Source organism: Streptomyces sp. JK94 (assembly GCF_053613315.1).
In genome coordinates this window covers 169266-224658 of sequence record NZ_JBSICH010000011.1, presented here as the reverse complement: position 1 = coordinate 224658, position 55393 = coordinate 169266, and the positions used below count along the sequence as shown (strand labels likewise).

The window sequence follows — 55393 nt, the reverse complement described above, 5'->3', positions numbered from 1 at the left end:
TGTGGACCGAGGTGATGGAGGACCAGGCGCGGGTGGACTACCAGACGTTCCCGAGGCTCGCCGCGTTCGCCGAGGTCGCCTGGAGCGTCCTGCCCGCCCCGGCCGACCGGGACTTCCCCGCCTTCGAGCGGCGGATGGCCGCCCACTACCGGCGACTCGACGCCCTGGGCGTCGCCTACCGGCCGCCCGGCGGCCCGCTGCCCTGGCAGCGGCGGCCCGGCGTGCCCGGCCGCCCGATCGACGGACCACCGCCGAACAAGTAGGAAGAAGACCCCGGAACGCCCCTCAACAGCGGCGACTCCGGCTGGTTACGCCGGTCCACCCCACCCCCGGCGATCGTCCGATCGCCGGGGATCCCGGGCGAAAACACCCCATCCCTCCGGCGAGGCGGGCGAATGCCTCCTGGCGGACCCCCGCATCCGGGCCCTGCAAAGATGTGCCAGAGTTGCCACGTCCGCCCTGTCAGGCCGTACCGTACGGCCACATGGGCGGGACCAGGTGGGACAGCGGGAAGGGGCAGTCGGGTTGACCACGCACGCACCGCAGGCGGCGCAGGCCGTCACGCTGCCCACGACACTGGACGAGGCCGTCGCGGCGCTGGCCGCCACGCCCGCCGCCGTGCCGGTCGCGGGCGGCACCGACCTGATGGCGGCCGTCAACTCCGGGCAGCTCAGGCCCGCCGCGCTGGTGGGCCTCGGCCGCATCAGCGAGATCCGCGGCTGGCAGTACCAGGACGGTCACGCGCTGCTCGGCGCGGGGCTCACCCACGCCCGCATGGGCCGCCCCGACTTCGCCGCGCTGATCCCGGCCCTCGCCGCCGCCGCACGCGCAGCCGGACCGCCGCAGATCCGCAACGCGGGCACGCTGGGCGGCAACATCGCCTCGGCCGCCCCCACCGGTGACGCGCTGCCGGTGCTGGCCGCGCTGGAGGCCACGCTGATCATCGCGGGAGCGGACGGGGCCCGCCGGGAGATGCCGGTCTCGCACCTGCTGGCCGGCATGGAGATGCTCCGCGCGGGCGAACTCATCGGCTACGTGCGCGTGCCGCTGCTGCACGCGCCGCAGGTCTTCCTGAAGGCGACCGGCCGGACCGGCCCCGGCCGCGCGATGGCCTCCGTGGCGCTGGTCCTCGACCCGGCCCGGCGTGGCGTGCGGTGTGCCGTCGGCGCCATCGCGCCGATGCCGCTGCGCCCCCTGGAGGCCGAGCAGTGGGTGGCCTCCCTCATCGACTGGGACAACGGCCGCGCGGTCGTCCCGGAGGCGCTGAGCGCCTTCGGCGAGTACGTCGCCGCCGCCTGCATCCCCGACGCGGCCCCGGCCGAGGACGGTTCCGTACCGCAGTTCCCGCCGGCCGTACTGCACCTGCGGCGCACCGTCGCCGCGCTGGCCCGGCGAGCACTGGGGAGGGCGCTGTCGTGACCGACGACCAGCACGACGACCGGCACGGACAGGGCGCGCCCCCGAGCGGCGGCCGCTGGGACCCGCTGCCGCAGGGCGACTACGACGACGGGGCCACCGCCTTCGTGAAACTCCCCGAGGGCGGGGTGGACGCGCTGGTGGCCTCCGCCGACAGTCCGCTCGCCGCGCCCGGCCACGGCTACGTGCCGCCGCCGATCACGGTCACGCCCGCCACGACCGCCGGTACCGACCCGGCGGCCACCGGTACCTGGGCGATGCCCTCCGCGCCCGTCGACGGCGCCCAGTGGAACCTCCCGGACGCCGGCCCGCAGCAGGGCGTCCCCGAGCACGGGGGCCAGGACCACGGGGGCCGGTACCACGCCGGGCACCCGGAGCACGGCGCGTACCCGGAGCACGCCGGGCACCAGGAGTACCCCGCCGCGTACCCGCAGGAGGACCCGTACGGCCAGGCCGCCCAGTACGGCGCGCACGCCGGGCACGGCGACCGGTTCTCCTACCGGCCCGGCGCCACCGGCCAGTGGGACTTCACCGGGACCGCGGCCGCGGAGCACGCGGCACCCGCGGCCGGTGCCGCACCCGGCCAGGACGTGACCGGACAGTGGTCCATCCCCGTCGCCGGCGGTGAACTGCCGGACGAGTCGGGCGAGTTCACCACGTCCTCCCTGGCCGAGCAGTGGGGCGGCACCGCACCGGCCACCCTGCCCGGCGGCGCCCCCGCGCCCTGGGCGACCCATCCGGCCGGACAGCCGTGGGACGACCGCACCGCCCAGGCCGTCCCGGCCGGCGGGGACCGGTCGGCCGAGGCTCCGCGGGGGCCCGAGCACGAGTCCGCCGCCGGGCCGTACGCGGTGGAAACGCCCGCCGAAGACGCCGTGGGGAGCGGGCGCCCGGCGCCGCATCCGGACCCGGCGGCCGACGAGGCCGCGACCGGGGCCGGGCCCCGAGAGGCCGAGGAGGCCCCTGAAGGTCCCGTGGAGCCCCCGGCGGACACCGTCGAGCGCGTGGACGCGGAATCCGTCCCGGAGGCCGCCGAGGAGCCCGAGACGGACTCGACGCCGGCCGCCGGGCGCGACGAGGGGCAGGAGCCCGGACAGGACGAGGCGCGGGAGCCGGTACAGAACGAGGCGCGAGCGCCGGGACAGGACGGACAGGACGAGACGCGGGAGCCGGAATGGGAGCCGGGGCCCCGGCCCGAGGAGCCCGTGGCGGACGCCCGCACCGAGTCCCCGGCCGCCCCGACTGCCTCCCGGGCCGACGAGAACGCTCCCGAGGCCGACCCGTCCGCTTCTCCGGCCGACCCGTCCGCCTCCCCGGCCGATGAGACCGATTCCGAGGCCGACCCGTCCGCTTCCGAGGCCGGGCCGGTCGCCTCCGAGGCCGGCCCGGTCGGCCTGGCCGCGTCGGAGGAGCCGCCTCCCGTCGGTCCGCAGGAGGAGCACCCCCTCGCCTCGTTCGTGCTGCGCGTCAACGGCGCCGACCGGCCCGTCACCGACGCCTGGATCGGCGAGTCGCTGCTGTACGTGCTGCGCGAGCGGCTCGGTCTCGCGGGCGCCAAGGACGGCTGCTCACAGGGCGAGTGCGGCGCCTGCAACGTGCAGGTCGACGGGCGGCTGGTCGCCTCCTGCCTGGTCCCGGCCGTGACCGCCGCGGGCAGCGAGGTGCGTACGGTCGAGGGCCTGGCCTCCGACGGTCAGCCCTCGGACGTGCAGCGGGCGCTCGCCCGCAGGGGCGCGGTCCAGTGCGGCTTCTGCGTGCCCGGCATGGCGATGACCGTCCACAACCTCCTGGAGGGCAACCCGGCGCCGACCGAACTGGAGGCCCGGCAGGCCCTGTGCGGCAACCTGTGCCGCTGCTCCGGCTATCGGGGCGTACTGGAGGCAGTCAAGGAGGTCGTCGCCGAGCGCGAGACCCACTCCGCCGCCGAGGCGCCCGAGACGGATGCCGACGAGCCCCGCATCCCGCACCAGGCGGGCCCGGGCGCCGGCGGCGTCCACGCCTCGGCCTTCGAGCCCCAGGGACCGCCCGGGACACCGGAGACGCCGAACCCGCACTCCCACGAACCGCCTGACCGGTCCTACGGTCGGGAAGAGCAGGGCTACGGTCCGGACGGCCGGACCTACGGTCAGGACGACCAGGGCTACGGCCACGATGAGCAGGCCCACGGCCGGGAGGACCAGTCCTACGGTCAGGACGACCAGGGCTACGGTCAGGACGCCCAGACCTACGGCCGCGACGACCAGGGCTACGGCCGGAACGACCGGTCCTACGGTCAGGACGACCGGAACCACGGCCGGGACGATCGGGCCCACGGCCGGGACGACCGGAGCTACGGCCAGGACGGAGGCCACGCGTGAGCAACGACGCCGCGACTGCGGAAGCCGCGGGGACCGCCGAGGCGCCCCCCGTCCCCGAGCCGATCCCGCACGGCCTCGGCGCGTCCCTGCCGCCCGCCGACGCCCGCGCCAAGACGGAGGGCACCTTCCCCTACGCCGCCGACCTGTGGGCCGAGGGCCTGCTGTGGGCGGCCGTCCTGCGCTCACCGCACCCGCACGCGCGCATCGTGTCCATCGACACCACCCACGCGCGCGCGATGCCCGGCGTCCGCGCGGTGGTCACCCACGAGGACGTGCCCGGTGCCCCCCAGCACGGACGCGGCCGGGCCGACCGCCCGGTGTTCGCCTCCGAGGTCGTACGCCACCACGGCGAGCCCATCGCCGCCGTCGCCGCCGACCACCCGGACACCGCGCGGATGGCGGCCGCCGCCGTCATCGTCGAGTACGAGGTGCTCGACCCGGTGACCGACCCCGAGCAGGCCTTCGAGGCGGAACCGCTGCACCCCGACGGCAACCTGATCCGGCACATCCCGCTGCGGCACGGCGACCCCGAGGCGGCCGGCGAGGTCGTCGTCGAGGGCCTGTACCGCATCGGCCGCCAGGACCCGGCCCCGATCGGTGCCGAGGCGGGCCTCGCGGTGCCGCGTCCCGACGGCGGTGTGGAGCTGTACCTGGCCTCCACCGACCCGCACGGCGACCGCGACACCGCCGCGTCCTGCTACGGCCTCCCACCCGAACAGGTGAAGATCGTCGTCACCGGGGTGCCCGGCGCCACCGCCGACCGCGAGGACCAGGGCTTCCAGCTGCCGCTCGGCCTGCTGGCGCTGAAGACCGGCTGCCCGGTGAAACTGACCGCCACGCGCGAGGAGTCCTTCCTCGGCCACGTCCACCGCCACCCCACGCTGCTGCGCTACCGCCACCACGCGGACGCCGAGGGCCGCGTGGTCAAGGTGGAGGCGCAGATCCTGCTCGACGCGGGCGCCTACGCCGACACCTCCTCCGAGGCCCTGGCCGCCGCGGTGGCGTTCGCCTGCGGCCCGTACGTCGTCCCGAACGCCTTCATCGAGGGCTGGGCCGTGCGCACCAACAACCCGCCCAGCGGCCACGTGCGCGGCGAGGGCGCCATGCAGGTGTGCGCCGCGTACGAGGCGCAGATGGACAAGGTCGCCAGGAAGCTCGGCCTGGACCCGGCCGAGGTGCGCCTGCGCAACGTCCTGGCCACCGGCGACGTGCTGCCGACCGGTCAGACGGTCACCTGCCCGGCCCCGGTCGCCGAACTCCTGCAGGCGGTCCGCGACTTCCCCCTGCCCGCGCTGCCCAAGGACACCCCCGAGGACGAGTGGCTGCTGCCCGGCGGCCCCGAGGGTGCGGGTGAACCGGGCGCGGTGCGCCGGGGCGTGGGCTACGGCATCGGCATGGTGCACATGCTCGGCGCCGAGGGGGCGGACGAGGTCTCCACGGCCACCGTGAAGGTCCAGGACGGCGTGGCGACGGTGTTGTGCGCGGCGGTGGAGACCGGCCAGGGCTTCACCACGCTCGCCCGGCAGATCGTGCAGGAGACCCTCGGCGTGGAGGAGGTGCACGTCGCGCCCGTCGACACCGACCAGCCCCCGGCCGGCGCGGGCTGCCGCGGCCGGCACACCTGGGTGTCGGGCGGGGCGGTGGAACGGGCGGCCAAGATGGTCCGCACCCAGCTCCTCCAGCCCCTGGCACACCAGTTCGGGATGTCGGCCGAGCTGCTCCAGATCGCCGACGGCAAGATCACCTCGTACGACGGCGTGCTGTCGACGACGGTCGCCGAGGCGCTGGACGGCAAGGAGCTGTGGGCGACCGCCCAGTGCCGCCCGCACCCGACCGAGCCGCTGGACGAGGCGGGCCAGGGCGACGCCTTCGTCGGCATGTCGTTCTGCGCGATCCGCGCGGTGGTGGACGTCGACATCGAGATCGGCTCCGTGCGCGTCGTGGAGCTGGCCGTCGCCCAGGACGTCGGCCGGGTGCTGAACCCGGCCCAGCTGGCCGCGCGGATCGAGGCGGGCGTGACCCAGGGCGTCGGCATCGCGCTGACCGAGAACCTGCGCACCCCGCGGGGCCTGGTCCGCCACCCCGACCTGACCGGCTACGCCCTGCCGACCGCGCTGGACGCGCCGGACATCCGGATCGTGAAGCTCGTCGAGGAGCGCGACGTGGTCGCCCCCTTCGGCGCGAAGGCGGTCAGCGCGGTCCCGGTGGTCGCCTCCCCGGCGGCCGTCGCCTCCGCGGTACGCGCGGCCACGGGCCGCCCGGTCAACCGCCTCCCGATCCGGCCCCAGGCCGCGGTGGTGACGGGAAGCTGAGCCGCCCGCGCGCCTGAGGCAACGCGCGGGGTGCGCGGCGCGTCTGTACAAGGGACGGGCGCGTCCGGTGTGCCGGGCCGTTGTCAGTGGTGCCCCCTAGGCTGCGAAGCGGTGGGGGACGGCCGAGGCTCCCACCGTACGGAGCGCGCTCACGCACACCCGGGGGAGAAGATGCACGAGGTCACCACGGACACGGCGGACACGGCGACGCGGACACCCGCGCGCGTACCGCTGTTCTGGACGTCGGCGGCGGTGATCGGCTGCCTGCTGGTGTCCGCCGGTCGCCGTACGGCCTGCGGGCTCGCCCTGGACCTGTCCTACCGCCTGCTGACCGGCGAGTTCGGCCGGGACCGCGTGGCCCGGTACGAGGACATCGACTTCCCGCCTGCCCTCACTCACGAGCCCACCCGCCGCTTCCTGAGCGAGACGGGCCTGCCGGAGAACGCGTTCCCGCTCGCGGCGGACGGCGACGGGATACCGCTGCCGACCCTGGCGGAGTACTACGGCGACCGGGCCCCGGGCGGGGCAGCCGGCCATCTCGTCCGGCTGGGCCGGCTGCCCGACGGCAGCGACGTGGTCGTGGACGGCCCGACCGGCACGGTCCTGACCTGGCACCCGTCCGACACGAGCCTGCGCCCGCTCACTCCGGACGTCTCGACCCTCGTCTTCACACTGTGGCTGCTGCGCCGCGCGGCAGCGATAGAGGTCGTGACGGGAGTCGAACCCGCACAACCAGGGATTGCGCCGGGGCTGAACAAGCCCTTGTGAAGGCTTTTGAGGTGGCCCCTCAGATGGCTGAGGTGCACCCCATGTCCAGAGAGGTGATCCGAGTACTGTTCGTGCTCCATCAGAGGGCACGACCCAAGCTCATGGAGATGGCGAAGAAGACCGGCCTCTCCGGGTAGGTCGGAGCGTGTGAAAGTAGTTTTCCTGTGACGCGGCACATCGCCGCATCCGCTCTCCCTTTGACGCGGAGCGCCTGTAGGGCTGCCCGGTGGAGCCGGAAAAGCGAACGATTGCCCTGTAGGTCACCGCGGCTGCTGGTTGTTGAGAGGGGGCAGTCGGAAGCGCGACGAGGTGTGAACGACCGCGCGTACAAGCTCGGCCGTTCACGTCCGAGAAGGTGACGACCAGCCTGTTCGGGAGGGTCTTCGGCGAGCAGTCGGGTGGTGACACGGCTGCGGGAGCGGTGAGCCGGGGGACGGCCGTGCGACGGGCGGGGCGGCTGTGACGTCCGTCCCACCCGGGGGTGACCCGCCCCGGTGCGGACGTCGATCGCATCCGCCCGCCGGTAGGGTGGCCCGGTTGTCATACGTGGCCGAGCCGTTCTACCCCCTTCGGAGACCGTGACTACCACCGCCAGCTCCAGCACCTCGCACCACCTCTCCCCGGCCTTCCCCGGCCGCGCCCCGTGGGGCACCGCCAGCAAGCTGCGGGCCTGGCAGGAGGGGGCGATGGAGAAGTACCTCCAGGAGCAGCCCCGGGACTTCCTCGCGGTCGCCACCCCCGGCGCCGGCAAGACCACCTTCGCCCTGACGCTCGCGTCCTGGCTGCTGCACCACCACGTCGTGCAGCAGGTGACCGTCGTCGCGCCGACCGAGCACCTGAAGAAGCAGTGGGCGGAGGCCGCGGCCCGGATAGGGATCAAGCTGGACCCCGAGTACAGCGCGGGTCCGCTCAGCCGCGAGTACCACGGGATCGCCATCACGTACGCGGGCGTCGGCGTGCGCCCCATGCTGCACCGCAACCGCGTCGAGCAGCGCAAGACCCTCGTCATCCTCGACGAGATTCACCACGCCGGCGACTCCAGGTCCTGGGGCGAGGCCTGCCTGGAGGCGTTCGAGCCGGCCACCCGGCGCCTCGCGCTGACCGGTACGCCGTTCCGGTCGGACACCAACCCGATCCCCTTCGTCACGTACGAGGAGGGCAACGACGGCATCCGGCGCTCCGCCGCCGACTACACGTACGGCTACGGCTCCGCGCTCGCCGACGGCGTCGTCCGTCCGGTCATCTTCATGAGCTACAGCGGCAACATGCGCTGGCGGACGAAGGCGGGCGACGAGATCGCCGCCCGCCTCGGCGAGCCCATGACCAAGGACGCGGTCAGCCAGGCCTGGCGTACCGCGCTCGACCCGCGCGGCGAGTGGATGCCCGCCGTGCTGCGCGCCGCCGACCAGCGGCTGACCGAGGTCAGGAAGGCCATCCCGGACGCCGGCGCGCTGGTCATCGCCGCCGACCAGGACTCCGCCCGCGCCTACGCCAAGCTGATCCGCGAGATCACCGGCAGCAAGGCCACCGTCGTGCTCTCCGACGACACCGGCGCGTCCAGGAACATCGACACGTTCAGCGAGAGCACCGACCGGTGGATGGTCGCCGTCCGCATGGTGTCCGAGGGCGTCGACGTGCCCCGCCTGGCGGTCGGCGTGTACGCCACCACCATCTCCACGCCGCTGTTCTTCGCGCAGGCCGTCGGCCGTTTCGTACGGTCCAGGCGGCGCGGCGAGACCGCCTCCGTCTTCCTGCCGACCGTGCCCGACCTGCTCACCTTCGCCAACGAGATGGAGCGCGAGCGCGACCACGTCCTCGACAAGCCCAAGAAGGAGGGCGAGGAGGACCCCTACGCCGAGTCCGAGAAGGAGATGGACGAGGCCAACCGGGAGCAGGACGAGGACACCGGCGAGCAGGACATGCTGCCCTTCGAGGCGCTGGAGTCCGACGCGGTCTTCGACCGGGTCATGTACAACGGCGCCGAGTTCGGCATGCAGGCCCACCCGGGAAGCGAGGAGGAGCAGGACTACCTCGGCATCCCGGGGCTGCTGGAGCCCGACCAGGTGCAGCTGCTGCTCCAGAAGCGGCAGGCCCGGCAGATCGCGCACAGCCGCAGGAAGCCCGACGACGAGGCCGACCTGCTGGAGATGCCCGCCGAGCGGCGCCCGGTCGTCTCGCACAAGGAGCTGATGGAGCTGCGCAAGCAGCTGAACACCATGGTCGGCGCCTACGTCCACCAGAGCGGCAAACCGCACGGCGTGATCCACACCGAACTGCGCCGGGTGTGCGGCGGCCCGCCCAGCGCCGAGGCCACCGCCGGGCAGCTGCGCCAGCGCATCGCCAAGGTGCAGGAGTGGGCCACCCGCATGAAGTGACGGGCGGGGCGCGGGCGCCCGTCCGCGGGCGCCGTACGTATCGGGACAAAAGCAGGTAGTCCACGCCGGCCTCCGCCCGGATTCTGGACGGAGCCTTCCGCTGAGCGGACCTGGTCGCTACTGTCCCGCTACGCACACGCCCCGTGGCAGCGCCGCCGCGGAGCGCAGCCGTGAAGCGACTGGGCCCGGGCACACGGCCGGGCCGTCAGCCGATCGACGGCCTCTGAAGCGCGTCACTGACGGGACTCGGTGACGCATCCGCCGCGAAGGGGGCCGCCGCCTCACCACTAAGGAGTGGGCGTCGTGACCGCGGAGACCTCTCAGACGCTCGACCGGGGACTGCGCGTCCTCAAGCTGCTGGCCGACACGGACCACGGGCTGACCGTCACCGAGCTGTCCCACAAACTGGGCGTCAACCGGACCGTCGTGTACCGGTTGCTCGCCACGCTGGAGCAGCACGCGCTGGTACGCCGTGACCTGGGCGGCCGTGCCCGGGTCGGACTCGGCGTGCTGGGGCTCGGCCGGCAGGTGCATCCGCTGGTGCGCGAGGCGGCGATGCCGGCGCTGCGGGCGCTGGCCGAGGACATCGGCGCCACGGCGCACCTCACGCTGGTGGACGGGGCGGAGGCACTGGCCGTGGCCGTCGTCGAACCGACCTGGACGGACTACCACGTCGCCTATCGGGCGGGGTTCCGGCATCCGCTGGAGCGCGGTGCCGCCGGCAAGGCGATCCTGTCCGCGCGGCAGCAGCCCCGGCTCGCCGGTGAGGCGGCGGACGCGCCCGGCTACACCCTGACCCACGGGGAGCTGGAGGCCGGGGCCTGCGGAGCGGCGGCGCCGCTGCTCGGGGTGACGGGCGTCGAGGGCAGCGTCGGCGTGGTGATGCTGGCCGAGGTGGTGCCGGAGCGGGTGGGGACGCGGGTGATGGACGCGGCCCGCGAGGTGGCGGAGGCGCTGCGCTAGGCGTACCGACCCGTGGGCAGCCGTGCCGGTGCCGGTGTCCCAGCGGTCCGGGGTGCGGGGGTGCCCGTGGTGGCCGGGTGGTTCGGGGCGCGCGGGTGCCCGCGCCCCGGCGGGCCCCGGCTTCGTCGCCCACGCACCGGGGCGGTGGCGCTCTCACGTTAGATTGACCCCGTGCTCTCTCGTCTCACGCGCCCCCAGGTCCTCGCCGTCTGCGCGCTGCCCGTCGTGGCGCTGCTCGCCACCGCCGTGTGCGCGCCGCTGCCGTTCTCCGTCGCGCAGCCCGGGCTGACGGCCGACGTGCTCGGGACGAACCAGGGCGCCCCGGTGATCACGGTCAAGGGCGCGCCGACGCACGAGACGACCGGGCAGCTGCGGATGACCACGATCGAGGCGACCGGCCCCGACACGAGCGTCCACCTCGGCGACGTCCTCGGGAGCTGGTTCGACACCGACCGGGCCGTGATGCCGCGCGACGCCGTCTACCCGAACGGTGACGGCGTCGAGGAGATCGAGGAGTACAACAAGAAGCAGATGGAGGAGTCCCAGGACGCGGCGACCGAGGCCGCGCTGGGCTACCTGGACCTCGGCGACGCGGACGTGGACGTCGACCTGCGGCTGGAGGACGTCGGCGGGCCCAGCGCGGGCCTGCTCTTCTCCCTCGGCATCATCGACAAGCTGGGCGCCGGCGACCTCACCGGCGGCAGGGTCGTCGCCGGCACCGGCACGATCACCACCGGCGGCCAGGTCGGCGCCGTGGGCGGAGTGCCGCTGAAGACGCAGGCCGCGCGGCGGGACGGGGCCACCGTCTTCCTGGTGCCGAAGGCGGAGTGCTCGGACGCGCGGGCCGAGCTGCCGCAGGGGCTCCGGCTGATCCCGGTCACCACCCTGCGGGGCGCGGTCGACTCGCTCAAGGCCCTGGAGAGCGGCAACGGCGAGGTCCCCGCCTGCTGAGGCGGCCGGCCCCGCTCATTCCTCCTTCACGAACCCCTTCTCGACCATCCAGTCCAGGGCCACCTGGTGCGGGTCCTCCCCGTCGACGTCGACCTTCGCGTTCAGCGTCCGCGCCACGTCGTTGTCCAGGGCCTCGGTGACCGGGTCGAGGACGTCGGCGATGGCCGGCCACTTCTCCAGGACGTCGGTGCGGACCATGGGCGCCGCGTTGTAGTTCGGGAAGAAGTGCTCGTCGTCCTCCATCACCACCAGGTCCATCGACTTGATGCGCCCGTCGGTGGTGTACACCTCGCCGTAGGTGCAGGCGCCGTCGGCCGTCTGCGTGTAGATGATCCCGGTGTCCATGTCCGTGATGTTCCTGGCCGGGACGTCCATCCCGTACGCCTTCTCCATGCCCGGCAGCCCGTCCGCCCGGTTGGCGAACTCGACCTCCACGCACAGCGTCACCGCCGCCGGGTCGGTCTTCGACAGCTCCGCCACCTCGGACAGCGTCCGGGTGCCGTACTTCCTGAAGTTCGCCTGGTTCATCGCCAGCGCGTAGGTGTTGTTCAGCCGGGCGGGCGCCAGCCAGGTCAGCCCGTTCCCCGCGTCCTCGTCACGCACCGCCTCCCACTGCTCGCGCGGGTCGGTGATCGGCTCGCCGTGCCCCAGGTACGTGATCCAGGCGGTGCCCGTGTACTCGTAGGTGGCGTCGGCGTCACCGTTCTCGACTGCCGCCCGGGTGCCGACGGAGCCCTGGATGCCGGTGCGGTCCAGCACCTCGGCGCCGGCCGCCTGGAAGGCGATGCCCATGATCGCGCCGAGCACGAGCTGCTCGGTGAACTGCTTGGACACGACCGTGAGGTCGGCCCCCTCCAGTGGCCGGCCCTTCCCGATCGAACCGGGACCGACGTCGTCGACCATGGGGGAGCCGCTGGTCAGTCCGCAGCCGGAGGCCGCCACCAGCAGCGCGGCCGTCAGCAGCCACGTACGGCGCCTGCCGCTTCCGTGTCCGGGGCGGGCGGTCATGTCCTCACCTCCAGGCCGCGGGGCCGCAGCAGCAGTTCCGCGAGCGAGGCCAGCCAGTCCACCAGCAGCGCGAGGGCCACGGTGAGGACCGAGCCGAGCACCAGGACCGGCATCCGCTGGCTGGTGATCCCGGTGGTGATCAGCACGCCCAGCCCGCCGCCCCCGCCGAAGACGGCCAGCGTCGCCGTCCCGACGTTCAGGACCAGGGCGGTGCGCACGCCGGCCAGGATCAGCGGGACGGCCAGCGGCAGCTCCACGCGGGAGAGCACGCCCAGCGGGGACATGCCGATGCCGCGGGCCGCCTCCAGCAGCGTCGGGTCGTTCGCCTTCAGGCCGGCGATGGTGTTGGAGAGCACCGGCAGGACGGCGTAGACGATGATGCCGATCAGGGCGGCCCGGCGGCCGATGCCCAGCCAGATCACCAGCAGTGCCAGCAGACCGATCGCCGGGGTCGCCTGGCCCATGTTGGCGAAGGCCATCGCCACCGGTGTCGCCTTCCGGAACATCCGGCGGGTGAGCAGGATGCCCAGCGGGATCGCGATGATCAGCACGAAGAAGGTGGAGATCACGGTCAGCTGGACGTGCTGCCACAGTGCCTTGGTGACCTGGCCGTCCGACAGGGCGTTCTGACTGAGCGCGTCCAGCTCGGCCTGCCGGAACCACAGCCAGGTCGCCAGCAGCACGGCGACCAGGAGAGCGGGCAGGAAGGTCAGCTTCCGCCAGCCGATGCGCCGCCGCGATGCCGCCGGGGCCGGCGGGCGCGGCTCGGCCTCCGTCTCGTCCTCGTCCCGGTAGGCGACCCCCCGGACCTCGTGCTCGCCGTCGGGCCGCCGCTTGACGGAGCCGGAAGGACCGGAAGGACCGGAGGAGCCGAAAGGACTGGAAGAGCCGGAAGAAGAGGTGCTCACGCCTTGGTCCCCTCCCCTCCGAAGCCCTCCTGCTCGGCATGGGTCTGCTCGGCCCGTGCCTCCTCCAGGTCGTGCCGGTGCTCCAGCGCGTCCAGCCGGTCGGCCTCCAGCAGGTCCTGCACGGAGTTCATCAGCGTCTCCATGTCGACGACGCCCTCGTACTCGCCGCGCCGCCCGGTGACCGCGACCCGCCCCGCGTTGTCGGTGAGCACCGCCTCCAGCGCGTCCCGCAGCGTCGCGTCCCGGGTCACCGTGTCGTGGACCAGCGTCCCGGCCCGCGCCAGCGAGCCCTTGGCCCGCATCAGGTCACCGCGCCTGAGCCACTTGTAGGGCCGTCCGCGCCGGTCGAGGAGCAGGATCTCGTTGGTGCCGGCCGCCCGCAGCCGGTTGAAGATGTGCTGGAGGGGGTCCTCCACGGTCACCGTCGGGTAGTCGGTGACCTCCACGTCCCGCACGCGGGTCAGGTTCAGCCGCTTCAGTGCCGCCCCGGCGCCCACGAAGCCGGAGACGAAGTCGTCCGCCGGGTTGGTGAGGATGGCCTCCGGGGTGTCGAACTGCGCGATGTGGGAGCGCTCGCGCAGCACCGCGATCCGGTCGCCCAGTTTGATCGCCTCGTCGAAGTCGTGGGTGACGAAGACGATCGTCTTGTGCAGCTCGTGCTGGAGCCGGATCAGCTCGTCCTGGAGGTGGTCCCGGGTGATCGGGTCCACCGCGCCGAACGGCTCGTCCATCAGCAGCACCGGCGGATCGGCCGCCAGCGCCCGCGCCACGCCCACCCGCTGCTGCTGGCCGCCCGACAACTGGCGCGGATAGCGGCCGTGGAACTCCCCGGCGTCCAGCCCGACCAGGTCGAGCATCTCCTCCACCCGCGACCGGATGCGGGACTTCGACCAGCCGGTCATCCTCGGTACGAGTGCGATGTTCTGGGCGACGGTCATGTGCGGGAAGAGCCCGGAGGACTGGATCGCGTAGCCGACCTTGCGGCGCAGCTTCACCGGGTCGATGTCGGTGACGTCCTCGCCGTCGATGCGGATGCGTCCGCCGCTCGGCTCGATCAGCCGGTTGATCATCTTCAGGGTGGTGGACTTCCCGCAGCCCGAGGGGCCGACGAAGACGACCGTCTCGCCGGCCTTGATCTCCATCGACACGTTGTCGACGGCCGGCTGCCCGCTGCCCGGGTAGCGCTTGGTCAGGCAGTCCAGCTCGATGGTCGCCCCGGTGGTGGCACGGTCGCCGTTCTCAGACACGGATCCCCCTCGGGATGGTCAGCCGCCCGAGCAGGACGTACGCGGCGTCGAACAGGAGTGCCAGAACGATGATCCCGAGGGTGCCCGCAAGCACCTGGTTGAGGGCGTTCTGGCTGCCCAGCGAGGCGATCCCGCGGAAGATCTCGTTGCCGAGGCCCGGTCCGGAGGCGTAGGCGGCGATGGCGGCGATGCCCATCAGCATCTGCGTCGAGACCCGGATGCCGGTGAGGATCGGCGGCCAGGCCAGCGGCAGCTCCACCTTCAGCAGCCGGGCCGGGCGCGACATCCCGATGCCCGTGGCGGCGTCCACCAGCGCCGGATCGACCCCGCGCAGGCCGACGATCGCGTTGCGCACGATCGGCAGCAGCCCGTACAGCGTCAGCGCCGTCACCGTCGGCGGCACGCCCAGGCCCACGATGGGGATGAGCAGACCGATCATGGCCAGCGACGGGATGGTCAGGATGGTCGACGTGGTCAGGGTCGCCAGGTTCCCCGCCCACTCGCTGCGGTAGGTCACGACACCGATCAGGACCCCGAGCAGGGTCGCCACGACCATGCACTGGAAGACCGCGCTGGCGTGCTGGTAGGCGTCGGTGAGCAGCTGCTGGTGGCGGCTGCCCACGAACTCCCAGAAGTTCACCCGCGCTCACCTCCGGTTCGCCCGTCTCAGTCCTCGCCGCCCGTGTCGCGGGCCGCCTGCTCCACCAGCGGGATGATCCGCAGGGGCACCGGGTTCTCCATGACGATCGCCGTGGCGGCCCGGACGATGCCATCAAAACCGACAACCCGGTCGATCACCCGCTGGAGATCGGCGTTCGAGCGGGCCACCAGCCGGCACAGCATGTCCCCGGTGCCGGTCGTGGTGTGCAGTTCCAGCACCTCCGGCACGGTCGCCAAGTGCGCCCGCACGTCGGACCCTTGACCCTGCCGGATCTCCAGGGTCGCGAACGCGGTCACCGGGTAGCCGAGCGCCGCCGGGTCCACCTCGGGACCGAATCCGCGGATGACTCCGTTCGACTGAAGCCGGTCGAGCCGCGCCTGCGCGGTGCCGCGTGCCACCCCCAGCCGCCGGGACATCTCCAGCACCCCGATCCGCGGCTCCCGGGCCAGCAGCCCGATGATCCGCCCGTCCAGCCGATCGATCGCCATCCCCCCACCCTCCCGGCTGGTCATCCTGTACGGATCGCCCGCCCAAACCGCCGTATCACTGGTCAGGATGTCCAGTGAAAACGCAAACTATTGCGCACCTTGCTGACGCGGGAGACCCTGCGGCTATGACGCAGACCACACACCACACTCCCGACACCGCCCGGCAGGCAGACCCCTTCCCGGTCAAGGGAATGGACGCGGTCGTCTTCGCCGTGGGCAACGCCAAGCAGGCGGCGCACTACTACTCCACCGCCTTCGGCATGCGGCTGGTCGCCTACTCCGGACCGGAGAACGGCAGCCGCGAGACCGCGAGCTACGTCCTGGAGAACGGCTCCGCCCGCTTCGTCCTCACCTCCGTGATCAAGCCCGCCACCGACTGGGGCCACTTCCTCACCCGGCACGTGGCCGAGCACGGCGACGGCGTCGTCGACCTGGCCATCGAGGTCCCGGACGCGCGCGCCGCCCACGCCTACGCCGTCGAGCACGGCGCCCGCTCGATCGAGGAACCCCACGAGGTCCGGGACGAGCACGGCACCGTCGTCCTCGCCGCCATCGCCACCTACGGCGAGACCCGCCACACCCTCGTCGAGCGCACCGGCTACGACGGCCCCTACCTGCCCGGCTACGTCGCCGCCGAGCCGATGGTCGAGCCGCCCGCCCAACGCACCTTCCAGGCCGTCGACCACTGCGTCGGCAACGTCGAACTCGGCCGCATGAACGAGTGGGTCGGCTTCTACAACAAGGTCATGGGCTTCACGAACATGAAGGAGTTCGTGGGCGACGACATCGCCACCGAGTACAGCGCGCTGATGTCCAAGGTCGTCGCCGACGGCACCCTCAAGGTCAAGTTCCCGATCAACGAGCCCGCCGTCGCCAAGAAGAAGTCGCAGATCGACGAGTACCTGGAGTTCTACGGCGGCGCCGGCGTCCAGCACATCGCGCTGAACACCAACGACATCGTGCAGACCGTGCGCACGATGAAGGCGGCCGGCGTCCGGTTCCTGGACACCCCCGACTCGTACTACGACACGCTCGGCGAGTGGGCGGGCGAGACCCGGGTGCCCGTGGAGACCCTGCGCGAGCTGAAGATCCTCGTCGACCGCGACGAGGACGGCTACCTGCTGCAGATCTTCACCAAGCCGGTCCAGGACCGCCCGACCGTCTTCTTCGAGCTGATCGAACGGCACGGCTCGATGGGCTTCGGCAAGGGCAACTTCAAGGCCCTGTTCGAGGCGATCGAGCGCGAGCAGGCCAAGCGCGGCAACCTTTGACGCCACGACCGGCCAACGGCTAACCGGGCGGGTCCTCCACGGAGGGCTCGCCCAGCTCCGCCAGCGCCCGCTTCGCCTCCGGCGCCCGCAGCGGGGAGAAGTACGGATTGATCGTCAGCGCCTCCCCGAGCCGCCGCCGCGCCGGTCCGTACCGCTCCAGCTCCTTCTCGATCATCCCCCGGTGGAACGCGTACAGCGCACTGCGCACCCCGCCCCCCTGGTCGCCCTCCGTCGCGATCGTCGCGAACTCGAGCGCCTCCTCGTCCTCACCGGCCCGGTGCAGCGCCCAGCCCAGCGCGTCGGCCACCGCGGTCCCGGGCTGCCGCCCCCACTCGTCCCGCAGCCGCCGCACCGCCGCCCCCGGGTCGTCGTGATCGGCCTCGAACCGCCCCAGCACCAGCTCCTCGTCGGCCCCGGCCGCCCCGGCCGCCCGCACCCGCTCGCGCAGCAGGTCGTACTGCACCCGCGCGGCCTGTCCGAGCCCCAGCGACTCGTACAGCTCGCCGAGTTCCAGGGCGTACTCCGGACTCGGCTGCTTGACCAGCGCCGCCTGGTACGCGGACAGCGCGTCGGTCGTCCGGCCCAGCGCGGCCAGCGCCCGCCCCTGCCCCGCCTGCGCGGCCCGCTGGTCGGGGTCGACGCGCAGCGCCTCCCGGAAGAACCGCAGCGCCTCCTCCCGGTCCCCGCGCTCGAACGCCAGCCGCCCCGCCTGCTCCAGGTAGGCCGCCCGTTCGGCCGGTGCCCCGGCGGCCGCCGCCGCGTCCGAGATCCGCGCCGCCGCGTCCTCCCGCCAGCCCAGGTCCCGGTAGACGGCCGCGGCCCGCGCCCCCACGGCCGGTGCGCCCGGACGCAGCTCCATCACCTCGTCCAGGGCCCGCCGCACCCCCTCGTGGTCGCCGAGCCCGGTGTACGCGTCGATCAGTACCGCGTGGGCCGTCCACCGTTTCGGCCCCGCCTTCACCGCGCTCTCTCCCCACTTCTTCGCCGCGGGGAAGTCGCGCCGCGCCACCGCCAGCGCCGCCAGCCCCTCCAGGGCCTGCGGATTGCGCTGCGCCCCCACCTGGAGCGAGGTGCGCAGCGCCTTCTCGGCCTTGGGCCAGTTCGCCACGTCGGCCGTCCGGCGCCCCTGTTCGACGTACGCCGTCCCGAGCACCGCCCACGACACCCCGTCCAGCGGCTGCGCCCGCAGGTGCCTCTCCCGGTCACCGATCAGCACCGCCAGGTCCGGCAGCGCGGCCGGCACCCCCGTGGTGACCGCACCGCGCGCCAGCGCGGCGGGCCCCGGCGCGGGCGGGGGAGCGTCGCCGCCCCGGGACAGCAGCACCAGGACCCCGCCGAGCACGACGGCCCCGGCCGCGGAGGCGATCAGCACCCGGCGCCCGCGACGGGCGCGCCACCCGCGTTCGGTCTCCCTCTTCATGACCTCCATGGCGCTCACTGTGCGCCCGTACGACGGGTCCACCCGGGCTTGCGCCGGGTGCCGGCGACGGGGTTCACACCGATGGCCCCGGGTGCGAACCTGAGATCATGAGCCGTATCGAAGCGCCTCGCGACGCAGCCGGAGCCGGAGCCGGAGCCGCAGCCACCGACGCCGACGCAGCCGCCGCGGTCCGAGCGCCCGCGCTCCCCGGCACCCTCGTCGACCGGCTGCTCACCGGCCTGCCCGCCGACGCGGTGCTCACCGACCCCGACGTCACGGCCTCCTACGCCCACGACATGGCGAGCTTCTGCCCGGCCGGGGCCCCCGCGGTGGTCGTCCTGCCGCGCACGGTCGAGGACGTCCAGCACGTCATGCGCACCGCCACCGAACTGCGCGTCCCGGTCGTCCCCCAGGGCGCCCGCACCGGTCTGTCCGGCGGCGCCAACGCCACCGACGGCTGCGTGGTCCTCTCCCTGACGAGGATGGACCGCATCCTGGAGATCGACCCGGTGGACCGCGTCGCCGTCGTCGAACCGGGCGTCGTCAACGCCACGCTCTCCCGCGCGGTGAACGAACACGGCCTGTACTACCCTCCCGACCCCTCCAGCTGGGAGACGTGCACCATCGGCGGCAACATCGGCACCGCCTCCGGCGGGCTGTGCTGCGTCAAGTACGGGGTGACCGCCGAGTACGTCCTCGGCCTGGACGTCGTCCTCGCCGACGGCCGCCTCATGTCCACCGGCCGCCGCACCGCGAAGGGCGTCGCCGGGTACGACCTCACCCGCCTCTTCGTCGGCTCCGAGGGCTCGCTCGGCATCGTCGTACGGGCCGTCCTCGCGCTGCGCCCCAAGCCGCCCGAGCAGCTGGTGCTGGCCGCCGAGTTCGCCTCCGCGTCCGCCGCCTGCGACGCGGTCTGCCGGATCATGGGGACGGAGGGGCGCGAGGCGGGCGGTGCCGGGCGGGGGGAGGGCGGGCACGTGCCGTCCCTCCTCGAACTGATGGACCGTACGACCCTGAGGGCGGTCAACGACCTCGCCCGCATGGGCCTGCCGGAGACCACCGAGGCCCTCCTGCTCGTCGCCTTCGACACCGCCGACCCGGCCGCCGACCTCGCCGCCGTGGGCGCGCTCTGCGAGGCCGCGGGCGCCACCCGGGTGGTCCCCGCCGACGACGCGGCCGAGTCCGCACTCCTCCTCCAGGCACGCCGCCTGTCCCTCACCGCCCTCGAAGCCGTCAAGGGCACCACGATGATCGACGACGTGTGCGTGCCCCGGTCCCGGCTCGGCGACATGCTGGAGGGCATCGAGCGCGTCGCCGCCGAGTACGACCTCACCATCGGGGTCTGCGCCCACGCGGGTGACGGCAACACCCACCCGACGGTCTGCTTCGACGCCCGCGACCCCGACGAGTCCCGGCGGGCCCGCGCGTCCTTCGACGAGATCATGGCCCTCGGCCTGGAACTCGGCGGCACCATCACCGGCGAGCACGGTGTGGGCGTGCTGAAGAAGGAGTGGCTCGCGCGGGAGATCGGTCCGGTGGGCCTGGAGATGCAGCGGGCGGTCAAGGGGGTCTTCGACCCGCTGGGCATCCTCAACCCGGGCAAGCTCTTCTGATCCCCGCCGGCCCGCAGTGGCCCGCGTCGGCCTCACCGCTAGGTACCGGTCCTCACCGCTCGACACCCGCCCTCACCGGGTCCTCGCCGGGTCCTCACCGGGCGAGCAGCTCGGCCAGCCCGTCGTCGATGCCGAGCCGGCCGCCCTCGGTCCCCGGCGGCACCGTCCGCAGGGTCCGCTCCAGCCAGGCCGACACCTGGGCCGTCGGCGCCTCCAGGAGGGCGTCCCCGTCCGGACTGCTCAGCGCCATCAGCACGACGCTGCGCCCCTCCGCCTTCGACGGCCACACCCGTACGTCCCCCTGCCCGCACGGCCGGAACACCCCCTCCACCAGCAGTTCGCGGGCGAACGTCCAGTGCACCGGGTGGCCGGAGCCGACGTGGAAGGTGATGTGGACGGCGTACGGGTCGTCGGCGTGGTAGCCGAGCAGGGCGGGCACCGGGACGCCGCGCTCGGGCGACAGGATGAGCCTCAGCTCCAGTTCGCGCTCTACGACGGCGGGGTTGGGGTGCATGAAGGGGTGTCCTCTCTCGTACGGGTCCGCACGGGCCGCCTGGAACGGGCCGCACGAGGGGGAGCGGCGAGGGCCGTGAGCGTTACGCGGGTTCGTGAAACTTTTTCCCCACCTCTGTCCCGCGTGTGAAGGTCCATGCACGAGGTTGCCCGGAAAGGGTGGGTCCGGCGGGACCGGCGGTGCGGATTGCGCCCGTCTGATAGATGTTGAGCCCCCTATCAACCCCCGAGCAGATACGGGACGACGGACATGAGCGCCCCAACCCCGGCCCCCGGCGACGACACGCCCCGTGAGGGGTATTACCCGGACCCGTCCATTCCCGGCTACGTCCGGTACTGGAACGGCGCCTCCTGGGTGCCGGGCACCAGCCGTCCCGCGCCCAAGGACGGCGAAGCGCTCGCGCCGCCGGCCGGTGCGCGGCCCTCCCTGGAGGAGACCGGCCCGCACTTCTTCGACGAGGACCCGGTCGAGGACCCGCCCGCCGCGGCGTCCCAGCACGGCAGCCGCCCGGAGGCCGCCACGGCCTGGGGTGCCGACCGCTCCCACCAGTCCGGCTTCGCCGACGCCTCGAACCGGCGCGTCGCCTGGCCGGGCACCGCCCAGGGCGCGGACCCGAGGGTCCCGCACGCGCGCGGAGGGGGTCCGGCCGGGGGAGCGGCGGCCGGGGCCGGTCCCGCCGACGCGGGCGCCGGTGGTGGCTCCGGTCAACCGGGGTCCGGTCACCCGGGTTCCGCTTCCGGTTCAGGTTCCGCTTCCGGTTCAGGTTCCGCTTCCGGTTCCGTTTCCGGTTCAGACGGTGGTGCGGGCCCGAGTGGTGCCCGTGCCGGGGCCGTTGGGGGGTCCGGTGGGCCGGGGGCCCGCGCCGGCGGAGGGTCCGGTGCGACGGCGTCGGGGGGTGCGGGAGCGGTCGGCGGTGCGCGGGAGGGGCACGGCCCCGGCGGTGCCGCCGGGGCGGGAGCGGTCGAGGGACGGCCCGCGCAGAGTGACGGCCCCCGCTCCGCGCGGGCGGCCACCGCGCCGGGGACCGCGTCCGGCGAGGCGGAGGCCGGGTCCGGCAACACCTTCGTCTTCCGGCGCCCGACGGCCGGTGCCGGGCACACCCCGGCCCCCGACGAAGGCGCCGGTGGCGGCGGCGACGAGGGGACCATGACCTTCCGTGCGGTCTCCCCGCGCGCGGGCGCGCCGGGAGGTGACGCGGCCGTCGCGGGCGGCCCCGGCCCCGGCTTCGGTGCCGGCAAGGCCGCCGCCGCCCGTGCCGCGGCCATGCAGGGTCCGACGGCGCTCTCCGGCCCGCAGCGGACGGGCCCGTCGGGAGGCCCGGCCGGCCCGGCCGTCCCGCACCAGGGCGCCGCCCCTCAGCCCGCCGTCTCCGCCCCGGTCGCGCCCGGTCCCGGCGGGGGCCAGACCTCGTGGGCGCAGCAGGTGCACCGGCTCGCCGGCGCGGCCGGGGACGAGCCGCCCGTCGCGCCCTGGAAGCCCCCCGTCGAGGACGTGTTCCAGGCCGCAGCCCGGCGCCAGGCGGCGGCCCGGCCGGCCGGACTCGGCAAGCGGCTGGCCGCCCGGCTGATCGACACCGTCGTCCTGGCGGGCGTCACCGCGGTGGCCGCCGTCCCGCTCGGCGGCAGGGCGATCGACCACGTCAACGACAAGATCGAGGCGGCCCGGCTCTCGGGCGAGACCGTCACGGTCTGGCTGCTGGACGGCACGACGTCCACCTGCCTGGGCATCGTGCTGGCCGTCCTGCTGCTCTTCGGCGTCGTCTACGAGGCGCTGCCCACCGCCAAGTGGGGCCGCACCCTGGGCAAGAGGCTGCTCGGCCTGGAGGTGCGGGACATCGAGGCGCACGAGCCCCCGTCCTTCGGCGCGGCCCTGCGCCGCTGGCTGGTCTACAGCGTCCCCGGTCTCCTGGCCGTCGGCCTCGTGGGCGTCGTGTGGTGTCTGTTCGACCGGCCGTGGCACCAGTGCTGGCACGACAAGGCGTCCGGCACGTTCGTGGCGGGCTGATCCGCCGGCCGGCACCCGTGGGCCGCCTCCCGCGGGCCGGCACCCGCGGGCGGGGCCCGCCCACGTCGAATGACGGCTCGGGCACGGCGACTCCCCCTCCCGGCGTCACCACCTCCACCCCCGGCCCCACCCCCGGCCCCACCCCCGGCACCGCCGCCCCGCCCCCCGCCCCACCACCGGAGGCACCCGTACTCCGGACGGCGGCGCGCCGGATGCGCCCCGGGAGGGTTCGCGGTCGACTCGGGCCATGAGCAGCGAACCGCCCCCCGGATCCGGCGGGCAGCCGCCGGAAGACGACCCGTTCAGGAAGCGCCCCCCGACCCCCGGTCCGGGCCAGGAGCCCGGCCCCGGCCCCGACCCGGGCGTGGGCGGTACGGGCTCGCCGTACGACACCCCGCCCCCGCACGGCGGCACCGGCCGGCCTCCGCCGTACGGCGGCAGCGCGTCCTCCCCTCCGGGCGGGGGCGGTCCGTACGGCGCTCCGCCCCCCGGCGGGGGCGGTGGCCCCTACGGTGCTCCGCCCCCGGGCGGCGCAGGTCCCTTCGGAGGCGGCCCGTACGGTGGCGGCTCCCGCCCCACCGATCCGCCGGCCGGCATGCCCCCGCTCGCCGACAGCGGGCGGCGCACCCTCGCGCGGATCCTCGACATGATCCTCGTGGGCCTCGTGGTCTGGCTGCTGAGCTGGGCCTTCAACGTCCAGGAGTACCAGGTCGACGGCGACGACATCTCGTTCGGCAAGTCCTTCGGGCAGTCCCTGATCGCCGCCCTGCTCTACATCGCCTACGACACCTACATGACCAGCAGGTCGGGCCAGACCCTCGGCAAGAAGTGGCTCGGCCTGCGGGTGGCCAACCTGGACGACGGCGCCACCCCCTCGGTGCAAACGTCGCTGGTCCGCGCCTTGGTGCTGTGGATCCCGTTCGCCTTCTGCTGCGCCTGCGTCTGGACGGTCGTCGCGGGCGGCTGGAGCTTCTTCGACCGGCCCTACAAGCAGGGCCTGCACGACAAGGCGGCCAAGACCGTGGTGGTCAGCACCCGTTGACGTACCGGAGGACCGGGGCGGGGGAAGGCGTCAGGCGGCGCGACCGCGCACCGACTCGCCCGCCCCCGCGGAGACCCGGGCCGCCGGCGCCGGCTCCCGGTCCGCGGCGGGCCGGCGGGCCGGCACGGCGGTCACCCTGCGCGCCCTCGGCTGGGGGACGGTCATGGCGACCAGCAGCCCGAGGGCGAGCGCCGCGACGGCGACGACGGCGATTCCAGGACCCGAACTCGTCTGTGACAGCAGCAGCATGGCGAGCGTCGACAAGATCACGGTGCACGTACCGTAGGCGAACTGTGCGGCGGTCGGACGGGGCATGGCCATCGTGTCCTCGGAAGACAATCTGGGGGTGAGACGGGCTGTCGGCCTGGTTTTCCGCCGGCTTCCGGGCGTGGTGCCAAGCGACTCTAACCCGCTGTGTGCCCGAGGGGAACCGGCAGTAAGCACGGCCTGACCGACGGGGCCGGTGCACGGGGGGCGCACGGATTCATGGCGCCCGGGAAGTGGACGGTCCCGCGCGCCCGTCCGGAGCCGCACCCGGCCCCGGCGCGATGTCCGCAAAGCGAACCCGGTCTCCGCATAGTGCAGTTGTCCTGCTCAAGTCAAGGTCTGTCTTTTCCGGTGAACCTCTAGTCAAATGTCGTCACTTGACTACACGCGTTGACCACGTGTGCGCGGACTTTGCATGCCCTTGTCCCCCCATCCGCGCGCGTGCACGCGGGGGAGGAATTCAAGTGACCAGCAGATCCTGGAAGTTCAGAACGGCGGCGACCACCGTCGCCCTGGCGGCCGCCACCGCCACGCTCTCCGCGGCGGGCGTCGCACAGGCGGACTCGCCCGCCAAGCCGGAGGCCGTGGACCACCACGACCCGCACCCCGCGAAGGACATGCACGCGCATGACCTCAAGGGGCCCCTGAGTGACACCCAGGCGGCCCAGCGCGAGGAGGCCCTGAAGCAGGTCATATCCGGCAAGGCCTCCGTGAAGAAGAAGGACGGCTCCAACGTCGTCCAGCTCAAGAGCAAGAAGGGCGACGCCAAGTACGTCGAGCTGGGCCGGGAGAAGACCGACAAGATCTTCACCATCCTGGTCGAGTTCGGCGACCAGACCGACAGCCGCTACGGCGGCGACGCGGGCCCGCTGCACAACCAGATCGCCGAGCCCGACCGCAGGACGGACAACTCGACGGCCTGGCAGGAGGACTACGACCAGCAGCACTACCAGGACCTGTACTTCGGGTCCGGCAAGGGCGTCGACTCGGTCAAGACGTACTACGAGAAGCAGTCCTCCGGCCGATACTCGGTCGAGGGCGAGGTCTCCGACTGGGTCAAGGTCCCCTACAACGAGGCCCGCTACGGCAACAACGCCTGCGGCGCCACCAACTGCCCCAGTGTGTGGAACGTCGTCAGCGACGGCCTGAACGCCTGGGTCGAGCAGCAGAAGGCGGCCGGCCGCACCGACGCCCAGATCAAGGCCGACGCCGCCCGCTTCGACGAGTGGGACCGCTACGACGGCGACGGCGACGGCGACTTCAACGAGCCCGACGGCTACATCGACCACTTCCAGATCGTGCACGCCGGCGAGGACGAGTCCGCGGGCGGCGGCGCCCAGGGCACCGACGCGATCTGGGCCCACCGCTGGTACGCCTTCGGCACCGACGCCGGCGCCACCGGCCCCGAGCAGAACCGGCTCGGCGGCTCGCAGATCGGCTCCACCGGCATCTGGGTCGGCGACTACACCATCCAGCCGGAGAACGGCGGACTCGGCGTCTACGCCCACGAGTACGGCCACGACCTCGGTCTGCCGGACCACTACGACACCGCCGGCGGCGAGAACTCCACCGGCTTCTGGACGCTGATGTCGTCCGGCTCGTGGCTCGGCACCGGCCGCGACGAGATCGGCGACCTGCCCGGCGACATGACCGCCTGGGACAAGCTCCAGCTCGGCTGGCTGAACTACGACACCGCCAAGGCGGGCGTCGACTCCTGGCACAAGCTGGGCGTCGCCGAGTACAACACCAAGCACAAGCAGGGCCTGGTCGTGGAGCTGCCGAAGAAGGCGGTCACCACCGAGATCACCACCCCGGCCGAGGGCGCGACCCAGTGGTGGAGCGGCAGCGGCGACGACCTCAGGAACACGCTGAGCCGTTCGGTCGACCTGACCGGCAGGTCGGAGGCCGAGCTGACCTTCGACGGCTGGTACGACATCGAGGCCAACTACGACTACCTCTACACCGAGGTCTCCACCGACGGCGGCGCCAACTGGACCGCGATCGACGGCACGATGGACGGTCAGCCGATCCCGCGCGACGCCGCCGACAAGCCGGCCCTGCACGGCACGCTCGACGCGTACACGGAGTTCACGTACCCGCTCGACGCCTACGCCGGCAAGAAGATCGACCTCCGCTTCCGCTACCAGACCGACGGCGGCGTGGCCCAGAAGGGCTTCACGGCCGACCGGATCACGGTCACCGCGGACGGCGAGGCGCTCTTCACCGACAACGCCGAGACCGCGGACGCCGCGTGGACGGCCGCCGGCTTCTCCCGCGTCGGCGCCTCCTTCAGCAAGGACTACGCGCAGTACTACATCGCCGAGAACCGGCAGTACGTGTCGTACGACAAGACCCTGAAGGCCGGCCCGTACAACTTCGGCTTCACGGAGCGCCCGGACTGGGTGGAGCACTACCCGTACCAGAACGGCCTGCTGATCTGGAAGTGGGACACCTCCCAGGCGGACAACAACACCAGCCAGCACCCGGGCACCGGTCTCCTCCTGCCCGTCGACTCGCACCCGACCGCGATGACGTGGAAGGACGGCACGCTGGTGCGCAACCGCATCCAGTCGTACGACTCGCCGTTCAGCCTGTACCGCACGGACGCCCTCACGCTGCACAAGGCGGACGTGGCGAAGTACTTCCCGGGCTCGAAGGGCGTCTCGGTCTTCAACGACCGCAAGAGCGACTACTACGACGAGTCGAACCCGACCGGCGGCGTCAAGATCACTGACACCAACACGAAGATCAAGATCCTGAAGGAGGCCAAGAACGGCTCGACGATCGAGCTGGAGGTCGGCCCCGCAGGCAGGTAAACAGCATCTGCCCAGGTCAGAGCGTGATCGGCGGTGACCCCCTGGCGGGTCGCCGCCGATCCGTGTTTAGGTGCGTCCTGTGACTCTCTTATTGACACCTGGTTCGACAACCGGACCGGCACCGGCTGACACGGGGGTATGACCGCATGGCCGCAGGAGGCTTCTGCAAGCTGCCGAACGGCACGGTGGTGGTGGCACTGAACCTGCCCAGCCCCGTCGGACCGGAGGGCAGCCTGCGCTTTCTCGTCCACGCCCCCAACCGGGCGCGCGCCCTGACCAGGCTGCGCAACCTGGGACTGCGCGCGGTCTACCTGCGGGGCAACGCCGCCCCGCCGACCCCGGACGAGATCACGGCGGTCCTGCACCACCCGGACGGCCTGATATGGCGGACGGCACCGGTGACCGGCGTCCCGGGCGGCCCGGAACGGGTCCAGGAGCTGTGGCACCCGGTCCGGGCCCTGCTCAGAGGCCCGACGGCCCAGACGTAGCCGGGCCCGGCCCCGCTACTGGACGACCGGCTTCCCGGGCAGCTCGACGCCCGCCGCCCGCAGCTCCTCCAGCGCCCGCTCGGTGCTCTCCGCGGCCACCCCGGCGGTCAGGTCCAGCAGCACCCGGGTACGGAAGCCCTCGCGGGCGGCGTCCAGGGCGGTGGCCCGCACGCAGTGGTCGGTGGCGATGCCCACGACGTCGACCTCGTCGATCTCCCGGGTCCGCAGCCAGTCGGCGAGCCGGGTGCCGTTCTCGTCGGCGCCCTCGAAGCCGCTGTAGGCGGCCGAGTACGCCCCCTTGTCGAAGACGGCGTCTATCGCGCCGGAGGCGACGGCGGGGGCGAAGTTCGGATGGAAGCCGACCCCCTCCGTGCCGGCGACGCAGTGCGCCGGCCAGGAGTGGACGTAGTCGGGGTGGTCGGCGAAGTGGCCGCCCGGCGCGACGTGGTGGTCGCGGGTGGCCACGACGTGGCGGTAGCCGGCGGGCGCCTGCCCGATCAGCTCGGTGATGGCGGCGGCCACGTCGGCACCGCCGGTCACCGCAAGGCTGCCTCCCTCGCAGAAGTCGTTCTGCACGTCTACGACGATCAGGGCGCGGCGCATGGTCGGTGTCCTTCGGCTGGGGCGACTGCGGGGTGGGGAGGGGACGAGTGGGCTGGTGGTGCGGGCCGGCCGGCCCGCACCAGCTTTAGCTACCCGAGCCCCCGTGCACGTACTCCGTCGGAATGACGGGTTCCCCCCGGGAGAGCTGGGTGGCGGACAGCGGCAGGTTGGCGCGGGCGGCCGCGTGCCGGTCCCGGGCGGCGTCCAGCGGCTCGCGGGCGACCACCTCCCCGCCCCTGACCAGCTCCACGAGGAGCTGCCGGCCGGCGAGGTCGTCGGGCACCGGCCCGGTGCCGATCACCTCGGCCTCCGCGTACCCCTGGGAGTCCAGCCGCCGGGCGGCCCACTTGCGGCCGCCGACCGAGGTCTTGCCGCCGCTGGACTTCTTGGCCACCGGCACCAGCGGCGCCCCCTCGCCCGCGGGACCGCCGGACTCGCGGGCGACCAGCTTGTAGACCATCGAGGCCGTCGGGTGCCCGGACCCGGTCACCAGCTGGGTGCCGACGCCGTACGCGTCCACCGGCGCCGCCGCCAGCGAGGCGATGGCGTACTCGTCCAGGTCCGAGGTCACCACGATCTTCGTCTCCGTGGCCCCCAGCTCGTCCAGCTGCTGCCGCACCCGGTGGGCGACCAGCAGCAGGTCGCCGGAGTCGATGCGCACGGCGCCCAGCTCGGGCCCGGCGATCTCCACGGCCGTACGGACGGCCTCGGTGACGTCGTAGGTGTCCACCAGCAGCGTCGTGTTCCGGCCGAGCGCGTCCACCTGGGCGCGGAAGGCGTCCCGCTCGGTGTCGTGGAGCAGGGTGAAGGCGTGGGCGGAGGTGCCGACGGTGGGGATGTTGTAGCGGAAGCCGGCGGCCAGGTCGGAGGTGGTCGCGAAGCCGCCGACGTAGGCGGAGCGGGCGGCGGCCACCGCGGCCAGCTCGTGGGTGCGGCGGGCGCCCATCTCGATCAGCGGACGCTCCCCGGCGGCCGAGGCCATCCGGGAGGCGGCGGCGGCGATCGCCGAGTCGTGGTTGAGGATGGAGAGGATCACCGTCTCCAGCAGCACGCACTCGCCGAAGGTCCCCTCGACCCGCAGGATCGGCGAGCCCGGGAAGTACACCTCGCCCTCGGGATAGCCCCGGATGTCGCCGCTGAAGCGGTACCCGGCGAGCCAGTCCAGGGTCTCCCCGTCGACGATCCCCTTCTCGCGCAGGAAGCGCAGGACCCCCGCGTCGAAGCGGAAGTTCTCCACCGCGTCCAGCACCCGCCCGGTGCCCGCCACCACGCCGTAGCGGCGCCCGTGCGGCAGTCGGCGGGTGAAGACCTCGAACACGCTGCGCCGCTCCGCGGTGCCCGCCTTCAGGGCGGCTCGGAGCATGGTCAGCTCGTACTGGTCAGTGAAGAGCGCCGTCGACGGGACGTCCACCGGCAGCCCAAGGTCGGCTGTGTTCATGGCAAGGATCGTACCCCCATTTCGTCAGTCTGACGATTTATGGTCGCGTGGCACGGCCCACAGGCCCGTTTGTGCGGGCGCCCCCCTGTGGTGGCAGCATGGGCCATGTGACCGCAGCCGCACCCATGGAGATCGAGAAGACCGAGTCGGCGGAGGAGGTCTTCGCCGTACCCGAGCCCGACGTGCCCTGGGTGACGATCGTGCACAACGATCCCGTCAACCTCATGAGTTACGTGACGTACGTCTTCCAGTCCTACTTCGGCTATTCGAAGGAGAAGGCCACCAGGCTCATGATGGACGTCCACCACAAGGGCCGGGCGGTCGTCTCCAGCGGCAGCCGCGAGGAGATGGAGCGGGACGTCCAGGCCATGCACGGCTACGGTCTGTGGGCCACCCTCCAGCAGGACCGGAAATGACCCACGCCCGCCCGCAGGACGGAAGTAGCTGAATCACCTCCATGCCAGGACAGTTCGAACCGCTCCCCGGCGGCGGCGCGGCCGTCGCCCTCGACGACGTCGAGACCTCCATCATCCGGTCGCTGGCCGTGCAGCTCCTGGAGCTGATCGGTCCCGGTCCGGCCGAGGACGCCTCCGACGACCCGCTCGCCGAACTCTTCGCCGAGGGCCCGAGCGAGCCGCCCTCCGACCCGGTGCTGCGCCGCCTGTTCCCCGACGCCTACGGCGACCCCGAGGGCACCCCGCAGGCCAGGGAGGCCGAGGAGCAGCGGGCGCACTCCGCCGAGTTCCGCCGCTACACCGAGAACGACCTGCGCGCCGGCAAGCGCGGCAACGCGCTCGCGGTGATCCGCTCCCTGGACGCCCTCGCCTCGGCGAGCGCGGGTGCGGGCGAGGGCGGCGCGGTGCTGAAGCTGTCGGCGCAGGAGTCCCGGCAGTGGCTGAGCACCCTGAACGACCTGCGCCTGGCGATCGGCTCCCGGCTGGAGATCGACGACGAGGACGACACCGACCTGCTCTACCGGCTGCCCGACGAGGACCCGCGCAAGCCGATGGTGATGGCCTACCTGTGGCTCGGCGGGCTCCAGGAGACGCTCGTCGCGACCCTCATGCCCTGAACGGGGCGGTCCGCCCCCCTCCGCGTCCGCGTCCGCTCGGCGGAGTCTCGGCTCCGGGTGACGATCCCTTCGAGACGCCGCCCCCGGCATCGGCCGGGCGGTGCTCGAGAGCCGCCACCCGCGGATCACCGAACGGCGCGGCGAGCCGGAGAGGGAGAAGGCCCCCTGACGACCGCTCCGGCCGCTCCGGCCACCCCGGTCGGCGGGCGCTGACCAGCGCGTTCACGCGCCAGGGACGTCCGGCCGCCCGGGGCGCTCATGTCGCCCCGGTGCGTGGGCCGCTCCGAATGTCCGGCATGCGGGCCGGTCCGTACCACCCCTCGGTACGGACCGGCCCTTCTGCTTATCCTGGCCGCATGCTGACCATCACCCAGGCCCTGTACGACCAGATCGTCGCCCACGCGCGCGAGGACCACCCCGACGAGGCGTGCGGCGTGGTGGCCGGTCCCGCCGGCGAGGGCCGCCCCGAGCGCTTCGTCCCGATGCTGAACGCCGCCCGCTCGCCGACCTTCTACGAGTTCGACTCCCAGGACCTGCTGAAGCTCTACCGGGAGATGGACGACCGCGACGAGGAGCCGGTGGTCGTCTACCACTCCCACACGGCCACCGAGGCCTACCCCTCGCGCACCGACATCACCTACGCCAACGAACCCGGCGCCCACTACGTCCTGGTCTCCACGGCGGACACCGACGGCGCCGGCGACTTCCAGTTCCGGTCGTTCCGCATCCTGGAAGGAGAGGTGACGGAGGAGGAGGTCAAGGTCGTGGAGACGTACTGAGCCCGACCTGATCTCGTATCGCGGATGAATTGCGTCCGAAGTGTGAGATCACCCTCCTGGAGCGGGACCGGGAATCGATACGATGAGCCCATGGTTCTTCTCGACGTGAGCGAAAAGGCGCCGGGCACGCTGCTCGTGGCGCGGCTGCACGTCGACCTGTGCAGGCTGAACAGCGCCATCTGTTGATCCTCCGCCGCCGCCGTACGGCCGTGAGCCGCGGCGGGCTGCCGCGTGCCGCCGCGCGCCCCACCGAACCCACGACACCTTCCGACAGGAGCCCTCAGCCATGGCCATCGAGGTCCGCATCCCCACCATCCTCCGCCAGTACACCGACGGCCAGAAGGCGGTGGAGGGAAACGGGGACACCCTCGCCCAGCTCTTCGCCGACCTCGAGACCCGGCACGCGGGCATCCAGGCCCGCATCGTGGACGGCGATCAGCTGCGCCGCTTCGTCAACGTCTACCTGAACGACGAGGACGTCCGCTTCCTGGACGGCATCGACACCAAGCTCACCGACGGCGACAGCATCACGATCCTGCCGGCCGTCGCCGGCGGCATGGCCTGATCACGATGCGTTACGACTCCCCGCTGGCCGCGGTGGGCAACACCCCCCTGGTGCGCCTGCCGCGGCTCTCGCCGTCCGACGACGTCCGCATCTGGGCCAAGCTGGAGGACCGCAACCCGACCGGCTCCATCAAGGACCGCCCCGCGCTGTACATGATCGAGCAGGCGGAGAAGGACGGCCGCCTCACCCCGGGCTGCACGATCCTCGAACCCACCAGCGGCAACACCGGCATCTCGCTCGCCATGGCCGCCCGGCTCAAGGGCTACCGCATCGTCTGCGTGATGCCCGAGAACACCTCGCAGGAGCGCCGGGACCTGCTCGCCATGTGGGGCGCGGAGATCATCTCCTCGCCGGCCGCCGGCGGCTCCAACACCGCCGTACGCGTCGCCAAGGAACTCTCCGCCGAGCACCCCGACTGGGTGATGCTCTACCAGTACGGCAACCCGGGCAACGCCGGCGCCCACTACTCCGGCACCGGCCCCGAGATCCTCGCCGACCTCCCCTCCCTCACCCACTTCGTGGCCGGCCTCGGCACCACGGGCACCCTCATGGGCGTCGGCCGCTACCTGCGCGAGCACAAGCCCGACGTCAGGATCGTCGCCGCCGAACCGCGCTACGACGACCTGGTGTACGGCCTGCGCAACCTCGAGGAGGGCTTCGTACCCGAGCTGTACGACGCCTCCGTCCTCACCACCCGCTTCTCCGTGGGCTCCGCCGACGCGGTCACCCGCACCCGCGAGCTCCTCCAGCAGGAGGGCATCTTCGCGGGCGTCTCCACCGGCGCCGCCCTGCACGCGGCGATCGGCGTCGGCCGGAAGGCGGTGCAGGCCGGCGAGAGCGCCGACATCGCCTTCGTCGTCGCCGACGGCGGCTGGAAGTACCTCTCCACCGGCGTCTACACGGCCGCCACCACCGAGGAAGCCATCGAGGCCCTCCAGGGCCAGCTCTGGGCCTGACGCCTCACCGGGCGAGATGACGGACCCGGTCCCACAGGGCCGGGTCCACCTCGCCCACCCGGCGCCGGAAGTCCCCCAACGGCACCTCGCGCAGTTCGTCGGTCTCCAGGAAGCTCGTCCGCCCCCGCGCGTCGCCGACCGCGCCCGGCGGCAACGCGATCACCCCGGCCCGCTCCTCCCGGTGCCGGCTGGTGATCTTCGCGACGAGCGCCCGCCGCCCGCGCACCGAGAGCACCAGACACGGCCGGTCCTTCGCACCGTCCGTGTCCTCGTACGGCACGTTCGCCCACCAGATCTCCGCGGGCCGCGGCCTCGCCGCCCGCCCCCTCGGCCCCGTGGGCCGCCCCGGCGGACGCCGGCTGCCGCCCGGCCGGGAAGGCCGCCGGCCCCGCCCCCAGCCGTCGACGACCGCGGCGACGAGTGCGAGCAGTACCACCGCCGCGAAGGCGAGCCACCAGGACGTGTCCATACCGACGACGGTACCGGCGCACACCACCCCCGCGCGCCCCTCCCGTGGCCTCGTGCGCCCTGCGTCCAGCCGAACCGGTGACAGCGCAGGTGAGTTCGCCCACAACAGCCCCTGGCGGAGGAGCGACCGCAGGTCTCGCGCCGTACGCTCGACGCACCGCACGACCCCCGTCTCTCCACACGCGCCAGCGGAGGTTTCTGCTTCATGAAGCTCACCGTCGTCGGCTGCTCGGGGTCGTTCCCGTCCGCGGAATCGGCCTGCTCGAGCTACCTCGTCGAGGCCGACGGCTTCCGGCTGCTCCTCGACATGGGCAACGGCGCCCTCGGCGAGCTGCAGCGCCACTGCGGTCTCTACGACCTCGACGCGATCTTCCTCAGCCACCTGCACGCCGACCACTGCATCGACATGTGCGCCTACTTCGTGGCGCGCTACTACCGGCACGAAGGCGGCCGCTGCGGCCCCCTCCCGGTCCACGGCCCCGAGGGCACCGAGCACCGGCTCACCACCGCCTACGCCGACACCCCCACCGCCTCGTCCATGAGCGAGGTCTTCGACTTCCACACGGTCAAGCCGTCCACCTTCGAGGTCGGCCCCTTCACCGTGCACACCGAACGGGTCGCGCATCCCGTGGAGGCCTACGCCATCCGCGTCGAGCACGACGGCAGGTCGCTGACCTACTCCGGCGACACGGGCGTCACCCCCGTACTGGACGAACTGGCCCGCGACACCGACCTGTTCCTGTGCGAGGCCGCCTTCACGCACGGCAAGGAGGACATCCCCGACCTGCACCTCAACGGCCGCGAGGCGGGGGAGACCGCCGCCCGCGCCGGCGCCCGGCGCCTGGTCCTCACCCACATCCCCCCGTGGACCGACCCCCGCATCAACCTCGCCGACGCGCGCGAGGTGTACGACGGGGCGGTGGAGGTGGCGGCGCCCGGCGCGGTGTACGAGGTCTGACACGCGAAACGGCGGGGCCCGGTCCAGGACCGGGCCCCGCCGTTTCGCGCGTGCGGACTACTTGCCCTCCGCCTTCTGCAGCTCGGCGAGCTCCTCGTCCGACTCACGGCCGGGCGTCGGCAGGTTGAACTTCGTGATCGCGAACCGGAAGACCACGTAGTAGACGGCCGCGAAGCACAGCCCCACCAGGGCCAGGCCCCACGGGTTGCTCGCGATGCCCAGGTTCAGCAGGAAGTCGACCGCGCCGGCCGAGAAGCCGAAGCCGTCCTTCATGCCCAGCGCCCAGGTCAGCGCCATCGACACACCGGTGAGCACCGCGTGGATGGCGTACAGCACCGGCGCGATGAACATGAAGGTGAACTCGATCGGCTCGGTCACACCGGTGACGAACGACGTCAGCGCGAGCGAGAACATCATGCCGCCCACGACCTTGCGGCGCTCGGGGCGCGCACAGTGCACGATCGCCAGGCAGGCCGCCGGCAGCGCGAACATCATGATCGGGAAGAAGCCGGTCATGAACTGGCCCGCGGTCGGGTCACCGGCCAGGAAGCGGGCGATGTCGCCGCTCTTGCCCTCGTACGAGCCCGCCTGGAACCACGGGAAGGAGTTCAGCAGGTGGTGCATGCCGATCGGGATCAGCGCGCGGTTGGCGACACCGAAGATGCCCGCGCCGACGGCACCGGAACCGACCAGCCACTCACCGAAGTTGTGCAGACCCGTGCCGAGCACCGGCCAGATGTAGCCGAAGACGATGCCGAGGACCAGGCCCGCGAAGGCCGACAGGATCGGGACCAGACGGCGGCCACCGAAGAACCCCGCCCAGTCGGGCAACTTGGTCCGGTAGAAGCGCTGGTAGAGCAGCGCCACCACGAGACCCATCACCACACCGCCCAGGACCTTGGCGTCCACGGGCGCGTCCGTCATGACGACCTTGCCGTCGACGGCCTTCGCCACCTGCGGCAGGTTCTCGTCGGTGAACGTGGCCAGCACGTTCTTGAAGACCAGGTAGCCGACGACCGCCGCGAGCGCCGTGGAACCGTCCGACTTCTTGGCGAAGCCGATCGCGATGCCCACGGCGAACAGCAGCGCCATGTTGTCGAGGATCGCGTTGCCGCCGGCCGCCATGAACCCGGCGATCCTCGTCAGGAACCCGGGGAACTCCGGGCGGCCCAGCATGTCGGTGTTGCCGAGGCGCACCAGCAGGGCGGCGGCGGGCAGCACCGCGACCGGCAGCATCAGGCTGCGGCCGATGCGCTGCAGCACAGCCATCACACCGGCGCCCTTCTTCTTCTCGGCCGCGGGCGCGGCGCTGGGCGTGGTCACAACATCCTCCAGGGGGACAGGGCGCGCCGCCCGGTCGCAAGGGAAGGATGAGGACGGCGTCGTCGCAGGTCTAAACCACTCAGTGGTGTAGACCTGTTGTAGCACGATGAAGGCCGTGTAAGGAACCCACGATTCCGCGACCGGGACGCTACGCGCAGTACCGGCCCCGGGCCCCCGGGCGGACACCCCGCGAAGGCGCGCCGAGGGCCCCCGGCGCGACGCTCCGGGGGCCCTCGCAAGACCACGGGCCAAGCCTACGCGAGCCCTACACCTTCGTGACGTCCTCCACCTCGTCCTCCGGCTCCCGCCCCGGCGTCTTCAGGTCGAACCGCGTGATCGCGAACCGGAAGACCACGTAGTACACCACCGCGAAACACAGACCGATCGGAATGATCAACCACGGCCTCGTCGCCAGATTCCAGTTGATGACGTAGTCGATCAACCCCGCCGAGAAACTGAACCCGTCCTTCACACCCAGCGCCCACGTCACCGCCATCGACACACCCGTCAGCACCGCGTGCACCGCGTACAGCACCGGAGCGATGAACAGGAACGAGTACTCCAACGGCTCCGTGATCCCCGTCACGAACGACGTCAACGCCACCGACAGCATCAGACCGCCGACCTCCTTGCGCCGGTGCGGCTTCGCGCAGTGCGTGATCGCCAGCGCCGCCGCCGGCAGCGCGAACATCATGATCGGGAAGAACCCCGTGGTGAACTGCCCCGCATCCGGATCCCCCGCCAGGAACATGTTGATGTCCCCGTGCACCACCGTGCCGTCCGGCTTCGTGTACGAACCGAACTGGAACCACATCGGCACGTTCAGGAACTGGTGCAGGCCGATCACCAGCAACGCCCGGTTCGCCAGCCCGAACACGCCCGCACCCCACGCGCCCAGACCCGTCAGCCAGTCGCTGAAACCCTCCAGCGCGTCACCGACCGGCGGCCACACCCACAGGCACAACGCCGCGAACACGATCGCCACGAACGCCATGATGATCGGCACCAGCCGCCGCCCGTTGAAGAAACCGAGCCAGTCCACCAGCTTCGTACGATGGAACCGCTGCCAGAAGTACGCCGTCGCCAGCCCCATCACGATGCCGCCGAAGACACCCGGATTCTGGAACGTGAACGCCGTCACCGTCCCCGACCCGTCCGTCAGCCGACAGCCGACCTGCGCGACCGCCTGCGCCCCCTCCGGACAGTCCTCCGGGAACTGCCGCAGCACGTTGAAGTAGACGAGGAACCCCGCCACCGCCGCCAGCGCCGTCGAACCGTCCGCCTTCTTCGCCATCCCGATGGCCACGCCCACACAGAACAACAGCGGCAGCCCCAGCGAACCGTCCAGCAGCGCGCCACCCGCGCCGGTCATCACCTTCGAGACGTTCGACCAGCCCAGCCCGTCGTCCCCGAACACGTCCGGCTGCCCCAGCCGGTTGAGAATGCCCGCCGCGGGCAGAACCGCGATGGGCAACTGAAGACTGCGACCCATCTTCTGCAACCCCTGGAACAGCTTGTTCCAACGGGCGCGAGCAGGGCTGACCCCGCTGTCGGCACTCATCCGGTCTCCATCCGGTCTCCGTCCGGCCGCCCCTCGGGCCCCGTACACGGGAGGCGGTTTGGCGGCCGTCAGTCGGGTGGTGTAGACCAGTTGACGACGGTTCCGCTGTCGTGACGCCATCATTCGGTACGCACCGCATGACCGCTCGCGAAGATGGGCCAACTGTGGGTTACTGCGACAAAGCGGTTCGGACCAGGGAGAAGGAACATGGCCAGCAAGGCTGAGAAGATCGTCGCCGGCCTCGGCGGCATCGACAACATCGACGAGATCGAAGGCTGCATCACCCGCCTCCGCACCGAGGTCAACGACCCCGCGCTGATCGACGAAGCCGCCCTCAAGGCCGCCGGCGCCCACGGCGTCGTCAAGATGGGCACCGCCATCCAGGTCGTCATCGGCACCGACGCCGACCCGATCGCCGCCGAGATCGAAGACATGATGTAGAACCCACCGGTTCACCTCCCACCGGCAAGGGGCCTTCCCCCCGCGATTCCACAGCGGCGAAGGCCCCTTCCGCATGGGCCGCTAGGCTCACCCGCATGTCACGCATCGACGGCCGCACCCCCCAGCAACTCCGCCCCGTCACCATCGAACGCGGCTGGAGCAAGCACGCCGAAGGCTCCGTCCTCGTCTCCTTCGGCGACACCAGAGTCCTCTGCAACGCCTCCGTCACCGAAGGCGTCCCCCGCTGGCGCAAGGGCAGCGGCGAAGGCTGGGTCACCGCCGAATACGCCATGCTCCCCCGCGCCACCAACACCCGGGGCGACCGCGAATCCGTCAAGGGCCGCATCGGCGGCCGCACCCACGAGATCAGCCGCCTCATCGGCCGCTCCCTGCGCGCCGTCATCGACTACAAGGCGCTCGGCGAGAACACCGTCGTCCTCGACTGCGACGTCCTCCAGGCCGACGGCGGCACCCGCACAGCGGCGATCACGGGCGCCTACGTGGCCCTGGCCGACGCCATCACCTGGGCCCAGACCACCAGGAAACTCATCAAGCCCAGCCGCAAGCCCCTCACCGGCACCGTCTCCGCCGTCTCCGTCGGCATCGTCGACGGCACCCCCCTCCTCGACCTCCGCTACGAGGAGGACGTCCGCGCCGACACCGACATGAACGTCGTCTGCACCGGCGACGGCCGCTTCGTCGAGGTCCAGGGCACCGCCGAGGCCGAGCCCTTCGACCGCGACGAACTCAACGCCCTCCTCGACCTCGCCGCCGCCGGCTGCACCGAACTGGCCGGCCTCCAGCGCAAGGCACTCGACGCCACCCTCGGAGAGTAAAGAGAACCCCAACGACGCGTCAGGAAAGGGCGGCCCGGACACGCAACTCCGCCGCCCGCCGCCGCGTCACTAGCAGTACAGCAGTTCCCCGGGCGTACGGCCGCGCGCGCCGTGCGCCCGTAGAACTGACCCACCGCACACGGGCCGCCCGGCCTGTCCCAAGGGGAGGACCGAGACCCATGGCCGCGAGCCGCCACCGCCGCCTTCGCCGCACCACCGTCACCGCCGCAGCCGTGGCGGCCTTCGCCCTGACCACCGGCCTCACCACCGGCTGCGACGCCGTCGACAAGGCCCTCGACTGCGTCCAGGCCGCCGACGCCATCGCCGACAGCGTCACCGCACTCCAGCAGGCCGTCGACAGCGCCTCCGACGATCCGGCGCAGATCGAGGAATCCCTCACCTCCATAGACGAGAACCTCGACAGGATCGGCGACAAGACCGACAACGCCGACGTCGGCAAGGCCGTCGACGACCTCGGCAAGGCCGTCGACAACGTCCGCACCTCGGTGGAGAACGGCGACGAGACCCCCGACCTCAGCCCCGTCACCGACGCGGCGGGCGAACTGACGAAGGTCTGCACGCCGTAGCAGCCGTGGTGACGGACGCCGTAGCGGCCACAGTGACGGACGTCATAGCGGACGCCGTAACAGCCACCGTGACGGACGCCGTAACAGCCACCGTGACGGGAGCGGGTGGAAACGGACCGGCGGGCCCCCGGGATACTGAACCCATGACCCGCCTGATCCTCGCCACCCGCAACGCCGGAAAGATCACCGAACTGAGGGCCATCCTCGCCGACGCAGGCCTGCCCCACGACCTCGTCGGCGCGGACTCCTACCCGCAGATCCCCGACGTCAAGGAGACCGGCGTCACCTTCACCGAGAACGCCCTTCTCAAGGCCCATGCCCTCGCCCGGGCCACCGGCCTGCCCGCCGTCGCCGACGACTCCGGCCTCTGCGTCGACGTCCTGAACGGCGCCCCCGGCATCTTCTCCGCCCGCTGGGCCGGCCGCCACGGCGACGACCGGGCCAACCTGGACCTCCTCCTCGCCCAGATCGGCGACATCGCCGACGAACACCGGGGCGCCCACTTCGCCTGCGCGGCGGCCCTCGCCCTGCCCGACGGCACGGAACGGGTGGTCGAGGGCCGGCTCCGCGGCACGCTGCGCCACGCCCCCGCCGGCACGGGCGGCTTCGGCTACGACCCGATCCTCCAGCCGGAGGGCGAGACCCGCACGTGCGCGGAACTGACGGCAGCGGAGAAGAACGCGATCAGCCACCGCGGCAAGGCGTTCCGCGCCCTGGTACCGGCGGTGCGGGAGCTGTTGGGCTGAGAGGGTGGAGGGGCCGCCCGTTGAGGAGGCCCCTCCTGCTGTGTGCGGCCGGTGGGACTCGAACCCACACGGGTGTTAACCCACTGGGACCTAAACCCAGCATGACTGCCAAATTCCATCACGGCCGCTCAAAACGGTCATCACGCTCGACCGACGGCGTTCAGTCTACGGGTACTTCGGTTGCTTCGGTGAGGGGCGCCTTTCTCTTCCGTCGGCACCAGGTCTTCGTCAGAGCGTGACAGTTGGGGCAGAGATAGCGCAGATTCTCCCGGCGGTTGTCACGCCGGTCGCCGTTGACGTGGTCGATCTGCAAGGTGAGGGACTGCCCCCGCCACTCGCCGGTGTTTCCGCAGGTTTCGCATGCGCAGGGCACACCGATCTCGGTCAGGGCCCGGTGGAGCTGCGTCCTGTTCGTCCGTCCGGCGTGGGGCGGCAGTTCGACGAGCACGCGCGGGGCGACGGGCTCGGGCACGGGGCGCTCGGGCCGGGCCCATGACCGGCGCCCGAAGTGACTCGTATCGAGACCCAGCCGGGCGACGGCCCGTCGCACGCGCCGGTGGTTGGTGCCGTTGACGTCCAGGCCGAGCCGGCGCATGACGTCCGCGTAACTCGACGAGCCTTTCACCGCGTCTCGCAGAGCGTCCTCGGGAACAGTGATGCGCCGGTGGGAGAAGTGGCCCGTCTCGACGCCCTCATCGCGCGGCACACGCCGCAGGGTCGCGCGTGAGCGGCTGTCGTCCGGTATCCCCAGGGCCCGGGCCACGCCACGGATGCTCGTGGCCGTCGCGGCTGCGGCACTCAGCTCCTCCGGTGTGAAAGGCAGGTCCGGTCCGGGCTCCTTCAATCCGGGAGAATGGCTGACGTCGATGCCCGCGGCGCTGATCCGGCGACGCATGTGGGAGAGCGTCCCGGTGGCCGGAGTGGCGCCCAGCTCGAGGGCTACTTCGCGGAGTGACGACGAGGACGCGGCAGCCACCGCGATGGCGGCGTCCGGATACGCGCGCCACGGGCTGCGCTGGACGAAGTGGCTGGTGCTGAGCCCGTGAGCAGCGCCCTTCTCCCGCAGCACCCGGCGTTGCCCTCCACTCGCCCGGAGCCCCAGCCGCCGCATCGGATCCGTCCAATTACGGGCTTCGGCGACGGCTCCCGCGAGCCGCTCCCGTGCATAGGTACTGCTCTCCATCGAGCCGTGTCCCCTCCGCCGCGGCCGTCCGTCCCGGCCGTCCGTTCGCAGCCTCGTACGGAGTAACGAACCGTTTGTCGGACTGTCACGTACGGAATGCGGAAGGGCCCGTACCGGGGTCAGCCGGTGCGGGCCCCGTGGGGCAGGCTCAGATGCCCAGGTCCTTGATGATCTTGGCGACGTGGCCCGTCGCGCGGACGTTGTACAGGGCGTGCTCGACCTTGCCGGCCTCGTCGACGACGATCGTGGAGCGGATGACGCCCAGGTAGGTCCTGCCGTAGTTCTTCTTCTCGCCGAAGGCGCCGTACGCGTCGAGGACCTTCTTGTCGGGGTCGGCGAGGAGGGTGACCTTCAGGGACTCCGCGTCGCGGAACTTCGCCAGCTTCTCGGGCTTGTCGGGGGAGATGCCGATCACGTCGTACCCGGCGCCGGCGAGCAGTTCCAGGTTGTCCGTGAAGTCGCAGGCCTGCTTGGTGCAGCCGGGGGTAAGCGCGGCAGGGTAGAAGTAGACGATGACCTTGCGGCCCTCGTGGTCCGACAGGGACACCTCGTTGCCGTCGGCGTCCGGGAGGGTGAAGGCGGGGGCCGGGTCCCCGGGCTGGAGTCGCTCGCTCATCGATCCAGCGTAACCGGGGGTCCTGACAGTGCAGAGAAGCGAGTAGCTGACAGACTGTCCGGAACAGCGTCAGCAGACTTCGGAGGCCGTACGGTGGCGGACACGTCGGACATCAGAACCCCGGCGCAGATCGAGGCGGACATCAAGCGCCGCCGCGAGGTGCTGGCCGAGACGCTCGACGAGATCGGGATGCGGGTGCACCCGAAAACGATCGTGGGCGATGCGAAGGCCAAGGTCGCTTCCAGCGTCGATCACACCCTCGGACGGACGTACGTCCAGGTCAATCGGGTGGTCAGCGATGTGAAGTCGCAGTTCGTGGACGAGGCGGGCGCGCCGCGGATGGAACGGGTCGTGCCCGTCGCGCTCGTGGTCGTCGGGGTCGTGGGGCTGCTGGCCCTGGGCGGTACCCGGCGGCGCGGCCGGTGAGCCGGGGCAGGTAGGTTCAGGGCGTGAGCGCCAAGAAGAACGAGCACGGCTCCCCGGACGACAAACTGCCCATCCGCATGCTGCACGACCGCGTACTCGTGCGGCAGGACGCCGGTGAGGGCGAGCGGCGTTCCGGGGGCGGCATCCTGATCCCCGCCACGGCGGCGGTCGGCAAGCGGCTGGCCTGGGCCGAGGTCGTCGCGGTGGGGCAGAACGTACGGACCGTGGAGGCGGGTGACCGGGTGCTGTACGACCCGGAGGACCGCGCGGAGGTCGAGGTGCGGGGGGTCGGTTACGTGCTGATGCGGGAGCGCGATCTGCACGCCGTGGCCGCGGACCGGTTCGAGGGGTCGGAGGATTCGACCGGCCTGTACCTGTGAACCCGCGGTAGGAGACGGCGGAAGGGGCTGGTGGTCAAGGTCACCAGCCCTTTTCCCCTGTCTTTGCTACGTTGGAGGGGCCCGACGAGACGCGCCGTACCGGGCTGAAGGCAAAGACGACGCACCCCGTTCGGTTCGTTTCGCGGAGGTGCCTGTCATGGCGTGGGTCCTGCTTGTCGTCGCCGGTCTGCTGGAGGTCGGCTGGTCGATCGGGATGAAGTACACGGACGGTTTCACCCGTCTCGTGCCCAGTCTGCTCACCGGTGCCGGGATCGTGGCGAGCATGGTGCTGCTGTCGTACGCGGCGCGGACGCTGCCCATCGGTACCGCCTACGGCGTGTGGGTGGGCATCGGGGCGGCCGGTGCGGCGGTGCTCGGCATGGTGGTGCTGGGGGAGCCGGTGACCGCCGCCCGGATCTTCTTCATCTGTCTGCTGCTGGTCGCCGTGGTGGGCCTGAAGGCGACCTCCGGTCACTGACGCTCACTGCCGCCGCGGGGTGATGGGGATGCCGGAGACCGTTCCGGTGTCCGGGTCGCCGCCGCCCGCGCCGCCGGTGTCCTCGCCGCCCTCGGTGGTGCCGCCGCCGTTCGTCGAGTCGTCGGTGCCGCCCGTGGGGCCCGGTTCGCCGCTGGCCCCGCCCGTGGTGGGGCCGCCGTTGGACGGGTCGCTGGTGCCGGTGTCGCCGGTGTCGCCGGGCGGGGTGCTGGTGCCGCTGCCGGTTCCGCCCGGGGTCTCGCCGCCGGTCGACTCGCCGCCGGTCGGGTCGTCGCCCGGGTCGCTGCCGGTGCTCCCGTCGCCCGAGCCCGGTGTGTCGGAGGTCTCGGCGGAGGGGGCGCGGGTGGCGTCGGCGCCGGTCTGGAGCCGGAGGTCGAAGTCGGTGACCGGTTCGCCCTCGAGGGCGTCGCGGGTGTACTGGCCCCAGATCTCCGCGGGCGCGCCGCCGCCGTTGACGCGGGCCAGGCCCATGGCGCCGTAGAGGGACTTGTGGGCGGCGGTCTTGGGGTCCTGGCCCATCACCGAGACGACGGTGGCCAGCTCGGGGGTGTAGCCGGCGAACCAGGCTGCGGTGTCCTCCTCGGCGGTGCCGGTCTTGCCGGCCGCGGGGCGGCCCGCGGCCTGGGCGGCGGTGGCGGTGCCGTTCTGGACGACGCTGCGCAGGATGGAGGTGGTGGTGTCGGCGGCCTCGCGGCTGACGGCCTGGCGCTCGCGCCGCTCGGGCAGCTCGACCTTCTGCTTGCCGTCCTTCATGACCTTCTCGACCAGCGTGTAGGTGCCGTGCCTGCCGTGGTTGGCGAGGGTCGCGTAGGCCTCCGCCATGTCGAGGGGGCTGGCGGTGGCCACGCCGAGGGCGATGGAGGGGGAGGGGGTCAGTTCGGGGGTGTTCTTGGAGAGGCCGAGGTCGATCGCGGTCTGCTGGACCTTGTCGGAGCCGACGTCCACGGCCATCTGGGCGTACACGGCGTTGATGGACTTGTCGGTGGCCTCGCGGACGGTCACGTCGCCGTAGTCGTGGTGGTCCTCGTTCTCCGGGGCGTAGTCACCGCCGCTCCAGCCCTGGACGGGGCGTTCGCTGGTGCCGTCGTAGACCGTGTTGGGGCCGATCATGCGGCCGTCCTGCGTCGTGGAGTCGTTCTCGACGGCCGAGGTGAAGACGAAGGGCTTGAAGGTGGAGCCGACCTGGAAGTCGCGGCGGACGGCGTTGGGTGTGTACTGCTTGACGTAGTCGACGCCGTTGTACATCGCGACGACCTTGCCGGTCCTGGGGTCGACGGAGGCGCCGCCGGCGCGGACGTAGCTGTCGACCTCGCGGTCCTCGTCCAGTTTCGACATCAGCTTGTCGTCGACGGCCTTGACGAAGGCGTCCTGCTTGTCCTTCTGCAGGGTGGTGGTGATGCGGTAGCCGCCGCGGCCGAGTTCCTCCTCGTCGACGATGCCGTTCTGGATCAGGTGGTCCCTGACGATGTTGACGACGTAGCCGCGCTGGCCGGACATGCCGGTGGAGATGGTGGACTTCTTGGGGGAGGGGAACGTCGCGTCGGCGCGCTCGGCGGGGCTGAGCCAGCCCTTGTCGGCCATGCCGTCCAGGACGTAGTTCCAGCGGGCCTCGGCGGCGGGCCGGTTCTCGGGGTGGGCGACGACGTCGTACTGGCTGGGGGCGTTGAGCAGGGAGGCGAGGTAGGCGCCCTGGCTCGCGGTGAGGTCCTTGGCGTCGACGCCGAAGTAGGCCTGGGCGGCGGCCTGGATGCCGTAGGCGCCGCGGCCGAAGAAGCTGGTGTTGAGGTAGCCCTCGAGGATGTCGTTCTTGCTCTTCTCCCGGTCGAGCTTGATCGAGATGAAGAACTCCTTCACCTTGCGGGTGACGGTCTGCTCCTGGGCGAGGTAGTAGTTCTTGACGTACTGCTGGGTGATGGTGGAGCCGGACTGCTTGCCCTTGCCGGTGGCGGTGTTCCAGCCGGCCCGGACCATGGCCATGGGGTCGATGGCGGACTCGGTGTAGAAGTCGCGGTCCTCGGCGGCCAGGACGGCGTGCTGGGCGTCCTTGGAGATGCGGGCGAGGCCGACGTTCTCGCGGTTGACCTCGCCGTCGCGGGCGAGGACGCTGCCGTCGGCGTACAGGTAGACGTTGGACTGCTTGGTGGCGAGTGCGTTGGCGGCCGGGATGTGGACCAGGGAGTAGCCCAGGAAGAAGCCGCCGATCAGCAGCAGGAGGCCGACGAGGCAGGTGCCGAGCACCATGCGCCAGGTCGGGACCAGCCGGCGCCAGCCGGTGCGCTTGGGCCGCTTCGGCTTCTTGGGCTCGTCCTGGCCGGCCGGGCCCTCGACCCCCGGGGCGGCCGCCGATGGCTCTCCCGGCGCCCCGCCCTGGTTCGGCTGCTGCGGCTGCGGCTCGTCACTCATCTCGTGCACGGACTCCTGTTTCGCGTCGTACGGTCTGGTCCCTTACGGCCTTGTACGCCTCTGCGCCCTCTGAGGAAGACTCTCGCACCGGGCGTTCCGTTCCCACTCGGCGGCACACCCGTGAAAATCCGTGGCACGGGCGGTCGCCGTCACACTAGGCTCCTGCGCTTCGGTGCCGGTCGGAGGGGAGCGCGGTGGGCGTGGGCTCGGGGCGGTTGTACGCGGCCGTCGCGGCGGGGGGATTCCGACGGTACGCGACGTACCGTGCGGCCACCGCTGCGGGGGTGTTCACCAACACGGTGTTCGGGTTGGTCCTCATGTACACCTATCTGGCCCTGTGGGACGAGAAACCGCAGCTCGGTGGGTACGACCAGGCGCAGGCCGTCACGTTCGTGTGGCTGGGGCAGGCGCTGCTGGCGGGGCTGGCGATCGGGGGCGGCGGGTTCGAGGACGAGCTGATGGAGCGCATCCGTACGGGTGATGTCGCCGTGGATCTGTACCGGCCGGCGGATCTTCAGCTGTGGTGGCTGGCGGCGGACGTGGGGCGGGCGCTGTTCCAGTTGGCGGGGCGGGGGGTGGTGCCGATGGCGTTCGGTTCGCTGTTCTTCCCGGTGGCGCTGCCGCGGGAGGTGTCCGTGTGGGGCGCGTTCCTGGTGGCGGTGGTGCTGGCGATGGTGGTGAGTTTCGCGTTGCGCTATCTGATGGCGCTGTCGGCGTTCTGGCTGATGGACGGGGCGGGGGTGAAGCAGATGGGGATGATCGTGGGGTTGTTCTGTTCGGGGATGCTGCTGCCGCTGAACGTGTTCCCGGGGGCGCTGGGCGAGGTCGTGCGGGTGCTGCCGTGGTCGTCGCTGCTGCAGGGGCCGGCGGACGTGCTGCTGGGGGAGGCGGGCGCGCTGGGGACGTTCGTCTTCCAGGCGGGGTGGGCGGTGGCGCTGCTGGCGGTGGGGCGGCTGGTGCAGTCGGCGGCGACGCGGCGGGTGGTGGTGCAGGGTGGCTGAGACGGTTCACGCGGCCGGCGGGGGCGGGCGGGTCGCGGAGGGGCTGCGGGTGTACGGCCTGATCGTGGCGATGTGGATCCGGTCGACGATGGCGTACCGGACGTCGTTCGCGCTGACGGTGTTCGGGAACTTCGCGATCACCGCGCTGGACTTCGTGGCGATCCTGCTGATGTTCTCGCGGGTCGACGCCCTGGGGGGCTGGTCCCTGCCGGAGGTGGCGTTCCTGTACGGGCTGTCGGGGGTGTCCTTCGGGCTGGCCGACCTGGCGATGGGGTCGATGGAGCGGTTGGGCCGCCGGGTGCGGGACGGCACGCTGGACACGCTGCTGGTGCGTCCGGCGCCGGTGCTGGCGCAGGTGGCGGCGGACCGGTTCGCGCTGCGCCGGCTGGGGCGGGTGGTGCAGGGGCTGCTGGTGCTGGGGTACGCGCTGACGGTGGTGGACGTCGACTGGTCGGTGGCGAAGCTGCTGCTGATGCCGGTGATGCTGCTCAGCGGGGCGGGGATCTTCTGCGCGGTGTTCGTGGCGGCGGGGGCGTTCCAGTTCGTGGCGCAGGACGCCTCGGAGGTGTCGAACGCGTTCACCTACGGCGGTACGACGATGCTGCAGTATCCGCCGACGGTGTTCGGGCGGGAGATGGTGCGGGGGGTGACGTTCGTGGTGCCGCTGGCCTTCGTGAACTGGCTGCCGGCGTGCTACGTGCTGGGGCGGCCGTATCCGCTGGAGGTGCCCCCGTGGGTGGTGTTCCTGCCGCCGTTCGTGGCCGTGGCCTGCTGCGGGCTGGCGGGGCTGGCCTGGCGGGCGGGGCTGGGTTCGTATCGGAGTACGGGGAGTTGAGGGCGTTGGCGGAGGACATCGCGGGGTCCGGTGCGGGCTTCATCGAGCTGGACGGGGTGGAGAAGGTCTTCGACGTGCGCAGGAAGACCGGTTTCCTGAAGCGGGAGCTGCGGCGGGTGCGGGCCGTGGACGGGTTGTCGTTCTCCGTGGCGCGCGGCGAGATGGTCGGTTACATCGGTCCGAACGGGGCCGGGAAGTCGACGACGATCAAGATGCTCACCGGCATCCTGACGCCGAGCGGTGGCCGGCTGCGGGTGGCCGGTATCGATCCGTCCCGGGAGCGGACGCGGCTGGCACGGCGTATGGGGGTGGTGTTCGGGCAGCGGACGACGCTGTGGTGGGACCTGCCGCTGATCGACTCCTACCGGCTGATGCACCGCATGTACCGCATCCCGGACGCCCGCTACCGGGAGAACCTGGAGCGCTGCGTGCGGCTGCTCCAGCTGGGGGAGTTGCTGGACGTGCCGGTGCGGCAGTTGTCGCTGGGGCAGCGGATGCGCGGTGACATCGCGGCGGCGCTGCTGCACGACCCGGAGGTGCTGTACCTGGACGAGCCGACGATCGGTCTGGACGTGGTCTCCAAGGCCAAGGTGCGGGGGTTCCTGCGGGACCTGAACGCGGAGCGCGGCACGACGGTGCTGCTGACCACGCACGACCTGCAGGACATCGAGCAGCTGTGTTCCCGGGTGATGGTGATCGACCACGGGCGGCTGGTGTACGACGGTCCGCTCGCCGGGCTGCACGAGGCGGGGGAGAGCGAGCGGACCCTGGTGGTGGACCTGGAGCGGGAGGTGCCGCCGGTCCGGGTGCCGGCGCCCGCGCGGGTGGTGCGCGTGGAGGGGCCGCGGCAGTGGCTGGCGTTCCCGGCCTCGGCGTCGGCGGCGGGGCTGGTGGCGGGGATCGCGGCGGAGTATCCGCTGGTGGACCTGTCGGTGCGGGAACCGGACATCGAGTCGGTGATCGCCAAGATGTATGCGGAGCGCACGAGCGCGTAGTCTCCGGCGCGGCGACCTCGTAGGCTGCTGTACATGACCGACGACGCCCCGGAACTCCGCGCATCCGACGCCGACCGTGAACGAGTCGCCGAGGTCCTGCGGGACGCCCTCGCGGAGGGGCGTCTGGACATGACCGAGTTCGAGGAGCGGCTGGACGCCACGTACCGCGCGCGGACGTACGGGGAGCTGGCGCCGATCACCCGGGACCTGCCGGTCGGCGGGGCGGTGGTGGCGCCCACGGTGTCGATGACCAAGGAGCCGGCGGCGGCCGGGGGCTGGGCGGGCCGGATCACCGGTGGTGAGGGGTCGTCGTCGTGGGCGGTCGCGGTGATGTCCGGGTTCCAGCGCAAGGGGCGCTGGACGGTGCCGAGGCGGTTCACCTCCTTCGCGTTCTGGGGCGGCGGGGAGATCGACCTGCGGGAGGCCGACTTCGCCGACCGCGAGGTCGTGGTCAACTGCGTGGCGATCATGGGCGGGGTGGACGTGATCGTGCCGCCGGGCGTCGAGGTGGACGTGCGCGGTGTCGGGTTCATGGGCGACTTCGACCACCGGGAGTCCGGCGTCCCGGGCGACCCGGGTGCTCCGCGCGTGATCGTGACCGGCTTCGCCTTCTGGGGCGGCGTCGGTGTCCGGCGGAAGGTGACGCGGGCGGAGAGGCAGCGGCAGAAGGAGGAGCGCCGGCAGGAGAAGCCGGAGCGCAGGGCCGCGACGAGGGAACTGCACGGCTCCTACCGGGACGACGTGGAGGGGGTCCACCGCAGGATGCTGGACGGGCACCGGGACATGCTGCGCGAGCACCGCGACGAACGCCGCGAGCAGCGCGAACTGCGCCGCGAGGAGCGGGGCCGCCGCAGGCGGGACGAGGACTGAGCGGGGCCCCGGGTGGGGGCCCGGGTGGGGTGCTCCCCGAGCGGGGTGGCCCCTGAGCGGGGTGGCCCCTGAGCCGGGCGAGCGCTGAGCCGGCCGCCGGGCCCGGATCGCGGGGTCGGCGAGCGGTGGGCGATGGGCGGCGGTCGGCGGGCGGTGTCGGGTGGTGGGCGTCGGCGCCCCTCCCGTTCCCTCGGCTCCCTCGGCTCCCCGGCTCCCCGGCTCCCTCGGCCCCCCCGGCCCCCCGGCTCCCTCGGCCCCCGACAAGCCCCGTCACAGCTGGACCGGCGCCGCGCCCTTCAGGTCGTCCAGGTCCAGGAACCGGCCCATCCGCGCGTACCCCGCGTCGCTGGGGTGCAGGTGGTCACCGCTGTCGTAGGCGGAGCGCAGCCGGCGCGGGTCGTACGGGTCGCGCAGCGCCTGGTCGAAGTCGACGACCGCGTCGAACACGCGGCCCGAGCGGATCTCCTCGTTGATCTCCTGCCGCATCGCCTCGCGGGCCCGCGTGTGACCGCGGTGGCCGCCGAACGGCATGATCGTCGCGCCGACGACCTTCAGTCCGCGGGCGTGCGCCCGGCCGGTCAGGGTGCGCAGGCCGTCGAGGATGCCGTCGCGGTCGGCGAGTTCGGGGCTGTGCAGGATGTCGTTGACGCCGAGGACGATGACGACGGCCTTGACGTTGGTGCGCTGCAGCACGTCCCGTGGGAACCGGCTCAGCCCGCTCGGGTTGTCGGCGGGCCGGCCGCTCCTGCCGGTCAGGATGCGGTTGCCGCTGATCCCCTGGTTGACGACGCTGTAGCGGGGCGTGTCCCGCCCGTCGCGGGCCGCGTCGTGCAGCCGCTCGGCGAGGACGTCGGTCCAGCGGTGGTTGGCGTTGACCTCGGAGCCCAGGCCGTCGGTGATCGAGTCGCCGAAGGCGACGACGGTGCCGTCGGCCTCGTGGCTCAGGACGTCCAGCGCGGTCAGGTACCGCCAGTACGGGGTCTCGGTCGTGTAGGCGACGGCCGTGACGTCCGAGGCGCGGTCGCCCTCGGCGAGGTAACTGATCTGCTGCGCGCGCGGGTGGTGGGTGACCGGGCCGGACGGCACCGGGGAGTACGTGGTGACCAGGACGTCCGCGCCGTACGGGACGGCGATGCGGGCGATGTCGCTCATCACCTGTTCGCCCGCCGGGATGACGACCCGGGGGCTGCCGCGGAAGGTGAGCCGGCGCATGGTGTCGGCGAGCGCGGCGGCGGTGCCGGGGCCCGCGGCCAGGGCGACGGAGGCGTGCGTGATGGTGAGCGGGGAGTGCCCGTACAGGTTGGACAGGGTGATCCGCGCGCTGGTGCCGCCGATGCCGGCGTGCACGACGTTGCGCACCGAGAGGCCCGCCGTGCCGGTCGTCTCGGTGCCCGGTTCGGCCGCCGCCGGGGACGCGGACCACGCCCCGACCCAGGTGCCGGCGGAGGCGGGGGCGGCCTCGCCCCGCGGGAGACGGCCGCCGGCGAGCGGTGTGCGGTCCCCGGCGCCGTCGTCGGCGGACGCGCCGGCGTAGATGGCCGCGGAAATCGCCACCATCAGGGTGACGATCGCTGCGAGCAGGGCACGGTGCTTGGTGGGAGGCACCCCCGCGCCTCCGTCACGACCCCGGGTCATGCTGTGCTGTTCTCCTCGGGCGAGGGGAGCCCGAAGCTCCGGCCGGATCAGCCCATGATGCGTCATGGGCCGGGGAAAGGCCGTACGACCCCCGGGCGTTCCCCCTCCCGGACAGAAGCCGGGAACGCGTGTTCCGTTCCGGGAGCCGGTCGGACAGGGACAATGTGTGCGGTACGCAACGGTGAACGGTGGAGTGGATGGAACGCACGAAAGCGGAACTTCCGGACGGTTCAGGGGGTACCGGGGAGGGTGCCGGGCCGGGCGCGGAGCCGTCCGCGGGGCCCGGGCGCGCCGCCCCCGGCGCCTTCCGCGACCGCGCGATGACGTCCTTCAGCCCGGCCGACGAGGAGAAGCGGCGCGGCGTACGCCGTATGAAACTGACCGCCACCGGTCTGCTGCTGTTCGTCGCGGTGGTCTACGTCCTGGCCGAGTGGGCCGCGCACCGGGGCGCGGGCGCCTGGGCGGGCTACGTCGCCGCCGCCGCCGAGGCGGGCATGGTCGGCGCGCTCGCCGACTGGTTCGCGGTCACCGCCCTCTTCCGCCACCCACTCGGCCTCCCCATCCCGCACACCGCGATCATCCCCAGGAAGAAGGACCAGCTCGGTGTCTCGCTGGGCGAGTTCGTCGGCGAGAACTTCCTCTCCGAGGACGTCGTACGGCAGCGGCTGCGCGCCGTCGGCATCGGCAGCCGCCTCGGTGCCTGGCTCGCCGTGCCCGAACACGCCGACCGGGTGACGGCCGAGCTGTCCGCCGCCCTGCGCGGCGCCCTCACCGTGCTGCGCGACTCCGACGTGCAGGCGGTGGTGGGGGAGGCGATCACCCGGCGGGCCGACGCGCAGGAGATCGCTCCCGGCATCGGCAAGCTGCTGGACCGGGTCGTCGCCGACGGCGGTCACAAGCGGGCCGTCGACCTGATCGTCTCCCGCGCCCACGACTGGCTGATCGCGCACGGCGACTCCGTGATGGACGCCGTGCAGGGCGGAGCGCCCGGATGGACGCCCCGGTTCGTGGACAAGCGGGTCGGCGAGCGCGTCTACAAGGAACTGCTGCGGTTCGTCACCGAGATGCGCGACATGCCCGCCCACCCGGCGCGCGGCGCCCTCGACCGCTTCCTGGCCGACTTCGCCTCCGACCTGCAGTCCGACACCGACACCCGCGCGCGCGTGGAGCGGCTGAAGACCGAGGTGCTGGGGCGCGGCGAGGTCCAGGACCTGATCGCGTCCGCCTGGACGGCCGTACGCTCCATGATCGTCTCGGCGGCGGAGGACGAGCGCAGCGAACTGCGCATGCGGGTGCGGGCCTCGCTGCTGTCGCTGGGCGCCCGGATGGCCTCCGACCCCGGGGTGCAGGGCAAGGTCGACGGGTGGGTCGAGGGCGCCGCGGTGTACGTGGTCAGCACCTATCGCCACGAGATCACCTCCCTGATCACCGACACGGTGGCGAGCTGGGACCCCGAGCACACCACGAAGAAGATCGAGGCGAACATCGGCCGCGACCTGCAGTTCATCCGCATCAACGGCACGGTGGTCGGCTCGCTCGCCGGGCTGCTGATCCACACGGTCTCCCGCATCCTGGGGGCGTAGGGCCGCCGCGGGCGGCCCTGCGGCCTCCCGGCGAGGCGGTCCTGCGGCCCCGGCGAGGCGGGCGTGTTCCTCCCGGCGCAGGGCACAAGGGAGGCGTTCGCTCGACGGAGAGGGAGCCATGACAGCACCATCGTCGTCGGCCGCGGTACCCACCCCCACCGGTACCGTCACCACGGCCGTCCCCGCCCGACTGGACCGACTGCCCTGGTCGCGGTGGCACTGGATGATCGTGATCGGCCTGGGGACCGTCTGGATCCTGGACGGCCTGGAAGTCACCATCGTCGGCAACGTCGCCGGACGCATCGCCGAGGACGGCAGCGGACTGGACATCAGCGCGGCCCAGATCACCGGCCTCGCCGCCGCCCTGTACGTGGCGGGCGCGTGCTGCGGGGCCCTGTTCTTCGGCTGGCTGACCGACCGCTACGGCCGCAAGAAGCTGTTCATCACGACCCTGGTCGTGTACCTGGCGGCGACCGCGCTGACGGCCCTGTCCTTCGAGACCTGGTGGTTCTTCCTCTTCCGCTTCCTCACCGGCTTCGGCATCGGCGGCGAGTACGCGGCGATCAACTCCGCGATCGACGAGCTGATCCCGTCCCGGTACCGCGGCCGGGTCGACCTCATCATCAACGGCAGCTACTGGCTCGGCGCGATCGGCGGCGCCCTGCTGTCGATCGTGATGCTGGACACCGACATCTTCCCCAAGGACCTCGGCTGGCGGCTCAGCTTCGCCCTGGGCGTGGTCCTCGGCCTGGTGATCCTCGTGGTCCGCCGGCACGTCCCGGAGAGTCCGCGCTGGCAGTTCATCCACGGCCAGGGCGAGAAGGCCGACACCCTCGTCTCGTCCGTCGAGCGCGAGATCGAGCGGGAGAAGGGCGAGAAGCTGCCGCCGCCGGCCGGTGAGATCACCATCCACCAGCGCAAGAGCGTCGGCTTCGGCCTGATCGCCAAGACCGTCTTCGGCCGCTACCCGCGCCGCGCGGTCCTCGGCCTCTCCCTCTTCATCGGCCAGGCCTTCCTCTACAACGCCATCACCTTCGGCTTCGGCACCATCCTCATCACCTTCTTCGACGTGCCGACCGGCAGCACCGGCTACTACTTCGCCGTCATCGCGGCCGGCAACTTCCTGGGGCCGCTGCTCCTGGGCCCCCTCTTCGACACGGTCGGCCGCCGGATCATGATCTCGGGCACGTACCTGCTCTCGGGCATCCTGCTGTTCGGCACGGCGTGGCTCTTCGACCAGGGTTCCCTGACGGCCACGACGATGACCGCCTGCTGGTGCGTGGTGCTGTTCTTCGCCTCGGCGGGCGCCTCCAGCGCCTACCTGACCGTCTCCGAGATCTTCCCCATGGAGACCCGCGCGATGGCCATCGCCTTCTTCTACGCCCTCGGCACCGCGGCCGGCGGCATCAGCGGCCCGCTGCTGTTCGCCGACCTCACCGAGTCCGGCGTGGTCGGCGACACGGTGCTGGCCTTCCGGATCGGCGCCGGACTGATGTGCGCGGCCGGCCTGGTGGCGGCGTTCCTCGCGGTGAAGGCGGAACGCCGCTCGCTGGAGGACATCGCGGAGCCGCTGTCGTCGGTGGGGGCCGGCTCGCGGTGAACGGCGGGGTCCGAGCGGCGGGGGGTCCGGGTCGCGGCGGCGGCGTGGGAGCCGTACGGCGGTCCCGGCACCCGATCACCACGACCCCGCACCCCGAACCCGGGCGCCCCGGGCGCCCGGCCGACCGAGGAGCCGTCCGATGACCATTCGCCGCGTCGTCCCGAACCACCGGGTCGAGTCCGAGGACCAGCTGACCACGAGCCGCGGCTTCTACGGCCTGCTGGGCTTCGAGGAGGTCATGAACATGGGCTGGGTGGCGACCCTGGCCTCCCCGGCCAATCCCACCGCCCAGATCAGCTTCCTCACCGCGGAACGCACCGCGCCCGTCGTCCCCGACCTGAGCGTGGAGGTCGAGGACGTCGACGCGGTGTACGCGCGGGTGGCCGCCTCGGGCGCGGAGATCGTACGGGAGCTCCGGGACGAGGAGTGGGGCGTACGGCGCTTCTTCGTCCGGGACCCCAACGGGCGGGTGGTGAACGTACTGACGCACCTGCCGCGGTGACGGGGGTGCGAGGGGCACCCCGGACGCCCGGGGTCCTTCCGGTCCCGGGCGTCCCGGCGTCCTCGGGGGCGCGGCGTCCGCCGCCCGGGAAGCCGGCTCCGCCGGCCGGCGACCGCCCACGGGGCCAGGGCCACGGCACCGGCGGCCCCGAGGACGGCGGACCGGGCCCCCGCGTTCCCGGCCGGCGGGTGGGACCCGGGGCAACCGGCCACTACCGCGGCCGTCGGCGCCCCGGCCGTCCTCCCGCCGGCCCACTCCTCCCGCCCCTCTCCGCCGCACGGCTGAGCCGCGGCCCGCCGGCCCCCGTCCCGCCCCCGTCTCCGCCCCGTCCCCGCCTCCGCCCTGTCACGTCCAGGCTCGTACGTCGTTGTAGCCGTGTCCGCCCGAGGACGAACACCGACGACCCACCACGACGACCACGACGGCCACGACGGCCACGACGGCCACGACGGCCACGACCACAGCGACCACGACCACGACGACCACGACGACCACGACGACCACGACGAAGGGATGCACCATGGACGCTCGGCTCGACCTGTACGCCAGCCCGCTCGCGGGCAAGTTCCTGCGGCACATGAACTCGGCCGGCAAGGTCCTGACGGACTCGACGCTGCCGGCCGCGACCCAGGAACTGGTGAAGATCCGCGCCAGTCAGCTCAACGGCTGCGGCCTCTGCCTCGACATGCACACCAAGGACGCCGCGAAGGCGGGGGAGACCACGCTGCGCCTCAACCTGCTCGCGGCATGGCGGGAGGCGAAGGTCTTCACCGACGCCGAACGCGCCGCCCTGGAACTGACCGAGCAGGGCACCCGCCTGGCCGACGGGGGCGGCGTCACCGACGAGGCCTGGGCGAACGCGGCCGAGCACTACGACGAGGACCAGCTCGCCGCCCTCGTCACGCTGATCGCCGTCATCAACCTCTACAACCGGCTGAACGCCATCACCCGGCAGCCCTCGGGCGACTACGAGCCGGGCATGTTCGGCTGACGTCCCACGGAGCACGGGCTGACGGCGCGCACCGCGACGGGTCCGAGCCGTCAGCCCCGCCCGCACCTCGGCAACTCTCCCCGTGCACAGCCGTTTTCTCGCCTGCCCGACGGCGGCGGCACTAGGTTGGTGCCCAGCCCACGACGTCAACCCTAGGAGACCCCGCCGTGTCGGACACGCATTCCGAGCTCGCGGCCACCGCGGAGATTCGGGCCAGGATCGACACCACCACACCGCACTCGGCCCGATTCTGGAACTACTTCGTCGGCGGCAAGGACCACTACGAGGTCGACCGCGAGATCGGGGACCAGATCAAGGAGATCTTCCCCGGCCTCGTCGACGTGGCCCACGCCAGCCGGCTCTTCCTCGGCCGCGCCGTACGCCACCTGACCGGGGAGCACGGCATCCGGCAGTTCCTGGACATCGGCACCGGACTGCCCACCGCCGACAACACCCACGAAGTGGCGCAGCGCGCGGCCCCCGACGCCCGGATCGTGTACGTCGACAACGACCCGATCGTGCTGGCCCACGCGAACGCGCTGCTCACCAGCACCCCCGAGGGCCGGACCGCCTACCTGGACGCCGACCTCTACGCCCCCGACACCGTCCTGGAGGCCGCCGCCGGCACCCTCGACCTGTCCCGGCCGGTCGCCCT

55 protein-coding genes, 1 tRNA gene and 1 riboswitch (2 of these 57 only partly in view) are annotated in these 55393 nt (G+C 72.3%); of the genes, 37 read left to right on the top strand and 19 right to left on the bottom strand.

The window, feature by feature from the left end; all coding sequences use genetic code 11:
• From ACVV2G_RS11560 to ACVV2G_RS11525, 8 genes are all read left to right on the top strand, one after another.
• Positions 1-263: the end of a beta-N-acetylhexosaminidase gene (locus ACVV2G_RS11560; protein ID WP_453842560.1), read on the top strand. Its footprint begins 1351 nt before the window's first position; only the last 263 of its 1614 coding nucleotides appear in the window; its start codon lies beyond the left edge, outside the window; the stop codon is at positions 261-263.
• 262 nt (positions 264-525) lie between these two features.
• A complete protein-coding gene (locus ACVV2G_RS11555; protein ID WP_453842559.1) occupies positions 526-1419 on the top strand; it encodes an FAD binding domain-containing protein in 894 nt (297 codons plus the stop codon).
• On the top strand, positions 1416-3773 hold the full coding sequence (locus ACVV2G_RS11550) for a (2Fe-2S)-binding protein (protein WP_453842558.1): 2358 nt from the start codon (positions 1416-1418) through the stop codon (positions 3771-3773). Before ACVV2G_RS11555 ends, ACVV2G_RS11550 begins: the two co-directional genes overlap by 4 nt.
• Complete coding sequence (locus ACVV2G_RS11545) at positions 3770-6085, top strand: xanthine dehydrogenase family protein molybdopterin-binding subunit (RefSeq protein ID WP_453842557.1); 2316 nt, start codon at positions 3770-3772, stop codon at positions 6083-6085. Before ACVV2G_RS11550 ends, ACVV2G_RS11545 begins: the two co-directional genes overlap by 4 nt.
• Before the next feature lie 171 nt (positions 6086-6256).
• A complete protein-coding gene (locus ACVV2G_RS11540) occupies positions 6257-6853 on the top strand; it encodes an SUKH-4 family immunity protein (protein WP_453842556.1) in 597 nt (198 codons plus the stop codon).
• Positions 6854-7431: 578 nt separating this feature from the next.
• Entirely contained in the window at positions 7432-9228 is a 1797-nt protein-coding gene (locus ACVV2G_RS11535) for a DEAD/DEAH box helicase (protein ID WP_453842555.1), read from the top strand.
• 303 nt (positions 9229-9531) lie between these two features.
• Positions 9532-10191 carry an IclR family transcriptional regulator gene (locus tag ACVV2G_RS11530; RefSeq protein WP_453842554.1) on the top strand — a complete coding sequence of 220 codons (660 nt, stop codon included), beginning with the start codon at positions 9532-9534 and terminating at the stop codon, positions 10189-10191.
• A gap of 171 nt (positions 10192-10362) precedes the next feature.
• Positions 10363-11142, top strand: a complete 780-nt coding sequence (locus ACVV2G_RS11525; RefSeq protein ID WP_453842553.1) for a S16 family serine protease — start codon at positions 10363-10365, stop codon at positions 11140-11142.
• Between the two features lie 15 nt (positions 11143-11157).
• On the opposite strand, the gene ACVV2G_RS11520 is transcribed toward ACVV2G_RS11525, so the two are convergent.
• From ACVV2G_RS11520 to ACVV2G_RS11500, 5 genes are read right to left on the bottom strand one after another with little or no spacing between them, the layout of a single operon-like run.
• Positions 11158-12150: a glycine betaine ABC transporter substrate-binding protein gene (locus ACVV2G_RS11520; RefSeq protein WP_453842552.1), complete on the bottom strand. Its 993-nt coding sequence runs from the start codon at positions 12148-12150 to the stop codon at positions 11158-11160.
• Entirely contained in the window at positions 12147-13058 is a 912-nt protein-coding gene (locus tag ACVV2G_RS11515) for an ABC transporter permease (RefSeq protein ID WP_453842551.1), read from the bottom strand. The genes ACVV2G_RS11520 and ACVV2G_RS11515 overlap by 4 nt, the downstream gene beginning before the upstream one ends.
• Positions 13055-14305, bottom strand: coding sequence for a betaine/proline/choline family ABC transporter ATP-binding protein (locus ACVV2G_RS11510; protein WP_453842550.1), 1251 nt, complete (start codon positions 14303-14305; stop codon positions 13055-13057). Before ACVV2G_RS11510 ends, ACVV2G_RS11515 begins: the two co-directional genes overlap by 4 nt.
• Complete coding sequence (locus tag ACVV2G_RS11505) at positions 14298-14945, bottom strand: ABC transporter permease (protein ID WP_453842549.1); 648 nt, start codon at positions 14943-14945, stop codon at positions 14298-14300. The genes ACVV2G_RS11510 and ACVV2G_RS11505 overlap by 8 nt, the downstream gene beginning before the upstream one ends.
• A 26-nt stretch (positions 14946-14971) precedes the next feature.
• Positions 14972-15454, bottom strand: a complete 483-nt coding sequence (locus tag ACVV2G_RS11500) for an Lrp/AsnC family transcriptional regulator (RefSeq protein ID WP_453842548.1) — start codon at positions 15452-15454, stop codon at positions 14972-14974.
• Positions 15455-15579: 125 nt separating this feature from the next.
• Between ACVV2G_RS11500 and hppD the strand changes: the two genes are divergently transcribed.
• Positions 15580-16725 carry a 4-hydroxyphenylpyruvate dioxygenase gene (gene hppD, locus ACVV2G_RS11495; RefSeq protein WP_453842547.1) on the top strand — a complete coding sequence of 382 codons (1146 nt, stop codon included), beginning with the start codon at positions 15580-15582 and terminating at the stop codon, positions 16723-16725.
• A gap of 19 nt (positions 16726-16744) precedes the next feature.
• Here hppD and ACVV2G_RS11490 read toward each other — a convergent pair whose 3' ends face one another.
• Positions 16745-18154: a tetratricopeptide repeat protein gene (locus ACVV2G_RS11490; RefSeq protein ID WP_453842546.1), complete on the bottom strand. Its 1410-nt coding sequence runs from the start codon at positions 18152-18154 to the stop codon at positions 16745-16747.
• 98 nt (positions 18155-18252) lie between these two features.
• On the opposite strand from ACVV2G_RS11490, the gene ACVV2G_RS11485 reads away from it, so the two are divergent.
• On the top strand, positions 18253-19758 hold the full coding sequence (locus ACVV2G_RS11485) for an FAD-binding oxidoreductase (protein ID WP_453842545.1): 1506 nt from the start codon (positions 18253-18255) through the stop codon (positions 19756-19758).
• A gap of 94 nt (positions 19759-19852) precedes the next feature.
• On the opposite strand, the gene ACVV2G_RS11480 is transcribed toward ACVV2G_RS11485, so the two are convergent.
• Positions 19853-20272 carry an SsgA family sporulation/cell division regulator gene (locus tag ACVV2G_RS11480; RefSeq protein WP_453842544.1) on the bottom strand — a complete coding sequence of 140 codons (420 nt, stop codon included), beginning with the start codon at positions 20270-20272 and terminating at the stop codon, positions 19853-19855.
• A gap of 249 nt (positions 20273-20521) precedes the next feature.
• Here ACVV2G_RS11480 and ACVV2G_RS11475 point away from each other — a divergent pair, with 249 nt between their 5' ends.
• Positions 20522-22276, top strand: coding sequence for an RDD family protein (locus ACVV2G_RS11475; protein WP_453842543.1), 1755 nt, complete (start codon positions 20522-20524; stop codon positions 22274-22276).
• Between the two features lie 247 nt (positions 22277-22523).
• Positions 22524-23318: an RDD family protein gene (locus ACVV2G_RS11470; RefSeq protein ID WP_453842542.1), complete on the top strand. Its 795-nt coding sequence runs from the start codon at positions 22524-22526 to the stop codon at positions 23316-23318.
• Between the two features lie 30 nt (positions 23319-23348).
• On the opposite strand, the gene ACVV2G_RS11465 is transcribed toward ACVV2G_RS11470, so the two are convergent.
• A complete protein-coding gene (locus ACVV2G_RS11465; RefSeq protein WP_453842541.1) occupies positions 23349-23633 on the bottom strand; it encodes a hypothetical protein in 285 nt (94 codons plus the stop codon).
• Positions 23634-24049: 416 nt separating this feature from the next.
• On the opposite strand from ACVV2G_RS11465, the gene ACVV2G_RS11460 reads away from it, so the two are divergent.
• Together ACVV2G_RS11460 and ACVV2G_RS11455 are read left to right on the top strand one after the other, a co-directional pair.
• Entirely contained in the window at positions 24050-26401 is a 2352-nt protein-coding gene (locus ACVV2G_RS11460; RefSeq protein ID WP_453842540.1) for an immune inhibitor A domain-containing protein, read from the top strand.
• Positions 26402-26547: 146 nt separating this feature from the next.
• Positions 26548-26889 (top strand): hypothetical protein, encoded by a 342-nt coding sequence (locus tag ACVV2G_RS11455; protein WP_453842539.1) that lies wholly within the window; start codon positions 26548-26550, stop codon positions 26887-26889.
• 15 nt (positions 26890-26904) lie between these two features.
• On the opposite strand, the gene ACVV2G_RS11450 is transcribed toward ACVV2G_RS11455, so the two are convergent.
• On the bottom strand, positions 26905-27492 hold the full coding sequence (locus ACVV2G_RS11450; RefSeq protein ID WP_453842538.1) for a nicotinamidase: 588 nt from the start codon (positions 27490-27492) through the stop codon (positions 26905-26907).
• Positions 27493-27577: 85 nt separating this feature from the next.
• Positions 27578-28930 carry a nicotinate phosphoribosyltransferase gene (locus ACVV2G_RS11445; RefSeq protein WP_453842537.1) on the bottom strand — a complete coding sequence of 451 codons (1353 nt, stop codon included), beginning with the start codon at positions 28928-28930 and terminating at the stop codon, positions 27578-27580.
• A 98-nt stretch (positions 28931-29028) separates the two neighbouring features.
• Here ACVV2G_RS11445 and clpS point away from each other — a divergent pair, with 98 nt between their 5' ends.
• The 6 genes from clpS (at position 29029) to ACVV2G_RS11415 (ending at position 32302) form a co-directional block, all read left to right on the top strand.
• Positions 29029-29346 (top strand): ATP-dependent Clp protease adapter ClpS, encoded by a 318-nt coding sequence (clpS, locus tag ACVV2G_RS11440; RefSeq protein WP_453842536.1) that lies wholly within the window; start codon positions 29029-29031, stop codon positions 29344-29346.
• A gap of 41 nt (positions 29347-29387) precedes the next feature.
• Entirely contained in the window at positions 29388-30002 is a 615-nt protein-coding gene (locus tag ACVV2G_RS11435) for a DUF2017 domain-containing protein (RefSeq protein WP_453842535.1), read from the top strand.
• A gap of 356 nt (positions 30003-30358) precedes the next feature.
• Positions 30359-30781: a M67 family metallopeptidase gene (locus ACVV2G_RS11430; protein ID WP_453842534.1), complete on the top strand. Its 423-nt coding sequence runs from the start codon at positions 30359-30361 to the stop codon at positions 30779-30781.
• A 90-nt stretch (positions 30782-30871) separates the two neighbouring features.
• Positions 30872-30967 (top strand): putative leader peptide, encoded by a 96-nt coding sequence (locus tag ACVV2G_RS11425; RefSeq protein WP_310873142.1) that lies wholly within the window; start codon positions 30872-30874, stop codon positions 30965-30967.
• A gap of 100 nt (positions 30968-31067) precedes the next feature.
• Positions 31068-31346, top strand: coding sequence for a MoaD/ThiS family protein (locus tag ACVV2G_RS11420; RefSeq protein WP_453842533.1), 279 nt, complete (start codon positions 31068-31070; stop codon positions 31344-31346).
• Between the two features lie 5 nt (positions 31347-31351).
• On the top strand, positions 31352-32302 hold the full coding sequence (locus tag ACVV2G_RS11415; protein ID WP_453842532.1) for a PLP-dependent cysteine synthase family protein: 951 nt from the start codon (positions 31352-31354) through the stop codon (positions 32300-32302).
• Between the two features lie 4 nt (positions 32303-32306).
• Here the strand turns inward: ACVV2G_RS11415 and ACVV2G_RS11410 are convergent, their stop codons facing one another.
• On the bottom strand, positions 32307-32771 hold the full coding sequence (locus ACVV2G_RS11410) for a type II toxin-antitoxin system PemK/MazF family toxin (protein WP_453842531.1): 465 nt from the start codon (positions 32769-32771) through the stop codon (positions 32307-32309).
• A 204-nt stretch (positions 32772-32975) separates the two neighbouring features.
• On the opposite strand from ACVV2G_RS11410, the gene ACVV2G_RS11405 reads away from it, so the two are divergent.
• Complete coding sequence (locus ACVV2G_RS11405; protein WP_453842530.1) at positions 32976-33728, top strand: MBL fold metallo-hydrolase; 753 nt, start codon at positions 32976-32978, stop codon at positions 33726-33728.
• A gap of 57 nt (positions 33729-33785) precedes the next feature.
• Here the strand turns inward: ACVV2G_RS11405 and ACVV2G_RS11400 are convergent, their stop codons facing one another.
• On the bottom strand, positions 33786-35051 hold the full coding sequence (locus tag ACVV2G_RS11400; RefSeq protein ID WP_453842529.1) for a PTS transporter subunit EIIC: 1266 nt from the start codon (positions 35049-35051) through the stop codon (positions 33786-33788).
• Between the two features lie 265 nt (positions 35052-35316).
• Positions 35317-36612, bottom strand: a complete 1296-nt coding sequence (locus ACVV2G_RS11395; RefSeq protein ID WP_453842528.1) for a PTS transporter subunit EIIC — start codon at positions 36610-36612, stop codon at positions 35317-35319.
• Between the two features lie 207 nt (positions 36613-36819).
• Between ACVV2G_RS11395 and ACVV2G_RS11390 the strand changes: the two genes are divergently transcribed.
• The 4 genes from ACVV2G_RS11390 (at position 36820) to rdgB (ending at position 39222) form a co-directional block, all read left to right on the top strand.
• Positions 36820-37053, top strand: a complete 234-nt coding sequence (locus ACVV2G_RS11390; protein WP_055417150.1) for a PTS sugar transporter subunit IIB — start codon at positions 36820-36822, stop codon at positions 37051-37053.
• Between the two features lie 95 nt (positions 37054-37148).
• A complete protein-coding gene (gene rph / locus ACVV2G_RS11385) occupies positions 37149-37889 on the top strand; it encodes a ribonuclease PH (RefSeq protein ID WP_453842527.1) in 741 nt (246 codons plus the stop codon).
• A 179-nt stretch (positions 37890-38068) separates the two neighbouring features.
• Positions 38069-38476, top strand: a complete 408-nt coding sequence (locus tag ACVV2G_RS11380) for a hypothetical protein (RefSeq protein ID WP_453842526.1) — start codon at positions 38069-38071, stop codon at positions 38474-38476.
• 143 nt (positions 38477-38619) lie between these two features.
• Positions 38620-39222 carry an RdgB/HAM1 family non-canonical purine NTP pyrophosphatase gene (gene rdgB / locus ACVV2G_RS11375; protein WP_453842525.1) on the top strand — a complete coding sequence of 201 codons (603 nt, stop codon included), beginning with the start codon at positions 38620-38622 and terminating at the stop codon, positions 39220-39222.
• A 43-nt stretch (positions 39223-39265) separates the two neighbouring features.
• On the opposite strand, the gene ACVV2G_RS11370 is transcribed toward rdgB, so the two are convergent.
• The 3 genes from ACVV2G_RS11370 to bcp form a co-directional block, all read right to left on the bottom strand.
• A tRNA-Leu gene (locus tag ACVV2G_RS11370) sits at positions 39266-39350 on the bottom strand.
• Between the two features lie 32 nt (positions 39351-39382).
• Positions 39383-40405, bottom strand: coding sequence for an HNH endonuclease signature motif containing protein (locus ACVV2G_RS11365; protein WP_453842524.1), 1023 nt, complete (start codon positions 40403-40405; stop codon positions 39383-39385).
• Positions 40406-40553: 148 nt separating this feature from the next.
• Positions 40554-41021, bottom strand: coding sequence for a thioredoxin-dependent thiol peroxidase (bcp, locus tag ACVV2G_RS11360; RefSeq protein ID WP_453842523.1), 468 nt, complete (start codon positions 41019-41021; stop codon positions 40554-40556).
• A 93-nt stretch (positions 41022-41114) separates the two neighbouring features.
• On the opposite strand from bcp, the gene ACVV2G_RS11355 reads away from it, so the two are divergent.
• From ACVV2G_RS11355 to ACVV2G_RS11345, 3 genes are all read left to right on the top strand, one after another.
• A complete protein-coding gene (locus ACVV2G_RS11355) occupies positions 41115-41447 on the top strand; it encodes a DUF3618 domain-containing protein (RefSeq protein WP_453842522.1) in 333 nt (110 codons plus the stop codon).
• Positions 41448-41524: 77 nt separating this feature from the next.
• Positions 41525-41827 (top strand): GroES family chaperonin, encoded by a 303-nt coding sequence (locus ACVV2G_RS11350; protein WP_453842624.1) that lies wholly within the window; start codon positions 41525-41527, stop codon positions 41825-41827.
• A 56-nt stretch (positions 41828-41883) separates the two neighbouring features.
• A riboswitch (guanidine-III (ykkC-III) riboswitch) is annotated at positions 41884-41953 on the top strand.
• A 31-nt stretch (positions 41954-41984) separates the two neighbouring features.
• Positions 41985-42305 (top strand): DMT family transporter, encoded by a 321-nt coding sequence (locus ACVV2G_RS11345; RefSeq protein ID WP_453842521.1) that lies wholly within the window; start codon positions 41985-41987, stop codon positions 42303-42305.
• Positions 42306-42308: 3 nt separating this feature from the next.
• Here ACVV2G_RS11345 and ACVV2G_RS11340 read toward each other — a convergent pair whose 3' ends face one another.
• A complete protein-coding gene (locus ACVV2G_RS11340) occupies positions 42309-44726 on the bottom strand; it encodes a transglycosylase domain-containing protein (RefSeq protein ID WP_453842520.1) in 2418 nt (805 codons plus the stop codon).
• 194 nt (positions 44727-44920) lie between these two features.
• On the opposite strand from ACVV2G_RS11340, the gene ACVV2G_RS11335 reads away from it, so the two are divergent.
• From ACVV2G_RS11335 to ACVV2G_RS11320, 4 genes are read left to right on the top strand one after another with little or no spacing between them, the layout of a single operon-like run.
• Entirely contained in the window at positions 44921-45727 is an 807-nt protein-coding gene (locus tag ACVV2G_RS11335) for an ABC transporter permease (protein ID WP_453842519.1), read from the top strand.
• On the top strand, positions 45720-46562 hold the full coding sequence (locus ACVV2G_RS11330) for an ABC transporter permease (RefSeq protein WP_453842518.1): 843 nt from the start codon (positions 45720-45722) through the stop codon (positions 46560-46562). The genes ACVV2G_RS11335 and ACVV2G_RS11330 overlap by 8 nt, the downstream gene beginning before the upstream one ends.
• The gene (locus ACVV2G_RS11325) at positions 46559-47557 is read left to right on the top strand and encodes an ABC transporter ATP-binding protein (protein ID WP_453842517.1); all 999 of its coding nucleotides are present in this window, start codon (positions 46559-46561) and stop codon (positions 47555-47557) included. The genes ACVV2G_RS11330 and ACVV2G_RS11325 overlap by 4 nt, the downstream gene beginning before the upstream one ends.
• A gap of 33 nt (positions 47558-47590) precedes the next feature.
• Positions 47591-48427 carry a DUF1707 SHOCT-like domain-containing protein gene (locus ACVV2G_RS11320; protein ID WP_453842516.1) on the top strand — a complete coding sequence of 279 codons (837 nt, stop codon included), beginning with the start codon at positions 47591-47593 and terminating at the stop codon, positions 48425-48427.
• Positions 48428-48697: 270 nt separating this feature from the next.
• Here ACVV2G_RS11320 and ACVV2G_RS11315 read toward each other — a convergent pair whose 3' ends face one another.
• Entirely contained in the window at positions 48698-50062 is a 1365-nt protein-coding gene (locus ACVV2G_RS11315; RefSeq protein ID WP_453842515.1) for an SGNH/GDSL hydrolase family protein, read from the bottom strand.
• Positions 50063-50259: 197 nt separating this feature from the next.
• Between ACVV2G_RS11315 and ACVV2G_RS11310 the strand changes: the two genes are divergently transcribed.
• From ACVV2G_RS11310 to ACVV2G_RS11300, 3 genes are all read left to right on the top strand, one after another.
• A complete protein-coding gene (locus tag ACVV2G_RS11310; protein WP_453842514.1) occupies positions 50260-51645 on the top strand; it encodes a DUF445 domain-containing protein in 1386 nt (461 codons plus the stop codon).
• 118 nt (positions 51646-51763) lie between these two features.
• Positions 51764-53245, top strand: a complete 1482-nt coding sequence (locus ACVV2G_RS11305) for an MFS transporter (RefSeq protein ID WP_453842513.1) — start codon at positions 51764-51766, stop codon at positions 53243-53245.
• A gap of 139 nt (positions 53246-53384) precedes the next feature.
• Complete coding sequence (locus ACVV2G_RS11300) at positions 53385-53747, top strand: VOC family protein (protein WP_453842512.1); 363 nt, start codon at positions 53385-53387, stop codon at positions 53745-53747.
• A 345-nt stretch (positions 53748-54092) separates the two neighbouring features.
• On the opposite strand, the gene ACVV2G_RS11295 is transcribed toward ACVV2G_RS11300, so the two are convergent.
• On the bottom strand, positions 54093-54269 hold the full coding sequence (locus tag ACVV2G_RS11295) for a hypothetical protein (RefSeq protein WP_453842511.1): 177 nt from the start codon (positions 54267-54269) through the stop codon (positions 54093-54095).
• On the opposite strand from ACVV2G_RS11295, the gene ACVV2G_RS11290 reads away from it, so the two are divergent.
• The gene (locus ACVV2G_RS11290; RefSeq protein WP_453842510.1) at positions 54268-54738 is read left to right on the top strand and encodes a carboxymuconolactone decarboxylase family protein; all 471 of its coding nucleotides are present in this window, start codon (positions 54268-54270) and stop codon (positions 54736-54738) included. The two genes, ACVV2G_RS11295 and ACVV2G_RS11290, sit on opposite strands and share 2 nt — an antisense overlap.
• Positions 54739-54905: 167 nt before the next feature.
• Positions 54906-55393 carry the 5' portion of an SAM-dependent methyltransferase gene (locus tag ACVV2G_RS11285; RefSeq protein ID WP_453842509.1) on the top strand. 340 nt of this gene lie beyond the right edge of the window, so 488 of the gene's 828 nt are visible here — the first part of the coding sequence; its start codon is at positions 54906-54908; its stop codon lies beyond the right edge, outside the window.

Coding starts and splice junctions, on each gene's coding strand:
- ACVV2G_RS11380 (WP_453842526.1), top strand. CDS start 38,069: ATGGCCGCGAGCCGCCACCGCCGCCTTCGCCGCACCACCGTCACCGCC.
- ACVV2G_RS11390 (WP_055417150.1), top strand. CDS start 36,820: ATGGCCAGCAAGGCTGAGAAGATCGTCGCCGGCCTCGGCGGCATCGAC.
- ACVV2G_RS11520 (WP_453842552.1), bottom strand. CDS start 12,150: ATGACCGCCCGCCCCGGACACGGAAGCGGCAGGCGCCGTACGTGGCTG.
- ACVV2G_RS11500 (WP_453842548.1), bottom strand. CDS start 15,454: ATGGCGATCGATCGGCTGGACGGGCGGATCATCGGGCTGCTGGCCCGG.
- ACVV2G_RS11470 (WP_453842542.1), top strand. CDS start 22,524: ATGAGCAGCGAACCGCCCCCCGGATCCGGCGGGCAGCCGCCGGAAGAC.
- ACVV2G_RS11435 (WP_453842535.1), top strand. CDS start 29,388: ATGCCAGGACAGTTCGAACCGCTCCCCGGCGGCGGCGCGGCCGTCGCC.
- ACVV2G_RS11540 (WP_453842556.1), top strand. CDS start 6,257: ATGCACGAGGTCACCACGGACACGGCGGACACGGCGACGCGGACACCC.
- ACVV2G_RS11410 (WP_453842531.1), bottom strand. CDS start 32,771: ATGGACACGTCCTGGTGGCTCGCCTTCGCGGCGGTGGTACTGCTCGCA.
- ACVV2G_RS11305 (WP_453842513.1), top strand. CDS start 51,764: ATGACAGCACCATCGTCGTCGGCCGCGGTACCCACCCCCACCGGTACC.
- rdgB (WP_453842525.1), top strand. CDS start 38,620: ATGACCCGCCTGATCCTCGCCACCCGCAACGCCGGAAAGATCACCGAA.
- ACVV2G_RS11320 (WP_453842516.1), top strand. CDS start 47,591: ATGACCGACGACGCCCCGGAACTCCGCGCATCCGACGCCGACCGTGAA.
- ACVV2G_RS11290 (WP_453842510.1), top strand. CDS start 54,268: ATGGACGCTCGGCTCGACCTGTACGCCAGCCCGCTCGCGGGCAAGTTC.
- ACVV2G_RS11490 (WP_453842546.1), bottom strand. CDS start 18,154: ATGGAGGTCATGAAGAGGGAGACCGAACGCGGGTGGCGCGCCCGTCGC.
- ACVV2G_RS11465 (WP_453842541.1), bottom strand. CDS start 23,633: ATGCCCCGTCCGACCGCCGCACAGTTCGCCTACGGTACGTGCACCGTG.
- ACVV2G_RS11315 (WP_453842515.1), bottom strand. CDS start 50,062: ATGACCCGGGGTCGTGACGGAGGCGCGGGGGTGCCTCCCACCAAGCAC.
- ACVV2G_RS11425 (WP_310873142.1), top strand. CDS start 30,872: ATGGTTCTTCTCGACGTGAGCGAAAAGGCGCCGGGCACGCTGCTCGTG.
- ACVV2G_RS11405 (WP_453842530.1), top strand. CDS start 32,976: ATGAAGCTCACCGTCGTCGGCTGCTCGGGGTCGTTCCCGTCCGCGGAA.
- ACVV2G_RS11420 (WP_453842533.1), top strand. CDS start 31,068: ATGGCCATCGAGGTCCGCATCCCCACCATCCTCCGCCAGTACACCGAC.
- ACVV2G_RS11415 (WP_453842532.1), top strand. CDS start 31,352: ATGCGTTACGACTCCCCGCTGGCCGCGGTGGGCAACACCCCCCTGGTG.
- ACVV2G_RS11345 (WP_453842521.1), top strand. CDS start 41,985: ATGGCGTGGGTCCTGCTTGTCGTCGCCGGTCTGCTGGAGGTCGGCTGG.
- ACVV2G_RS11445 (WP_453842537.1), bottom strand. CDS start 28,930: ATGAACACAGCCGACCTTGGGCTGCCGGTGGACGTCCCGTCGACGGCG.
- ACVV2G_RS11450 (WP_453842538.1), bottom strand. CDS start 27,492: ATGCGCCGCGCCCTGATCGTCGTAGACGTGCAGAACGACTTCTGCGAG.
- ACVV2G_RS11485 (WP_453842545.1), top strand. CDS start 18,253: ATGAGCCGTATCGAAGCGCCTCGCGACGCAGCCGGAGCCGGAGCCGGA.
- ACVV2G_RS11430 (WP_453842534.1), top strand. CDS start 30,359: ATGCTGACCATCACCCAGGCCCTGTACGACCAGATCGTCGCCCACGCG.
- ACVV2G_RS11340 (WP_453842520.1), bottom strand. CDS start 44,726: ATGAGTGACGAGCCGCAGCCGCAGCAGCCGAACCAGGGCGGGGCGCCG.
- rph (WP_453842527.1), top strand. CDS start 37,149: ATGTCACGCATCGACGGCCGCACCCCCCAGCAACTCCGCCCCGTCACC.
- ACVV2G_RS11300 (WP_453842512.1), top strand. CDS start 53,385: ATGACCATTCGCCGCGTCGTCCCGAACCACCGGGTCGAGTCCGAGGAC.
- hppD (WP_453842547.1), top strand. CDS start 15,580: ATGACGCAGACCACACACCACACTCCCGACACCGCCCGGCAGGCAGAC.
- clpS (WP_453842536.1), top strand. CDS start 29,029: ATGGGCCATGTGACCGCAGCCGCACCCATGGAGATCGAGAAGACCGAG.
- ACVV2G_RS11295 (WP_453842511.1), bottom strand. CDS start 54,269: ATGGTGCATCCCTTCGTCGTGGTCGTCGTGGTCGTCGTGGTCGTCGTG.
- ACVV2G_RS11365 (WP_453842524.1), bottom strand. CDS start 40,405: ATGGAGAGCAGTACCTATGCACGGGAGCGGCTCGCGGGAGCCGTCGCC.
- bcp (WP_453842523.1), bottom strand. CDS start 41,021: ATGAGCGAGCGACTCCAGCCCGGGGACCCGGCCCCCGCCTTCACCCTC.
- ACVV2G_RS11475 (WP_453842543.1), top strand. CDS start 20,522: ATGAGCGCCCCAACCCCGGCCCCCGGCGACGACACGCCCCGTGAGGGG.
- ACVV2G_RS11310 (WP_453842514.1), top strand. CDS start 50,260: ATGGAACGCACGAAAGCGGAACTTCCGGACGGTTCAGGGGGTACCGGG.
- ACVV2G_RS11480 (WP_453842544.1), bottom strand. CDS start 20,272: ATGCACCCCAACCCCGCCGTCGTAGAGCGCGAACTGGAGCTGAGGCTC.
- ACVV2G_RS11455 (WP_453842539.1), top strand. CDS start 26,548: ATGGCCGCAGGAGGCTTCTGCAAGCTGCCGAACGGCACGGTGGTGGTG.
- ACVV2G_RS11395 (WP_453842528.1), bottom strand. CDS start 36,612: ATGAGTGCCGACAGCGGGGTCAGCCCTGCTCGCGCCCGTTGGAACAAG.
- ACVV2G_RS11350 (WP_453842624.1), top strand. CDS start 41,525: ATGCTGCACGACCGCGTACTCGTGCGGCAGGACGCCGGTGAGGGCGAG.